We start from the raw sequence: 55,338 nt of genomic DNA on the forward strand, positions 1-55,338 counted from the left end.
GGCCTCTGGCGCCCGGAGACCGGTGCGCAACGGCGCGAGGTCGTGGTCGCGCTCGGCGAGGCGACCCTCACGATCAAGGACTTCAACGACCGGGTGCTGGCGCACTGGTCGCTGGCGGCGGTCACCCGCGCCGGCAGCCGGCTGGCCGAAACCATCACCTACCATCCCGACGGCGATCCGGCGGAAACGCTGGAACTCGCCGCCTCCGAGGCCGAGATGATCGCCGCGCTGGAGCGCATCCAGCGCGCCGTCGACCGCAGCCGGCCGCAGCCGGGCAAGCTGCGCGTGTGGCTGTCGGGCGGGCTCGCGGCGGCGGTGGTGGCCGCGGCGGTGTTCTGGCTGCCGGGCGCGGTGGTCGGGTATGCCACGGCCGTGGTGCCCGAGGTCAAGCGCGCCGAGATCGGCGGCGCGCTCCTCGACCGCATCACCCGGGTCTCGGGCCAACCCTGCGCGTCGCCCGAGGCATTGCCGCCGCTGCGCCGGCTCGCGGCGCGGATCCTGGGCGAGCGGCGGGCCACCGCGCTCGTTGTGCTGCCCGAGGGCGTCGACGACACAGCGCACCTTCCCGGGGGCCGGATCCTGCTGAACCGCGCGCTGATCGAGGATCCCGAGGATCCCGACGTGCCCGCGGGCTACATCCTCGCCGAGGCGATCCGCGCCGCCGAGGGCGATCCGCTGGCCGAGCTTCTCGATCATGCCGGGCTCTTCGCGAGCCTCAGCCTGCTGACCACCGGCGCGCTGCCCGACCGCGCGCTCGACGCCTATGCCGAGCATCTGCTGACCGAGCGCCGCGCCGCGCCGGTCGATCCGGCGACGCTCCTGGCCGCGTTCGAGACGGCCGAGCTGCGGGCCACGCCCTACGCCTACTGGCGCGACGTGACCGGCGAGACGACGCTGCCCCTGATCGAGGCCGACCCCCGGGCCGAGAGTGGCAGCCGACAGGTGCTGAGCGACGCCGACTGGCTCCGGCTGCAGGGGATCTGCGGCGCCTGACCCGCGCGGTGCGTCCGCGACATCGCACGCGACAGTGAACGGACGCGCCCGCCGAGGCCCGGTCGAACCACGACCCGGGACCCGGCCCGCGTCACCCGGCGCAGGCCGGCACGATCCCGCGCGCCTCGACACAGCCGGCGCCCCGTCCGGGCGCGCCCGGCGGTCTCAGCGCAGGTAGACCACCGGGTCGCGGATCTCGCCGCCGCCGGCGCGGCGCGGCACCGTGTTGGTCCAGACCCGCTGCGTGGCGTAGAAGCCCCCGAGCGACTGGTTCGCCCGGTGCGGGTTCAGACGCCCGTCGTCCCAGGCAGGGCGATAGCCCGGCGGCACCGTCGGCACGGTCGCGTCGCGGGCCCGCGCCACGTGCAGCGGCAGGATCCGCGTCTCGGGCGGCAGATCGCGCACGGCGGCCCCCCGGATCGGGCCGCGCGTCGCGCCCACGGCGCGCACACCGGTCGTCGCGCCCACGGCGCGCACTCCGGTCCCCGCGCCCACGCCGCGCCCGCCATCGGTCTCGACGCAGCGCACGCGGTAGCCCGCCGCGGCGGCCGCGCGGCCGTCGCAGCCCCCCTCTGAAACCGACACCACCAGGGGCCGCGCCTGCGGCACCGGCGGCGGCGCCGACCGATCGGCCGCGGGCACCGGGCGAACGAGCGGCGGCGCCGTGCGCACGCGCCGCTCCGGCGCCGGCGCGGCGCGCGCCGCGGTCTCCTCGGGGGTCGCGGCGACGGGCGCGGGCGGCGCCGATCGCGGCGCGCGGGCCGGGGCGGCCGCCGGTGCCGGGCGCGGGGTCGATGCAGGTGCGGCGCGCGGCGCGGGTCCGGCGCTCTCGGCCGGGGCGTCGGTCGCGGCCGTCCGCGTGCCGCCGAGGGTCGGGCGCAACCCGCAGATATGCTCGCGCGTGCGCGTCACCCGCGGCACCCATGTCACCGCGCCGTCGATCCCGGCCCGGATGTAGGCGCAGCCGCGGCTGTCCACGTATTGCCGGCCGTCGTAGCTGTCGGGCGGAAACTCCGCCGGCACGTCGCGCGCGTCCTGCTGTGCCGCCGCGCCGGTTGCGAGCGCGAGGCCGAGACCGACCGCCAGCCCCAGGGTCACACCGCGCAGACGCGCGGCCCGTTCGTTCGCCATGACCATCCCCCACAGATGCTGCCCGGCAGCCTGCCGCAAGTCCTAGCGTCTGTAAAGCGCCAAGAGGGCCTATTTAGTGCCGAACATGCGGTCGCCCGCGTCCCCGAGCCCGGGCACGATGAAGCCCTTCTCGTTCAGCCGGGCATCGAGCGCGGCGGTCACGATCGGCACGTCGGGATGCGCCGCCTTCATCTTCGCCACGCCCTCGGGCGCCGCCAGAAGGCACAGGAACCGGATGTTGGTGGCGCCCGCCCGCTTCAGCAGGTCGATCGCCGCGGCCGAGGAATTGCCGGTCGCGAGCATCGGGTCGACCGCGATCACCAGCCGGTCCTCGAGCCCGTCGGGCACCTTGAAGTAGTATTGCACCGGCTGCAGCGTCACCTCGTCGCGATAGAGCCCGATGAACCCCACCCGCGCCGCCGGCACCAGCTCCAGCACCCCGTCGAGAAGCCCGTTGCCCGCCCGCAGGATCGAGATCAGCGCCAGCTTCTTGCCGGCGAGCACCGGCGCGTCCATCGGCTCCATCGGCGTCTCGATGCGCTCGGTCGTCATCGGCAGCTCGCGCGTGACCTCGTAGGCCAGGAGCTGGCTGATCTCCCGAAGGAGCTGGCGGAAGGACTTCGTGGAGGTGTCCTTCTTGCGCATGATCGTCAGCTTGTGCTGGATCAGCGGGTGATCGACGACCGTGAGGTGCTCGGTCATGCTCTTTCGTCTCCTGTCAGGCGGCGGGCGACGCGCGCCCGCGTGTCGGCATCGCAGAACGCCGCGTCGAGCGCGGTGCGCGCCAGCGCGTCGAAATCCCCGGCGTCCCAGCCGAAGGCCCGCGCGAGCCCGATATACTCCGCGCGCATGTCGGTATGGAAGAAGGGCGGATCGTCGGTCGAGACCGTCACCTTCACGCCCGCGTCGCGCAGCGTGGCGATCGGATGCGCGTCGAGGCGCGGCGCCACGCCGAGCGCCACGTTCGAGCCCGGGCAGACCTCCAGCACCACGCCGTCTTCGGCCAGCCGCTCCAGGAGCGCGGGATCCTCCGCCGCGCGCACGCCGTGGCCGATCCGCGATACCCGCAGGTGATCGAGCGCCGCGCGCACCTCGTCGGGGCCGCGCCATTCGCCGGCATGGGTGGTCAGCCCCAGCCCCGCCTCGCGCGCGCAGTCGAAGGCCCAGGCGAAATCCTTCTGTTCGCCCGCCGCCTCGTCGCCGCCCATGCCGAAGCCGGTGATCCAGTCGCCCGCCGTCTCGGCCGCGCAGCGCGCCGCGCGGCGCGCGCGGTCGGGGCCGAAATGGCGCACGCAGGTGACGACCCCGCGCATCGTCACGCCGAGGTCGCGCTCGGCCGCATCCGCGGCCTCGCGCATCGCCGCCACGTGCTCGCGCCACGCGGCCACGTCGCCGCCGCCGCAGAAATCCGGCGACACGAAGGTCTCGCAATAGACCACGTCGGCCGCCGCCGCCGTCTCGAGCACCGCGCGCACCAGCCGCGCGTAGTCCTCCGGCCCGTCGATGACCGAGGTGGCCGCCTCGTAGACCGACAGGAACGGCCCGAACCCCTCGAAGGCATAGCCGCCGTCGGCGCGGAAGATCCGCCCGAGATCGACCCGCTTCTCCGCCGCCAGCCCGCGGACGAAGGCGGGCGGCGCCGCGCCCTCGAGATGCAGGTGCAACTCCACCTTGGGCAGCCGCGCGATCTCCTCCAGCGTCTCGTCGTCTCTCACAGAAAGCTCTTTCCCGGCCCGTGCGCATCGATCCCGAGGTGCGCCGCCACCGAGGCCGCCACGTCGGCGAAGGCCACCTGCCCCGCCGATCCCGTGCCCCGCCCGGCGATCAGCACCGGCACGCGCTCGCGCGTGTGGTCGGTGCCGCACCATGTCGGGTCATTGCCGTGATCGGCCGTCAGGCACAAGAGGTCGCCGTCCCGCAGCCGCGGCAGCAGCCGGCCGATCTCGCCGTCGAACCACTCCAGCGCCCGGGCATAGCCCGCCACGTCCCGCCGGTGGCCCCAGAGGCTGTCGAACTCGACGAAGTTGGCGAAGACCAGCGCGCCTTCCGGCGCCTCGGCCACCTGCCCGCCCAGGTGCTCCATCAACTCGGCGTCGCTGCCCTTCAGCACCCGGTCGATCCCTTCCATCGAGAAGATGTCGCCGATCTTGCCCACCGCGGTCACCGCCCGCCCGGCGTCCTGCGCCCAGTTGGTCAGCACCGGCTCCGGCGGCCGGATGGCGTAGTCGCGCCGGTGGCCGGTGCGGCGAAAGCCGCCCGGCTCGCCCACGAAGGGCCGCGCGATCACCCGGCCCACCCGCATCTCGTGCAGCATCGGCGCGATCCCCGCGCAGAGCGCCAGAAGCCGCTCGAGGCCGAACACGTCCGGATCCTCGTGCGCCGCGATCTGGAACACGCTGTCGGCCGAGGTGTAGCAGATCGGCCGCCCGGTCTCGACATGCGCCGCGCCGAACCGCTCGAGCATCACCGTCCCCGACCCGTGGCAGTCGCCCAGGATCCCGTCGCTGCCGGCCAGCTCCATGACCCGCCGGCGCACCGCCTCGGGAAAGGCCGGTTCGGCCACCGGGAAATGGTGCCAGTCCCACGGCACCGGCACCCCGGCGAGCTCCCAGTGCCCCGACGGCGTGTCCTTGCCGCGCGACCGCTCGGTCGCCGCGCCCCAGACCCCCTCGGGCGCCGCCCCGAGCCCGGGCGCCTCCAGTCCCGAGGCGAGGCGCAGCGCCGCGCCGAGGCCCAGCCGGTCGAGAACCGGCACCGACAGCGGCCCCGACCGCCCGGCATCCGCCTCCCCGGCGGCGCAGGCGCGCGCGATATGGCCCACCGTGTTCGCGCCGGTATCGGGCACGTCGCCGTTGAAATAGGCGTCCGCGTCCGGCGCGCCGCCGATCCCGACCGAATCCATCACCACGAGGAACGCCCGGCTCATCGCGCCCCCGCCCCGGGGGCCGTCGCGGGCGCGCTCCGGCCGCCGCGCCCCGCTCCCGCTCCGCCGCCGCGCCGCCCGCCCGGCGCGCTCGGCCGATCCTTCATCTTGCCCGGAAACCCCGGGGGAGTCGCCGCAGGCGACGGGGGCAGAGCCCCCTCCGGCGCGCCGCCGCTCATCCGACCCGGCCCCGGACCAGGGGCGCCGGCGCCGCCGCCGCGCCGCCCGCGTCGAGCGTGATCGCGGCGCGGACCGCGGCGAGCGCCGCCTCCGCCTGTCCCTCGCGGCCGGCATGGACACGCGCGAGCGACTGGCCCGCGCTCACCTGCGTGCCGATCCGCACCATGTCGGTCAGCCCGACGGCCGGGTCGACGCCGTCGCTCTCGACCCGCCGGCCGCCGCCGAGCGCGACCACCGCGCGGCCGAGCGCGGCGCCGTCGATCGCGGTGACGGTGCCGGTGGCGCGCGCCGGCACCTCGCGGATCACCGTCGCCTCCGGCAGGAACCGGCCCCAGTCCTCGACGAAGCCCTTGGGCCCGCCCATGGCGTAGATCATCCGGCCGAACCGCTCGGCCGCCCCGCCGGTGTCGATTGCGCGCGCGATGTCGGCCGCGCCGGCATCGGCGTCCGGCGCCAGCCCGGCCGAGGCGAGAAGCGCGCCGCCCAGCGCCTCGGACAGCGCGCGCAGGGGGCCCCCGGCCGCGCCCGTCAGCACCTGCATCGCCGCCGCGACCTCGACGGCGTTGCCCACCGCCGGCGCCAGCGGCTCGTCCATCGCCGACAGAAGCGCGGTGGTCCGGCACCCCGCGGCCGCCGCGGTCTCGACGAGCGCCGCGGCCAGGTCGCGCGCGGCCGCCTCGGTCGCCATGAACGCGCCCGACCCGACCTTGACGTCGAGCACCAGCCCGTCGAGCCCGGCGGCGAGCTTCTTCGACAGGATCGAGGCGGTGATCAGATCGACGCTGTCGACCGTGCCGGTCACGTCGCGCACCGCGTAGAGCCGCCGGTCGGCCGGGGCGAGGTCGGCGGTGGCGCCGGCGATGGCACAGCCCGCGGCCGACACCACGCTGCGCAGCCGCGCCTCGTCGAGCGTGGTGGCCACCCCCGGGATCGCCTCGAGCTTGTCGAGCGTGCCGCCGGTATGCCCGAGGCCCCGACCCGAGATCATCGGAACGTAGACGCCGCAGGCGGCGAGCGCGGGGGCGAGCACCAGGCTCGTGCAGTCGCCCACCCCGCCGGTCGAATGCTTGTCGAGCACCGGCGCATCGAGATCCCAGGTCAGCCGGCGGCCCGAGTCGCGCATCGCCAGCGTCAGCGCGCGCCGTCCCTCGGGGCCGAGCCCGGTCAGGCAGGCGCCCATCGCGAAGGCGCCGGCCTGCGCGTCCGACACCGCGCCGTCGGCGAGCCCGCGCGCGAAATCGTCCAGCGCCTCGGGCGCCGGCGGCGCGCCGTGGCGCAGGGCGGCGAGGATGTCGCGCGCCGGGCTCACGCGCCCTCCATGTGTCCGCGTCCGAACGCCCCGGGCAGAAGCTCCGACACGCTCATCACCCGCTCGGCGCCGGCGAGCGTGGCCAGCGTCACCGTCACGTCGGGGCCGGCGAATTCCGCGATCTTCTGGCGGCAGCCGCCGCAGGGCGGCACCGGCTCCGGCGCGTTGGCGACGACGTGCAGCGCGGCGATCTCGGTCTCGCCGGCGGCGACCATCGCCGCGATCGCGCCCGCCTCGGCGCAGGTGCCCTCGGGATAGGCGACGTTCTCGACGTTGCAGCCGACATGCACCACGCCGCCGGCCGTGCGCAGCGCCGCACCCACCTTGAAGCGCGAATAGGGCGCGTAGGCCCGCTCGCGCACCGCGCGCGCCGCCGTGCCCAGCTCGGGATCCGTCCCGGCCGCTCCGCCCCGCTCGTCGCCCATGCCGTGCCTCCGTCTCGCCGTCCCCGCGTCCCGGCCCCGACCGCGCCGGGGCGCGTCGCCGCCCGGCCGGCCGCGCCGGACCCTCATCGTGCACAGAGCGCGCAGCCGAGCGCAAGCGCCCCGGACACTCCCGAACGCGCGGGAACCGACCACGCCCGGCCCGCGTTCGGACCGGAACAATACGCGAACACGGAGAGAGCCATGACCGACGCATCGCGGTCCGACCCGCCCGCCGAACAGGTGACCGACACGCCCAAGCAGGACGCCCCGGGCAACGCCGACAAGCCGGTCTCCGACTGGACCACCGGCGACGAGCCGATGACCGGCGCGCAGGCGTCGTATCTCAAGACGCTGTGCCAGGAAGCCGAGGAGCGCTTCGACCCCGAGCTGACCAAGGCCGAGGCATCGAAGCGCATCGACGCGCTGCAGGCGCAGACCGGCCGGGGCTGAGCCGCCATCACGTCCTGCGGTCCGCGGTTCGCGCCCCGTGCCCGCGGCCGCGTGGCCTTGCCGCGCGGCCCCGGCCGTCCGCCGCCCGGGGCCCCGCACGCGGCGGAACACTCCGCGCGGCCCGGCGTTCGCCGGGCAAAGACAGGAGCCCGACGATGACCGACACCCCGACGACAGATGCCGACCTCGACCCGGCGCACGACCTGCCCGCCGACCCGCGCGATCCCATGAGCGACGTGCAGGCGGCCGAACTGCGCCGCCTCGCCGACGCCACCGGAACCGAGATGTCGCTCGAGCTGACCCAGCGCGAGGCCGCGCGCCGCATCGCCCACCTGCGCGAACTGGCCGGCTGACGCCCGCGCGACCGCGCCGCGCCAGGCGGAATCCCGCGCCGCGGTCGCAACGCCTTCCCCGGCGTCGCCAAATCGGCTAGCCCTCGGGAAAAACCAGCGAGGGCTACACCCGTGTCGGACCAGACGACCGAGACGCTGCGCCAGCAGGCGCTCGACTATCACCGTGATCCCAAGCCCGGAAAGCTCGAGATCCGCGCCACCAAGCCGATGGCCAACGGGCGCGACCTCGCCCGCGCCTATTCCCCCGGCGTCGCCGAGGCGTGCCTGGAGATCAAGGCGGACCCCGACACCGCGCGCGACTACACCGCCCGCGGCAACCTCGTCGCCGTCGTCACGAACGGCAGCGCCGTGCTCGGCCTCGGCAACATCGGCGCGCTGGCGTCCAAGCCGGTGATGGAAGGCAAGGCCGTCCTCTTCAAGAAGTTCTCCGGCATCGACTGCTTCGACATCGAGCTCAACGAGCCCGACCCCGAGAAGCTGGCCGACATCGTCTGCGCGCTCGAGCCGACCTTCGGCGCGATCAACCTCGAGGACATCAAGGCGCCCGACTGCTTCGTGGTCGAGAAGATCTGCCGCGAGCGCATGAACATCCCCGTCTTCCACGACGACCAGCACGGCACCGCCATCGTCGTCGGCGCGGCGGCGACCAACGCGCTGCGCGTCGCGGGCAAGTCGTTCGAGGACATCAAGATCGTCTCGACCGGCGGCGGCGCGGCCGGCATCGCCTGCCTCAACATGCTGCTCAAGCTCGGCGTCCGGCGCGAGAACGTGTGGCTGTGCGACCTCGCCGGCCTCGTCCACGAGGGCCGGACGGAGGACATGACCCCGCAAAAGGCCGAGTACGCCCAGCCGGGCGGACCGAGGTCCCTCTCGGACGTGATCGAGGGCGCGGACCTCTTTCTCGGCCTGTCGGGCCCCAACGTGCTCAAGCCCGACCACGTGGCCCGGATGGCCGAGCGCCCGATCATCTTCGCGCTGGCCAACCCCAATCCCGAGATCATGCCCGACGCCGCCCGCGCGGTGTCGCCCGACGCGATCATCGCCACCGGCCGGTCGGACTACCCCAACCAGGTCAACAACGTCCTGTGCTTTCCCTTCATCTTCCGCGGCGCGCTCGATGTCGGCGCGACCGAGATCAACGACGAGATGCAGATCGCCTGCGTCGAGGGGATCGCCGCGCTCGCCCGCGCCACCACGTCGGCCGAGGCCGCCGCGGCCTATCGCGGCGAACAGCTGACCTTCGGCCCCGACTACCTGATCCCCAAGCCCTTCGACCCCCGGCTCTCGGCCACCGTGTCGGTCGCGGTGGCGCGCGCGGCGATGGAGTCGGGAGTCGCGGTCCGCCCGATCGAGGATCTCGACACCTACCGCGACCGTCTCAACGCCAACGTCTACAAGTCCGCGCTGCTGATGCGCCCGGTCTTCGAGGCCGCCGCGACCGCCTCGCGCCGCATCGTCTTCGCCGAGGGCGAGGACGAGCGCGTCCTGCGCGCCGCGCAGGCGATCCTCGAGGAGACGACCGAGCAGCCGATCCTGATCGGCCGCCCAGAGGTCATCAACATGCGCTGCGAGCGCATGGGCCTCGAGATCCGCCCCGAGCGCGACTTCAACATCGTGAACCCCGAGAACGACCCGCGCTACCGCGACTACTGGCAGAGCTACCACGAGATCATGGCCCGCCGTGGCGTGCCGCCCGATCTCGCCCGCGCGATCATGCGCACCAACACCACCGCGATCGGCGCCGTCATGGTCCACCGCGAGGAGGCCGACAGCCTGATCTGCGGCACCTTCGGCGAATACAAGTGGCACCTCAACTACGTCACGCAGGTGCTCGGCACCGCCGCGCTGCACCCGCACGGCGCCCTGTCGATGATGATCCTCGAGGACGGCCCGCTCTTCATCGCCGACACCCATGTGCACATCGCGCCCACGCCCGAGCAGATCGCCGAGACGGCGATCGGCGCAGCCCGCCACGTGCGGCGCTTCGGCCTCGTGCCGAACATCGCGCTGTGTTCGCAGTCGCAGTTCGGCAACCAGTCGAGCGAAAGCGCCGCGCGCCTGCGCGCCGCGCTCGCCATCCTCGATTCCGCGCCGCGCGACTTCTGCTACGAGGGCGAGATGAACGTGGAGGCCGCGCTCGACGCCGACCTGCGCGAACGGCTCCTGCCCGGCAACCGCATGCACGGCACCGCCAACGTGCTGATCTTCGGCAATGCCGACGCGGCCTCCGGCGTGCGCAACATCCTCAAGATGAAGGCGCGCGGCCTCGAGGTCGGCCCGATCCTGATGGGCATGGGCAACCAGGCCCACATCGTCACCTCGTCGATCACCGCGCGCGGCCTTCTCAACATGGCCGCCATCGCCGGCACCCCGGTCGCGCATTACGGCTGACCCGCCTCTCCGCGCCGCCCCCTCCGTCGGGGCGGCGATCGCCGCCGCCGTCGCGCGGGGCCGTCAGTCGACCCCGGGCGCGGCGCGGAAGGCGTAGCGCCCGTTCTCCGCCGGAAAGTCTCGAAAGACCTGCTGCAGCGCCGCCCCGGACACCACGCCGCGCGCGCACAGCTCGTCGAGCGCGCGCGCGCAGATGTCGTGGGCCTCGAGCACCCCCGCGGCGATGACCGCCAGTTGCCCGACCTGGTGATCGTCCATCCGGTCGAGGTGCCGGATGTCGCGCAGGTAGACGATATCGCCGTCGCACAGCTGCTTGCCGAAGCGCCGCCGCGCCCACAGCGGGCTGACCGGGTTGCGATAGAGGACCGGCATGGAATGCGGCAACAGGCCCAGCCCGCGCAGCATGGCGTCGATCTCCCCGAAACCCGGCTGATCTTCGTAGATCGGAAAGAAGCTCACCTCCGTCTGGACGCACACGGCGGAGCCGAGCTTCCTGCGCCCGTTCTCGAAGGCGCGAAGCTCCCCGCCCTGGATGTCGATCTTCAGCAGATCGATGCGCGCGATGTCGTCGATGTCGTCCAGCGCCGCGGTGTCGATCTCCCGGGTCTCCACCACCTCCAGCGACCGCCCCATCTGCGGGAAGACCTCGATGGCGCGGGGGTCCGGCCGCAACAGCGAACTCATGTAGGAATCCTTGCACACATGAAGCGTGTGCCGGCCGCCGTCCCCGACCGCCGCGTTCACGTACCTGACGGCCGCGTCGCGCGAGGCCTGAAGCTCGGCAAAGGCCCGCGGGTCCGGCTCGAACCCGAAGACCGTCGCCTGACCCGCGCGCATCAGCGCCCGGTAGGGTGGCGTCTCGGTCGGGTTGGCACCGACATCGACCACCGATGTCGGCGCGAGGTCCGGAATGATCTCTTTCAGCGCACGGACGAGCCTGACGGATTTACGCACGATGTTCGCCTCTTCGGGGCCCGCTTCGGCACAGCGTCGAACACGCCGTCACGCCGCGCCCGGAAACGCGCCGTGCGGATCCCGCCGGTCTCCGTGTGGTGATGCCGACCGGCGCGCCCGCCGCCAGAACGACGGTGCGCATCGGGTCTGCGTCAGGTCGTGCCGATGCACACATCACAGCTCGAACAGATCCCCGTCGGTGTCCGCACTCATCGAACAGGTCCGCGCGCCCGGCCGCCCAGCGGCTCCGTGGCCCGCGCACCCTTCCGACTTTAGTGACCGGTGCGTCACGCAAAGTCCACGTCGGTGACAAGACGGGACACCGCGCGGGACCGGCCCGAGCCCTGGCGCCACACTCGGCGGTCAAACGCGGCCAGTCGCCGGCGCCCGGACCCGGCCGCCCGCGCAGGATCGCGCCGCCCCGCCCCGGTCAGCCGCCGGGGCCCGAGGGCGCGCGAGAGGCCGTCTCGCGCAGAGCCGCGGCCTCCTCCTCGACGGTGCCGGGAAACTTTTCGCGTCCCGCGCGGGAATACCAGTACGCGGCGTTGCCCTCGTCACCCTCGATCCGGTGCAGGTGCGCGTGCATCCACGCGCCTTCCGGGCTCGGGTCGTCCTGCGCGATATCGTGCGCCGCGGTCCAGTCGCCCTGCTCGAGCGCGTCGAGCGCCGCGATCAGTCGGTCGTGCATGATCTCTCCCCTCGTGCCTTCGGTGTCGGCGTTCGCCACGGAGTCTAGCATTGCGGGCGAAGCGGAACACCGCACGCGGCTTTGCAAAGCTCGGCCGAGTTTGCCCGACGCCTTCGCAGATCCGTTGCTTTGCAAAAGTTTGCCGGGCGGACCCCCGCGATTCTGCAAACTTATTGTCGCAGCGCCCCGACTGCTTCCGCTAACGGGCTTGCCCCTGCGACACTCCTTTCCCTAACACGGCTCACGAGCTCTTGAGGAGGAGGACAGTCGATGACCTATGCCGAGGTGTATTCCGCCTGGAAGGCCGATCCCGAAGCGTTCTGGATGGAGCAGGCCCGCGCCATCGACTGGGACCGCGCGCCGTCCCGGGCGCTGACCGAAACCGGCGACGGGCTCCATGCGTGGTTTGCCGACGGCCTCGTCAACACCTGCTGGAACGCGGTGGACCGCCACGTGGAGGCCGGCCGCGGCGAGCAGACCGCGATCATCCACGACAGCCCGGTCACCGGCACCAAGCGCTGGATCTCCTATGTCGAGCTGCGCAACCGGGTCGCCACGCTCGCCGGCGCGCTGCGCGCCAAGGGCGTCGAGAAGGGCGACCGCGTCATCATCTACATGCCGATGATCCCCGAGGCGCTCGAGGCGATGCTCGCCTGCGCCCGTCTCGGCGCGATCCACTCGGTCGTGTTCGGCGGCTTCGCGGCGAGCGAGCTCGCCGTGCGCATCGACGACGCCAAGCCCAAGGCGATCATCGCCGCGAGCTGCGGGATCGAACCGGGCCGCACCGTGCACTACAAGCCGCTGCTCGACGGCGCGATCGACCAGGCGACGCACAAGCCCGACTTCTGCGTCATCTTCCAGCGCGAACAGGAGGTGGCCGAGCTCACGCAGGGCCGCGACGTCAACTGGCACGGCTTCCAGTACGGGGTGGAGCCCGCCGACTGCGTGCCGGTCGAGGGCGATCACCCCGCCTACATCCTCTACACCTCCGGCACGACCGGGGCGCCCAAGGGCGTCGTGCGCCCAACCGGCGGCCATCTCGTCGCCCTCAACTGGACGATGAAGAACATCTACGGCGTCGATCCGGGCGAGGTCTTCTGGGCCGCGTCCGATGTCGGCTGGGTCGTCGGCCACAGCTACATCTGCTACGCGCCGCTGATCCACGGCAACACCACCATCGTGTTCGAGGGCAAGCCCGTCGGCACCCCCGACCCGGGCACGTTCTGGCGGGTGATCTCCGAGCACAAGGTGCGCAGCTTCTTCACCGCGCCCACCGCCTTCCGCGCCGTGAAGCGCGAGGATCCCGACGGCGCGTTCATCGCCAAGTACGACCTCTCGGCGCTCCGCGCGATCTACCTCGCCGGCGAACGCGCCGATCCCGACACGATCGAATGGACCCACGAGAAGACCGGCAAGCCCGTCTACGACCATTGGTGGCAGACCGAGACCGGCTGGACCATCGCCGGCATGCCCGCCGGGATCGAGACGCTGCCGGTAAAGATCGGCTCGCCCACGGTGGCGATGCCGGGCTACGACATCCGCATCCTCGCCGAGGACGGCACCGAGAAACCGGCCGGCGAACTGGGCGCCATCGCGATCAGGCTGCCGCTGCCGCCGGGCACGCTGCCCACGCTGTGGAACGCAGGGGACCGCTTTCGCAAATCCTACCTCACCACCTTCCCCGGCTACTACGAGACCGGCGATGCCGGGATGAAGGACGAGGACGGCTACCTCTGGATCATGGCCCGCACCGACGACGTCATCAACGTCGCCGGCCACCGGCTGTCGACCGGCGGCATGGAAGAGGTGCTCGCCGCGCATCCCGACGTCGCCGAATGCGCCGTGATCGGCGTCCGGGACGAGCTCAAGGGCCAGCTCCCGATGGGCTTCGTCTGCCTGACCAAGGGCGTGAACCGCCCCGCCGAGGAGATCGAGGGCGAATGCGTGAAGCTCGTGCGCGACCGCATCGGCCCGGTCGCCGCGTTCAAGCTCTGCAAGGTGGTCGACCGCCTGCCCAAGACCCGTTCGGGCAAGATCCTGCGCCGCACGATGGCGGCGATCGCCGACGGCGATGACTTCAAGACGCCGGCGACGATCGACGACCCGGCCATTCTCGACGAGATCCGCGAGGGCGTGTCGGCGATGGGCTACCCCCGCGGCTGACTTCGAACGGCGGGCCGCAAGCAACGTTCGCGCGAGCGCGCCGCGGCGGCACACGTCCGCCGTGCGCCGGCACGCGCCCCGCGGCTTTCCGCCACCTGCGGACTCGCGATGCGAGACGTGCGGCGCGCCCGGCCTAAAATACGATCACGGCCCGCGGCCCCGCGGCACCGACTCACGTGAATGGAGCGCACGATGACCGACGATCTGACTCCCGACTTCGACGACGACGACACCCGCCAGGCACAGCAGGCGGCCCTGTTCCGCGCCGCGGACGACGACGACCGCGACGATGACTTCGATGATGACGACGATGATGACGAGGATGACGACGACGATCGCGCAGAGATCGACGACGACCGGGACGACGATGACGATGATGACGACGATCGGGACGACATCGACGATGACGATGACGATGACGATGACGACGATCTAGATGATCGTGACGACGACGACGACGACGACGATGACGACGACGATGACGATGACGACGATCTAGATGATCGCGACGACGACGACGACGATGACGATGACGATGATGACGACGACGATGATGACGACGACGACGATGATGACGACGACGACGATGATGACGACGACGATGACGACGACGGCCCCTTCGCCGGTCGTGACTTCGACGGCGCGATCTACGGCACGCCCGGCACGGACGACATCGTCGGCACCGACGGCAACGACATCATCGGCGGCGGCGACGGCGACGACACGATCGACGGCGGCGACGGCAACGACGCCATCGGCGGCGGGTTCGGCGACGACCTGATCCGCGGCGGCGACGGCAACGACATCATCGGATCCGGCGTCGGCGACGACATCGCCTTCGGCGGCGACGGCAACGACATCGTCAACGGCGGTGCCGGGGACGACGATCTCTACGGCGAGGACGGCGACGACATCTCCGGCGCCAGCTTCGGCAACGACCGGTCCGACGGCGGCGAGGGCGACGATGCGCTCGGCGGCGGCTTCGGCATGGACACGATCGACGGCGGCGACGGCGACGACGTGATCGGCGGCGGGTTCGGCAACGACCTGCTCTCGGGCGGCGACGGCGACGATTTCGTCGCCGGCGGCGGACGCAACGACACGCTCTCCGGCGGCGATGGCGACGACACGCTGAACGGCGGCCGGGACGACGACGTGCTGACCGGCGGCGACGACAGCGACACCTTCGTGTTCCGCGTCAATGCCGGCGAGTCCGACACCGTCACCGACTTCGATCTCGAGGAGGACGCGCTGATCGTGAACGGCGCGGTCGGCGCGGTCTCGATCACCGACACCGCCGACGGCGCGCTGGTGAGCGTGGACGACCACGAGATCCTGTTCGAAGGGCTCACGGCCGCCGATCTCGGTGCCGCCGACATCACCTTCGTCTGAGGCAATGGCGCGGAGCGGCCCTGCGCCGCTCCGCGTCCCCTACCGCCGCACGCCGTCGAGCAATTGCGGCGACACGCGCTCGTGGCCGTGCAGCACGGTGAACACCCCCGTCGATTCGACAACCGCGGCCTGCACGCGGCGTATGTCGCCGACGTTCTCGTCGCGCAGTTTCGCCCACAGGTCCGCGCGCGTCATGTCGGCCTTCTCGAGGTTGCGGTCGAGGATCTCGCCGTTTTCCATCACCAGCAGCGGGCCGTTGTCGATCGTGTTCTCGGCGAACCGCCAATGCGTCCGGATCGGCGCCACCACCATCTGCCAGATGAAGATCGCCAGCAGCGCCGCGACCGGCACCCAGATCGGCCGGTCCGTCGACATCAGGCCGCTCGACACGACCGACCCCATCGCCACCGTCACCGCGAAGTCGAAACCCGACAGCTTGGAGAACGAGCGCAGGCCGAAGACCCGCGACATCGCGATCACCACCGCCATCAGGATGAAGACGCGCAGCAGCGCGTCGCCCAGAACGGCCAGCGTCATGTCCCTGCGCTCCGGCCCGGGGCGTCCGGCCCGTCGCTCCGCGCGCCGTCACCGCCGGCCGTGTGGTCGTTTCCGGCGCCGTGCGCCCCGTGATCTGTGTTCCTGGGATCCATCATGCCCTCCTTCACCCCGCGCGAGATCAGCCAGACGTTCACTGGCCATGCCACGAACAGGCCGCAGCTCAGCGACACGATCAAGGCCGACCAGAATCGCGGCTCACCCATCGTCGCCTCGGCCGACAGGATCAGCGACACGCCGATCGCCGTGACCTCCATCACCGTGATCGACGGCGTCTCGGCGAGCGCCGCGTCCTTCAGCGCCTGCCCCACCGGCGTGCCGCCCTGCACCAGCGGCCCGACCGTCAGCGCGAACCCGAAGACGTAGGCGAGCGTGAAGGTCGTGACCGCCACCGGCCACGTGCCGAGCGCCAGGATGCCCGCGGCCAGCGTCACGCCGATGATCTCGCCCATGCCGCAGCCCGAGTAGCAATGCGCGACGGACCGCATCCCGCGCCGCGCCAGCGTGTCGCGCGGGATCTCCTTTCGCCCGGACCAGCGGTAGACCATCAGGCCGATCGGCCCGGAATAGAGCACGGTCAGCGCCCAGACGACCTTCATCAGAGGCATCAGGTGGGCGTTGCGGGTGCGAAGGTCGCGGATGGTCCAGATCAGCGACGGGACCATCGCCAGCACCCAAAGGGCGAGGACCAGCGGGGAATCGAGAAGGGAAGTCAACGTGTCCATGCCCAGCCAACGCCGCGGCGCGGCGTCACGGTTCCGGCGCGCCCGGCCCGGCGATCAGACGAACTGTTCGCGGATCAACCGTTCCTCCAGCCCGTGCCCGGGATCGAACAGCACCCGGTGGGCGATCGCAGGCTCCGATCGGATGTCCACCTGCACCACGTCGCGCACCGACCGCGAGTCGGCCTCGGCCATGACCGGCCGCTTCTCGCCGCCCAGCACGTCGAACCGCACCTCGGCCGCCTTCGGCAGCAGCGCGCCCCGCCAGCGCCGCGGCCGGAACGCCGCCATCGCCGTCAGCGCGAGCACGTCCGCCCCGATCGGCAGGATCGGCCCGTGGGCCGAGTAGTTGTAGGCGGTCGACCCCGCCGGGGTGGCCACCAGCGCGCCGTCGCAGACCAGCTCCGACATCCGCAACCGCCCGTCGACGCTGATCCGCAGGCGCGCCGCCTGCGGCCCCTGCCGCAAGAGCGACACCTCGTTGATCGCCAGGGCCTCGTGCACCGCGCCGTCCACGCTCTCCGCGCGCATCGACAGCGGGTTCAGCACCGCCTCCTCGGCGGCGGCCAGCCGCTCGGGCAGGTCGTGCTCGGAATAGGCGTTCATCAGGAACCCGACGGTGCCGCGGTTCATCCCGTAGACCGGCGCCTGCAGCGCCTGCGTGCGGTGCAGCGTGTGCAGCATGAAGCCGTCGCCGCCCAGCGCGACGATCACGTCGGCGCCCGCCTCGGCATGATCGCCGTAGGCACGCGTGAGCGCGGCGTGCGCCGACTGCGCGAGCGGCGCATTCGACGCGGCAAAGGCGATGCGGAGGCTCATCAGGCCGCGTGTTTCCTGTCCCGGTCGGTCTGGCGCCGAAACAAGCACATGTTTTCCCGGCTGGCCAGCGATGCGCGCCCGCGTCGCGGCCGTCACGTCGCATTCCCCTTGCCAGCCGTCGCCCCCGGGGGTGTATACAGGCGAAGAAGGCCGTAGTTTCCGATCGGAAACACGCGCTCCCCGCCGGCGCGCCAGGACGCGCCACCGGGCCGTCCGCCGGCCCCGCGCGGGCAGCCGAACCGACGCCACCGGACCGGGCACCACCACGCCGCCCGGCCCAGACCAGGAGAGACAGATGAACATCACCCACCGCGACACCGGCTTCTTCACCGACACGCTGGCCGAGCGCGACCCCGAGCTCTTCGCCGCGATGGAGGGCGAACTCGGTCGCCAGCGCGACGAGATCGAGCTCATCGCCTCCGAGAACATCGCCTCCCGCGCCGTGATGGAGGCGCAGGGCGGCGTGATGACCAACAAGTACGCCGAAGGCTACCCGGGCAAGCGCTACTACGGCGGGTGCCAGTGGGTCGATGTCGCCGAGAACCTCGCCATCGCGCGCGCGACCGAGCTCTTCGGCTGCGGCTATGCCAACGTCCAGCCGAACTCCGGCAGCCAGGCCAACCAGGGCGTGTTCACCGCGCTCCTGCAGCCCGGCGATACGATTCTCGGCATGAGCCTCGACGCCGGCGGCCACCTGACCCACGGCGCCAAGCCGAACCAGTCGGGCAAGTGGTTCAACGCCGTGCAGTACGGCGTCCGGCAGGAGGACGAACGGCTCGACTACGACCAGGTCGCGGCGCTCGCGGCCGAGCACAAGCCGAAGATGATCATCGCCGGCGGCTCCGCCATCCCCCGCATCATCGACTTCCCCAAGATGCGCGAGATCGCCGACAACGTCGGCGCCTACCTGCTGGTCGACATGGCGCACTTCGCCGGCCTCGTGGCCTCGGGGCACTACCCCTCGCCGTTCCCGCACGCCCATGTCGCCACCACGACCACGCACAAGACCCTGCGCGGCCCCCGCGGCGGCATGATCCTCACCGATGACGAGGCCATCGCCAAGAAGATCAATTCCGCGATCTTCCCCGGCATCCAGGGCGGGCCCCTGATGCACGTCATCGCCGCCAAGGCCGTCGCCTTCGGCGAGGCGCTGCGCCCCGAGTTCAAGACCTACCAGGGCCAGGTGATCGCCAACGCGCAGGCGCTCGGCGAGCGGCTAATCGCCGGCGGGCTCGGCTGCGTCACCGGCGGCACCGACACCCACCTCGTGCTCGTGGACCTGCGGCCCAAGGGCGTGAAGGGCAACGCCACCGAGGTCGCGCTCGGCCGCGCGCACATCACCTGCAACAAGAACGGCGTGCCGTTCGACCCCGAGAAACCGACCGTCACCTCGGGCATCCGCCTCGGCACGCCCGCCGGCACCACCCGCGGCTTCGCCGAGGACGAGTTCCGCCAGATCGCCGACTGGATCGTCGAGGTCGTGGACGGGCTCGCGGTCTCCGACGACACCACCGCGGTCGAAACGAAGGTGCGCGGCGAGGTGGGCGAGATGCTCGCCCGCTTCCCGATCTACCCGGGCCTCTGACGGCCCGCGCGCCCGGCGGCGGACCTCTTGCCGCCCCGGGCGCGTTGCCGGGTCACAGGCGGGCGCGGTCCCCGCGCCTGCCCGTCGATCAGCAAGAGGATCCGATCCCATGGAAATCAGCCGTGCCGGCACCCGCCCGTCCGAAGCCGCGAACTCCGACTACTTCACCGGCCAGGTGCGCTTCGACCCGGTCACGCGCCCGCGCGACCCTGCGCGCCACGCCGCGCTCGTCGTCACGTTCGAGCCCGGCGCGCGCACCAACTGGCACACCCACCCGCTCGGCCAGACGCTGTTCGTGCTCTCGGGCGCGGGCCTCGCGCAGACCGAGGGCGGCCCCGTCCACCGCCTGCGCCCCGGCGACAGCGTGTGGTTTCCGCCGAACCAGAAGCACTGGCACGGCGCCGGCCCAGACACCGCGATGAGCCACATGGCGATCCAGGAGGCCGAGGACGGCCGCGCCGCCGACTGGCTCGAGCCGGTGTCCGACGCCGACTACAACTCTCCCCCGACCGACGACTAGGCGGTCCGATGGGCTCCGGCGCGGCTCAGACGAAGCCGCGCCAGCGCAGGACGGCGATCAGCAGCACGATAAGGATCAGCGCGTTCGCAGCCAGAGTGCCCGCGATGCCGAGGAGCTTCCCGCGCCGCCGGTCCGCCACGTCGATCGCCGTCAGGTGCGCCTCGGCCCGGGCGATCGCCGCGTCCACGCGCGGATCCTCGGCCAGCACGCGCAGGCGAGGATGCCCGGCAAGATGCGCGGCCTCGGCCACCCGCGCGAGGTCGGCGCGCACGCCACGCGGAAGCTCGCGCCCCGCCCACCGGGCCGCGCGGCCGAGCGGGCGCTTGCCGGTGCCCAGCCGCTCGGCCATCAGGGCTTCCAGCCGCGCCACCTTCGGCGCCAGGGTCTCGTCTCCGCGCATGGCGCGCATCCCTTGTCGTCTCCACGCATGATCGCGCGCCCCTTCGGTCGCACGCGGCGCACCATGCGATCCGCCCAAGGCCCGCGCAAGCCCTCTGGCGCCGCGCCGCGCCGCGGGCTACGCCTCTGGGCATGAAGCTCAACACGATCACCCACGGCACCGCCACCGACGCGCCGACGCTCGTCATCGTCCACGGCCTCTTCGGCTCGGCCCGGAACTGGGGCGTGATCGCCAAGCGGCTGGCGGATACGCGCCGGGTCGTCGCCGTCGATCAGCGCAACCACGGCCAGAGCCCGTGGTCCGACGACCACGGCTACCCCGATCTCGCGGCGGATCTCGGCGCGCTCGTCGACGACATCGGCGGCCCCGTGGACATCGTCGGCCATTCGATGGGCGGCAAGGCGGCGATGGCGCTGGCCCTGACCCGGCCCGACACGCTGCGCCGGATCGTGGTCGCGGATATCGCGCCGGTCGCCTACGACCATTCGCAGATGGCCTATATCGAGGCGATGCGCGCGGTGGATCTCGATCGCGTGGAAAAACGCTCGGACGCGGCGGCGCAACTATCCGGCACGGTGCCCGAACCGGCGCTGCAGAGCTTCTTCACCCAGTCGCTCGACGTCGGCAACAAGCGCTGGACGCTGAACCTCGACGCCCTCGCCGCCGAAATGGACAAGATCCTGGGCTGGCCGGGGATCGAGGGCCGCTTCGACGGCCCTGCCCTGTTCCTGACGGGCGGAGACAGTGACTACGTCGCGCCCGCCCACCGCGACACGATCCGCGAGGCGTTCCCGCGCGCACGCTTTGCCGCGCTCAAGGGCGCGGGCCACTGGCTCCACGCCGAGAAACCGCGCGAATTCGAGGCGGCGGTGCGGGCCTTCCTCGACGCCGGCTGATATCCGGCGGGCCGGTCAGCCGCTCCGCGATGACGCCCGCAAGACGCGTGGCCGCAGGCTCAGAGCCCGCGGCAGCTGCGCTCCGCGCGGCCCACGAAGGCCTTGTAGTTGCGCCACATCCGCTCGTGGTTCGGCCGATCCGACTGCCGGATCTCCTGCGCGCGATGCGGATCGCTGAAGAAGCTGACCGCCAGCCGCTGCTCCGCGTTCGACAGCGACTGGTCCGCCACCGACTGGATGCAACCGCACAGACGCGAATTGCGCTGCGCGCGATCGCTGCGCAGACACGCGGTCTTCATCGGTCCGCTGGCGAAGCTCGGGGTCGCGTAGCTCGCGCTGCGGGTCACGCTGTCGCGCGCACCACAGGCGGACAGCACGACCAGCGCCGCCGCCATCATCACGGGAATTGCCTTCATTGCCTGTCCCTCGTCCGGGCCGGGTCGGCACGCTCTGCGGCGCGTCATCCGTCCCCGGCATCACTGCCATTACGGCACCATGACCCGAACGAAGGCAATTTTCAATTCACGCGCGCGTTTGGCGGGCGTTTTTGATGCGCCGCGTCGCAAAAATGCGCGGCGCGCGACCCGTCCGGTCAGTCGCGGATCTCGACATCCTTGCAGCCGCGCACGGCCTCGAGGTCGCCGGGCTGCGTCTCCACCTCGGCCACCTGCGCCGCGCGGGGGCCGGCGCGCATGTCCGCGACCACCGCCTCGAGGTCCAGCGCCTCGCCGGCCAGCGCGGCCTCCACGCTGCCGTCCCCGGCGTTGCGGACCCAGCCGCGCACGTGCCGGGCGGCCGCCGCCTCGCGCACGAAATCGCGGTAGCCCACGCCCTGCACCTTGCCGTTCACCATCACCTGCATCGCCGTCTCTGCCATCGGATCGTCCTTTCGTGTCAAGCCGTGGCGCCGGCCATCGCGGCGCCGCACCGTCCCAACCCGCGCACCGCGCCACCGTTCCCCGATCGCGCCCGGTCCGGCGCCTGGGGCCCCGCGACCACGCGCCCCGCAGGACGCGCTTTAATCCCGCGTCCGAACCCTGTAGGCAGTCGCAAATCCCGCGCCCCCCGCGCCGCAACCCGGATTGCAGGACATGACCCCACTCTCGCGCATCCGCAACTTCTCGATCGTCGCGCATATCGACCACGGCAAATCGACGCTGGCCGACCGGCTGATCCAGCTGACCGGCACCGTGTCCGAGCGCGACATGCAGGACCAGCTGCTCGACTCGATGGACATCGAGCGCGAGCGCGGCATCACCATCAAGGCCAACACCGTCCGGATCGAGTACCCCGCCAAGGACGGCGAGACCTACGTGCTCAACCTCATCGACACGCCCGGCCACGTGGACTTCGCCTACGAGGTCGCGCGCTCCATGCAGGCGGTCGAGGGCTCGCTCCTGGTCGTCGACGCGACGCAGGGGGTCGAGGCGCAGACCCTCGCCAACGTCTACACCGCGATCGACGCCGACCACGAGATCGTGCCGGTCCTCAACAAGGTCGACCTGCCCGCCGCCGATCCCGACCGCGTGCGCGAACAGATCGAGGACGTGATCGGCATCGACGCCTCCGAGGCCTGCCTGATCTCCGCCAAGACCGGCATCGGCATCCCCGACGTGCTCGAGGCCATCGTGCAGAAGCTTCCGCCCCCCGAGGGCGGCGATCCCGACGCGCCGCTCAAGGCGATGCTGGTCGACTCCAAGTACGACCAGTATCTCGGCGTGATCTGTATCGTCCGGGTGATCGACGGCACGCTCAAGAAGGGCGACCGCATCCGCATGATCAAGACCGGCGGCACCTACGACGTCGACGACGTCGGCGTCTACCGTCCCGCGATGAAGGCGGTGCAGACCCTCGGCCCGGGCGAGATCGGCTACCTCAACGCCTCGATCAAGCAGGTGCGCGACACCCGCGTCGGCGACACCATCACCCACGAGAAGCGCCCGTGCGAGACGCCCCTGCCCGGCTTCAAGCCGTCGGTGCCGGTGGTCTTCTGCGGCCTCTTCCCCGTGGACGCCAACGACTTCGAGGACATGCGCGACGCCATCGAGAAGCTCGCGCTCAACGACGCCTCCTTCACCTACGAGATGGAGACCTCGGCCGCGCTCGGCTTCGGCTTCCGCTGCGGCTTCCTCGGCCTTCTGCATCTCGAGGTGATCCGCGACCGGCTGGAGCGCGAGTACAACATCGAGCTCATCACCACCGCGCCCTCGGTGATCTACCACCTCTACACCAAGGACGGGGAGCGCAAGGACCTGCACAACCCCGCCGACATGCCCGACCAGACCCACGTCGCGCATATCGAGGAGCCGCGCATCAAGGCGACCATCATGGTCCCCGACGAGTATCTCGGCGACGTGCTCAAGCTCTGCCAGGAGCGGCGCGGCATCCAGCTCGACCTGACCTATGTCGGCGGCCGCGCGATGGCGGTGTACGATCTCCCCCTCAACGAAGTGGTGTTCGACTTCTACGATCGCCTGAAATCGGTAACGAAAGGTTACGCGAGCTTCGATTACGAGATGATCGGCTACCGCGAGGACAACCTCGTGAAGATGCAGATCCTCGTCAACGACGAGCCCGTGGACGCGCTCGCCATGATGGTCCACCGCGACCGCGCCGAACAGCGCGGCCGCGCCATGTGCGAAAAGCTCAAGGAGCTGATCCCCCGCCACATGTTCAAGATCCCGATCCAGGCGGCGATCGGCGCCAAGGTCATCGCCCGCGAGACCCTGTCCGCGATGCGCAAGGACGTGACCGCCAAGTGCTACGGCGGCGACGCGACGCGGAAAAAGAAGCTTCTGGAAAAGCAGAAGGCCGGCAAGAAGAAGATGCGCCAGTTCGGGAAGGTGGAGATCCCGCAGGAGGCGTTCATCTCGGCGCTGAAGATGGACAGCTAACTCTCTACAGGCGAAACCAACGGCTGTCTGGCGGAAACTCAGCCCTATTAAGATAGGTTTTTTCTTGTACGCTGGTACGGTAGGCCTCAAGCTGATGGAGCGAAGAAAACTCCACTTAAGCGGCGCCTTTCCTAATGAAATTGTTCCTTTACCGTCTTTCCCTTACAGATCAGTACGCCGGGGGCTTATTTGAAGGTGTCTACGAACCCGAAATAAGCCGAGAGGAGTTCTTACGACGTAGGCTCAGCTCTTCTTTTGGCTTTGACTATAGAAAGGGAATACGCCTTCGCTACGAGTTCATCCAAGAGGATAGAGGCATTATCGCCGCAGCCCTTTGCCGATGGATTCCAGAAACGGCTGAGAACGACCCTGCTGATCCCTTCGCCCAATCTGAGGGCGGCAGGTGGAAACGCGCCGCAGTATTCTGCAACATTAGCGATGATCAGCAAGTTGTCGGTCTAGAAGATGTGAACGGTGTTGGAACACCCGATTCCATTCTTGGGGGATTGGTCGAGACGATAAACGCTTTTACTTTAGGTGAACCGTACCGGATTGACGCCGAAGCACTCCCGCGTTCAGGAAGCTTTCGGGAGGCTGTATCCGGATTCCCAGGACCGATCACTAGCATCAAATTTGATCTTGTAGTACCAAATCCGCCCGATGCGGAAAAGGAGACGCGCGAAGCTCTGAAGCGACTCAGAGAAGAAACTGGGATGGAGCGAAGGAAAGAAGAGCTTTCCAGCGAGCACGGTCTCAATGTTGATAGCGAGTATATCAACGGATTCGTCCAGTACTCTGAGGAGGGTGGCGGAAATATTGTTGCCAAGAGCGCGTCAGAAGAGGTTTACAATTCGAATAAGATGGTACGGTATGCTACAATATCGGACGAACTGCGGCCCACCGGCTCACCAATAAAGAACCTTTTCAACGCCCTGATAGAGATACTGATGAAGTGAGAAAAGTTCCGCTAATATCTCTCATCGTACTGGCAGGCGTGTTTACATGCCTTTCCATTATCGAACCCAAACTTCTGGGATCAAATCGGTTCTTAGTGGAGTTCACCAACTACAACTTTATTAATATTCTGACAGTAATTGTGACAGTAAGCTTGGTGTCTATAACTCAAATTCACCTTGAATACTCCCGGATAGAACGCCGCTTCTCAACCAAAGTCTTTGGCCATGCACGCCGAACTCTTAACACAAGCGCATTAATTTTGACGGTGGCACTTATGCTGGGATTCCTCATCTCATTTTTGCGCGCCCAATTCAGCTCAAACATTACTGCTGTATCATTCATTCATAGCTTTTGCCTCCTAGTGATTTTTGAGGTAGTCTTTGTAATGTATGATGTTATGAGGGCAGTTTATGCATTAGCGGAAGACGAACCGCATTGAATCCGGGAGTTATCCGCGCAGCGCTTATTATACCAAGAAATCTCCGCTACAGCCTCCGGCTACCGTCATAGTGCGACCTCAGCAAAGCAATTCTGAGTCCGCAGGCGAGCGGAACCCATCCCCCCTCGACCCTGTTCTCCCGCGACACCGCACAGCAGGAGAAGCCCATGGCGAAGTCGCGTGACGAGATCTGGGACGAGTGGCAGGACCTCGTGAACATGGCCCCGAAGGAGCTGGAGGACTGGCTCGAGACCGAGGAGTCGAAAGAGGTCGGCGACAGCGAGGACGGAGAATCCACCGGCCACGCCTCGGGGCGGAAGATCGTGCAGATCCAGCGCACCGACAAGGCCGACCTCTCGGACGACCAGTGGGACCACATGGCCAAGGTCGTGGCCTACATCAAGCGTCACACCGCGCAGGGCGGCCCGGACGACGACCCCGCGCATTCCGACTGGCGCTATTCGCTGATGAACTGGGGCCACGACCCCTGCAAGTGAGCCGCCGGCGCGCCGTGTCGCGGGCGCACCGGCCTCCGGTGTCTCAGGGCTCGTCGTCGGTGACGATCACCAGGTCGAGGTCGTCGGTGTTCGTGCCCTGGCAGCAATAGGCCTCGCAGGTCTGGCAGTCCTTGCAGTAGCGCGTACAGGTGAGCGCCGTGCCTTGCGGGCTGACGATGGTCGAGGTCGCGTTGCTCTGGTTCATCCGGTTCAGCAGCACCGCCAGCGCATTGACGGCCTGGGACAGCTCCTGCGTCTGGACGGGATTGGCGGTCTGGCCTTCGTTCTGGGCCATCCCACCTGTCGGCAGAACGGCACAGCACACGAGGGCGAGCAGAATGCGTCGCATCGGCAATCTCCTTGGGAATATCAATGGGCTAATATCCAAGGAGCTTACGCCCACGCGGACGATTCGACAACCTAAAGTAGAGTCACCCCGCGATATTCACCGCATGACGAAAGTTCCACCGCCGGCGCGCCCTGCGCGTCAGGCCAGCGCCTTCTCGCGCCCCGCGGCATAGACCGCCACGGCCACGATCGCGTAGACGCCGTTCACCACGAACACCATCGTCCACGGCGCCCCGGCGCCCCAGATCAGCTTGGCCGACACCGACGCCAGCAGGTTCAGCACGACGAAGCCCGTGGCGCCCGCCGCCACCGGCGCCATCCGCGCGAAGATCGGCACCAGCGCGAGCGCGAAGACGATCGACCAGAACTCCCGCCCCGGGCTCAGGATCAGCGGCCAGAGCGGCGCCCCGAACAGCACGGAGACCGCGATCGAGTTGGCGATGCAGCCGGCGATGCCGGCCAGCGCGGCAAGGAGGAGGAGGCGCGGGGTGAACATGTCTGAGGGGCCTTTCGTTGTCTGTCGTCCGATCCTAGCGCGGCCCGCGCCCGGACCAAGCCGGTCCGCTCAATCCTCGTAGCCGGCGTTGCGGCGCAGCGTCTCCCACGCCTTGAGCGCCTCGTGCTGGCGCCGCTGCATGTCGCGCAGCGTCCACGCCTCCACGTCCGCGTAAAGATCCGCGTGCCAGATCGGCACCAGCGCCGCGACCCGTCGGCCGTGATGCGTGACGTAGATCTGCCCGCCCTCGCGGACGAAGCCCACCTTCTCCGCCAGCCGGTCGCGCAGGATCGAGATGCTGACCTCCTCGAAGTCCGGCGTCATGGAGCCTCCTTTCGCTCGGCCCCTGCATCCTGCCCTCTCCGCCTTTCGGATCCGCGACCGCACCGCGCGGTCCGTCTCTGCGGTGCGCCTCCCGGGCCCGTGCCGCGCGACGCCGTCCGCCCGTCGGACGCTTCGGCCGGCGCGACCGAGTCCCGGGGGCACATTCCGGCCCCAGGACGACCGCCCGATCGGGGCGCGCGGGGCCGCTCCGCCGGCCATTTCGTACGATTTTCCCGGATTTTGCGCGGGATGGCGTACAAACCGCCCCCCGATTTCGGACGAACCTTACGACCTTTTGCGCGCCAGCGCGTCCAGGAGCCCGTCCGCCGCGCGCTCCACCAGCGCCAGCGCCCCGTCGAAATCCCTTGTATGATAAGGGTCTGGCACGTGATCCGCGTCCTCGTCCACGTAATCCGTGAACATCCCCAGCTCCGCCCGCGCCCCCGCCGGCGCCATCGCCGCGAGGTCCGACAGGTTCTGCCGATCCATCGCCAGGATCATGTCGAAGTCATTGAAATCGCTCACCGAAACCTGGCGCGCGCGCAGCCCCGACAGGTCGTATCCCCGCGCCTGTCCGGCCGCCTGCATCGGCCCGTAGGGCGGCTCGCCCAGGTGCCAGTCGCCGGTGCCCGCGCTGTCGAGCTCCAGCCGCAGCCCCCGCGCCGCCGCCTTCGCCGCCACCACCGCCTCCGCCGACGGAGACCGGCAGATGTTGCCGAGGCAGACAAATAGAATACGCTGTGTCATACCAACCACATAGCCTCCAACTCAGCCCCGGGGAAGCCCATGCGCGACGGCAAGATCGTGATCCTCACCGGCGCCGGAATCTCGGCCGAGAGCGGCCTCGCCACCTTTCGCGACGCCGGTGGCCTGTGGGAGCATGTCCGCCTCGAGGACGTCGCCACGCCGGAGGCCTTCGCCCGGAATCCCGACACCGTCCACGCCTTCTACAACATGCGCCGCGCGCAGGCCGCCGCCGCCGCTCCCAATGCCGCCCACGCGGCGCTCGCCCGCCTGCAGGCCGCGCACCCCGACACCGTCATCGTGACCCAGAACGTCGACGCCCTGCACGAGCGCGCGGGCGCCACGGTGATCCACATGCACGGGGCGCTCGCCGGCGCTCTCTGCGCGGCGTGCGACCACCGCTGGGCGGCACCGCCCGAGATGGACACGACCACGGCCTGCCCCGCCTGCCAGCACCCTGCCGCGCGGCCCGATGTGGTCTGGTTCGGCGAGATGCCCTATCACATGGAGACCATCGCCGGTCACCTCGAAACCGCCGACCTCTTCGTCGCGATCGGCACGTCCGGACAGGTCTACCCGGCCGCCGGCTTCGTGGCCGAAGCGCGCCGCGCCGGCGCGCGCACCCTCGAGCTCAACCTCGCCGCGTCCGACGTCTCCGCCGCATTCGACGCGCACGAGGTCGGTCCGGCGAGCACGATCGTCCCGGCCTGGGTTCATGACATGCTCGCCGGCTGACGCCATCAGCCGCCGTGTCCCGCGTCGTGGTCACCGCCGTGGGCCGAGTCGTGGCCCGTGCCGTGCCCCGCCTCGTGGGCGCCGCCGTGGGCCGCCTCGTCCGGCTGCCGCGCGTTGTCGACCGGGATCTCCAGCGCGACCTCTCCGGCCCGTTCGAAAGTCAGTGTCACCGGGATGCTGTCGCCCTGCTCCCAGCCTGCGGTCAGGCCCATGAACATGACGTGGTCGCCGCCACGCCGCAGCGTATGTCGGCTCCCCGCCGGAACGGTGAGGCCGCCCTCGACAGGACGCATCTGCATCAGGCCGCCCTCGCCCTCGATATGGGTGTGCAATTCGACCATGTCGGCCGCATCCGAGGCGGCACCGACGAGCGTGTCGTCCGCGTCGCCGGTGTTCTCGATCACGAAGAACGCGGCGCCGGTCCGCGCGGCGGGCGAGGCGCTCCGCGCATAGGCGTCCGTCACGGTGATGTCGGCCGCGGCGGCACCGGCGGCGAGGGCCAGCGCGGTGCCGGCCATGAGGATCAGTTTCATGTGGGGTCTCTTTCGTCGCAGAATGTCGTGAACCGGAGGGATCAGGACAGCGACGGCGGCCCACGGGCACGGCAGGGGGGCAATTCGGCCGATCGGAGCGACACGCCGCGTTCGGCCCGATGGACCGAGCGGATGACCGGGCCCGGCGCGACCTGCGCCCGTGCCTCGGCGGCAAGGTCGAGCAGCGCGCCGAGCGCCTCCGGACAGAGCTGGCTGCGCCGCACCGGGTCGCCGTTTTCGTCGAGCGTGACGGTCACCACCGCCAATCCGCGGCACAGTACGACCTCTCCGGCCGGCGCCGGCAAGCCGCGCGCGATCGCCGCCTCGACGCTCGTGAACGCCAGGACGCAGATCAGGACCAGGGGGGTGACGGCACGCCTCATGCGCCCTTCAATCGCAGGGCGCGGTTAAGACGGCAATGCGTCAGAGTGCGCCCGCAACGCAAAGGCCCCGCCACGGACATGCCGCGACGGGGCCCTGACATCACGTTCGGGTCGGCTCAGGCGTCGGCGGTGGCCGCGCTCTGCGCCTTGGCGATATCCTGCTTGATCCTGAGCGCCTTCGCCGACAGCTCGCTGTCCTTCGCCTTGGCGAGGAACTTGTCGAGACCGCCGCGGTGATCGACAGAGCGCAGCGCCGACGCCGAGATGCGCAGCTTCACGCCGCGGCCCAGCGTTTCGGACTGCAGCGTCACGTCGTTCAGGTTCGGCAGGAAGCGGCGCTTCGTCTTGTTGTTGGCGTGGCTGACGTTGTTGCCAACCATCGGCCCTTTTCCGGTCAGTTCGCAGACACGCGACATGGGTTCATCCTCGTCTTGTCGCGAGGGACGAGGCCCCCGCCAATATCAAAGGGCGCCGCTCTCCGCAGCGCCCGGAATCTCGTCAGCGGCTGTTACGCAGATTGCGCGCCCGCGTCAAGTCCGGGCCCGTCAGCCGCCGAGATACTCGCGCAGAAGCGTGTCGGCGGCGATCGCGGCGGTGATCTCGCCGGCTTCGACCTGGCGCGCCAGCGTCGCCATCGCGCCGCGGACCGGCTCGCGCCCGAGACGCGCGAGCAGCCCCTCGCGCACCTCTGCCTCGAACCAGTGGCGCGCCTGCTCCGCGCGGCGGCGCTCCCAGTGCCCGCTCTCGCGCCGCCAGCGCGCAAGCTCGGTCATCTCGTCCCAGACCCGCGCGAGCCCGGTCTCCTCCATGGCCGACACCGTCATCGCCTTGGGAAATCCCTCGGGATCCTGCGGCCGCTTCCGCAGCAGCCGCAGCGCGCCGGCATAGTCCGAACAGGTGCGCGTCGCCGCCGCCTGCAACTCGCCATCCGCCTTGTTGATCAGCAGGATGTCGGCCATCTCCATGATCCCGCGCTTGACGCCCTGCAACTCGTCCCCGCCCGCGGGCGCGAGCAGCAGAACGAAGAGATCGGTCATCTCGGCGACCACGGTCTCAGACTGGCCGACGCCCACCGTCTCGACCAGGACCGCGCCGAACCCGGCCGCCTCGAGAAGCGCGATCGCCTCGCGCGTGCGCCGTGCCACGCCGCCCAGGTGCGATTGCGCCGGCGAGGGCCGGATGAAGGCCGCCGGCTCGCGCGACAGCCGCTCCATACGCGTCTTGTCCCCGAGGATCGAACCGCCCGAGCGCGCCGAGGACGGGTCGACCGCAAGCACTCCGACCGCCTCGCCCCGGGCCGTCAGCATCATTCCGAAGGCCTCGATGAAGGTCGACTTGCCCACGCCCGGCGTGCCCGACAGCCCGATCCGCATCGCCTCGCGGCCATGATCGGCTGCGTTCAGCCGCGCCATCAACTGCGTGGCGGCGTCGCGGTGATCGGCGCGCCCGCTCTCGATCAGGGTGATCGCCCTGGCCAGCGCGCGCCGCTCGCCCGCCAGAACCCCCTCCGCCAGTGCCTCGATGTCCATGCCCAGCCCCGTTTTGCGGTCCCGTTTGTGCCCGCGCGCCACCGCCTTGTCCATGCCGGGCGACCGCCGACCCCGCGCACCGGGCTCCGCACGACGCGCGCTCTCCCGCGCCCCGTTCGATGCTTCATCTTGCCGGAAACCCCGGGGGTGTGGGGGCAGCGCCCCCACGCCGTCGTGGCCGCCGGGTGCGGCGCCGATCAGCGTCCGCCGCGCGGCTTCGCGCGCAGCGTCGGGTCGGCCTGGCGCGGGTCCTCGGGCCAGGGGTGCTTGGGATACCGCGCGCGCATGTCCTTGCGCACGTCGGCGTAGGAGCCCTCCCAGAAGCCCGGCAGGTCGGTCGTGGTCTGGACCGGGCGGCCCGCCGGCGACAGCAGCGTGACCCGCAGCGGCGTGTCGCCCACGCGCGGATGCGTCACCTGGCCGAACATCTCCTGCAGGCGCAGCGAGATCTCCGGCGCCTCGCCGGAATAGTCGATCGGGATCCCGCGCCCGAGCGGCGTGACGAAGGTCCCCGGCACCGCGTCGTCGAGCGCCTGCCGCGCGGGCCAGTCGAGCTGCGCCTCGAGCGCGGGCAGCAGGTCGAACCGCTTCCACTCCTCCGCCGTGGTCACGCCGTCCAGAAAGGGCAGGAGCCACGTCTCGAGCCGCGCCACCAGCGCGGGCTCGGACAGATCCGGCAGGTCGAGCCCCGCGGCCCGGCCCAGCGCCACGCGTGCGGTGAAGCGCCGCGCGCGGTCCGAGAGCGAGAGCCCCAACTCGCGCACGCCGTCGAGCATGGCGCGGGCCACCACGTCGGCCGGCGCATCGCGCCAGAGCCGGTCATCGAGCACGAGCGCGCCGAACCGCTCCTGCCGCCGCGCGACGACGCGACGATCGCGCCGCGACCACGCGCAAACGTCGTGCCACGCGATATCGCCCGGAAAGAGCGTGCGCAGTTCGGCCTCTTCGACCCGCGCGGCCTGACGGATCCGCGCCTCGCGCGGGTTGCCGTCGGTGTCCGTCGCCACGATCAGCCGCGCTCCGGCCAGCGGATCGTCGGCCGCCATCACCGCGCCCTTCCCGCCCGAGAGCACGAACCGCGGCGCCTCGCCGGGGCGGCGCAGGCCGATCCGGTCGGGATAGGCCAGCGCCGCCATTGCGGCCGGTCCGGCCGGGTCGGCGCGCCCGGGGGCCAGGCGCGCCAGCCGCCGCGACTCCTGCCGGATCCGCTCGAGCGCCGCGCGGCGCACCTGGTGCGGCCGCCGCGCGGCGAAGCGTTTGGCATCGGCCAGCGCCTCGAGCCGCAGCGCCAGGTCCGCCGGCGCGCCCCTGAGCGGGTCGCGCTCTGCCAAAAGCGCGGCGAGCGGTGCCGCGTCGGGGCCGCACCGCGCGAGCATGTGTGCGAGCCGCGGATGCAGCGGCAGCCCCGCGAGCGTCTTTCCGTGCGGGGTGATCCGGTCCTCGGCGTCGAGCGCGCCCAGCATCCTCAGAAGCGCCCGCGCTTCTCCCAGCGCACCGTCCGGCGGCGGCGTCGGAAAGGGCAGCGCGTCCGGCCCCGCGCCCCAGAGCGCCAGCTCCAGCGCCAGTCCGGCCAGGTCCGCGACCTCGATCTCAGCCGGCGGATAGGCGGTCAGCGCGCCCTCCTCGCCCCTGGTCCAGAGCCGGTAGGCCACGCCCGGCGCGACCCGGCCCGCGCGGCCGGCGCGCTGCGTGGCCTCGGCCCGCGACACGCGCTCGGTGACGAGCCGCGACATCCCCGATCCGGGATCGAACCGGGCACGGCGGGCACGGCCGCCATCGATCACCACGCGGATATCCTCGATCGTCAGCGAGGTCTCGGCGATCGCCGTCGACAGCACGACCTTTCGGCCCGCCCGCTCGGGCCGGATCGCCGCGCGCTGCGCCTCGGGATCGAGCGCACCGAAGAGCGGCCGGACCACGCAAGTCCCGGGCAGCCGCGCCGAAAGACGCTGCTCGACGCGCCGGATCTCGCCCTCGCCGGGAAGGAAGACAAGGATCCCGCCCTCGGTCTCCGCGGCCGCCGTGGCGACGCGGTCCGCCACCGCGTCCTCGAAGCGCGTGTCCTTCGGCACCGGTCGGTCGCGCCAGCGCGTCTCGACCGGGAAGGCGCGGCCCTCCGAGGTGACGACCGGCGCGTCCATGAGCGTCGCGATGGCGCCGGAGTCGAGCGTCGCCGACATCGCCAGAAGCCGCAGATCGGGTCGCAGCGCGCCGGCGATCTCGAGGCAGAGCGCGAGCCCCAGATCGGCGTTGAGCGAGCGTTCGTGGATCTCGTCGAAGATCACGGCGCCGACGCCCTCGAGCTCGGGATCGCGCTGCAGCCGGCGGGTCAGGATGCCTTCGGTCACCACCTCGATCCGCGTGTCGGCAGACACCTCGGTGGCGCCGCGCATGCGGAACCCGACCGTTCGGCCCACTGGCTCGCCCAGCGTCTCGGCCATGCGCTCGGCCGCCGCGCGCGCGGCGAGCCGGCGCGGCTCGAGCATGACGAGGCGGCCCTCGAACGCGCCGGCCGCGAGCATCGCCAGAGGCACGCGGGTGGTCTTGCCGGCTCCCGGCGGCGCCTGGAGGACCGCGCGCCCCTGCGCCGCGAGCGCCTCGAGCAGATCGGGCAGCGCGTCCTCGATCGGCAGACCGGTCATCGCGTCCTCATTCCAGTGTATCGCCCCGCCGCGCATCGGCGCGCCGGAACCGGGTCCGGCAGCAGCACACGCAAAGCGGACACGGGTCGTTCTCGCGCCCGTTCAGGCGCCGAGGCACCAGCGCATGACAGCTTTCTGCGCGTGCAGCCGATTCTCGGCTTCGTCCCAGACCACGGAATGCGGGCCGTCCATGACCTCGCTCGTGACCTCCTCCTCGCGGTGCGCCGGCAGGCAGTGCATGAAAAGCGCGTCGGGTGCCGCGCGCTTCATCAACTCGGCATTGACCTGGTAGGGTCGAAGCATGTTGTGCCGCCGCTCGCGGGCCGATTGCGCGTCGTGCATCGACACCCAGGTGTCGGTGATGACCAGATCGGCGCCCTCGACCGCCTTGTGCGGGTCGCGCTCGATCGTCACCTGAACGCCAGCCTGCCGCGCCAGCCCGACGAACTCCATCTCCGGGTCGAGCTGGACCGGGCCGGTGAAGGTCATGTCGAAGCCCATCTGCGCGGCCGCGTGCAGCCACGAGGCGCAGACGTTGTTGCCGTCCCCGGACCAGACGACCTTGCGCCCCTGGATGGCGCCGCGATGCTCTTCGTAGGTCATCAGGTCGGCCATGATCTGGCAGGGATGGCTGCGATCGGTGAGCCCGTTGATGACCGGCACCGTGGCGTATTCCGCCATCTCGGTCAGCACGCTCTCGTCGAAGGTGCGGATCATGATGAGATCGACGTAACGGCTCATTACCCGGGCGGTATCGGCGATGGTCTCGCCGTGCCCGAGCTGCATGTCGGCGCCCGAGAGAACCATCGTCTCCCCGCCCATCTGGCGCACGCCCACGTCGAACGACACCCGCGTGCGGGTCGAGGGCTTCTCGAAGATCAGCGCGACCATGTGGCCGGCAAGCGGCTGCTCGGCGTCCGGCGTCGCCTTCGGGGCGCCGTTGCGGGCGGACTTCATCGCCGCCGCCGAAGCCAGGATCGTCCGGAGGTCGGCGGGGTCGGTCTTGTGGATATCGAGGAAATGGTTCATCGGATCTTGCTTTGTGTCGGCCGCGGCACCGGGGGCCAGCCCCCGGACCCCCGGAGTAGTTGTGCCAAGAAGAAGATCAGGCCGGAGCCTTCGATTTCAGCGACGCGGCCGTGGCGGCGCGGTCGAGACGGGCGGCGGCCTCGGCGATGTCCTCGTCGGTGAGCGTCAAGGGCGGAAGCAGGCGGATCACGTTGTCGGCCGCGGGCACGGTGATGAGGCCGTGGTCGTAGCCGGCCGCGACCACGTCGGTGTTGGGCACGAGGCATTTGAGGCCGAGCATCAGCCCCTGCCCGCGCACCCCCTCGAAAACGTCGGCGTGGGTGGCGACGAGGCTTTCGAGCCACTGGACGAGAAGTGCGGACTTGCGGCGGACCTCCGCGAGGAAATCGGCATCGGCGAGGTGATCCATCACCGCGAGGCCCACCGCGCAGGCGAGCGGGTTGCCGCCGTAGGTCGACCCGTGCGTCCCGGCGGTCATGCCCGCCGCGGCGGCCTCGGTGGCGAGGACGGCGCCGAGCGGGAAGCCTCCGCCGATGCCCTTGGCGACCATCATGATGTCGGGGGTGACGCCGGCCCATTCATGCGCGAAGAGACGCCCGGTGCGGCCCATGCCGCACTGCACCTCGTCGAGGATCAGCAGGATCCCCTTCTCGTCGCAGAGCGTGCGCAGCCCCTTCAGGCAGGCCTCGGGCAGCGTGCGGATGCCGCCCTCGCCCTGGATCGGCTCGATCAGGATCGCGCCGACGTGGTCGTCGATCGCGGCGTGCAGGGCGTCGTGATCGCCCCAGCCGACATGGATGAAGCCGGGCATCAGCGGCCCGAAGCCGTCGGTCATCTTGGGCGAGCCGGCGGCGGCGATGGCCGCGGTCGAGCGGCCGTGGAAGCTGCCCGCGAAGGTGATGATCCCGGTCTTTTCTGGGTGGCCCTTCGCGTGCCAGTACTTGCGTGCCATCTTGACCGCCAGCTCGCAGGCCTCGGTGCCGGAATTGGTGAAGAACACGGTGTCGGCGAAGGTCGCGGCCACGAGCCGGTCGGCCAGCGCTTCCTGCTCGGGAATCGTGTAGAGGTTCGAGACGTGCCAGAGCTTGCCCGCCTGTTCGGTCAGGGCCGAGACGAGCGCCGGATGGGCGTGGCCGAGCGCGTTGACGGCGATGCCCGCCCCCATGTCGAGAAAGCGGCGGCCGTCCGCCTCGACGAGCCAGGCACCCTCGCCATGGGTGAACCTGAGGGGCGCGCGCGAATAGGTCGGCAGGACGGACGGGATCATCGGATCGCTCCTTCGCGATGAAGAGCCCAAGGGGTGCCAAGGGCCCGGGGTCAAGTCAAGCTGGACGGCAGGGAGAAGACGGAACGGGACACGGACGCACAGCGGCGGATGCAGGCGCGCGCGGCGCGGCGGAGGCTCAGCGGCCTCGTCGGGTCCGGACAGACGTCGTCATGACGGTGCTCGAAGCATGCCGGCGCGCGGATGGCAAGAAATTTCCGTCACGCGGAGGGTTTTCTTCGTCCTCACGGAATGTATAGTCCGGGACATGACAGGCCCGGTTCATATCGCGATGCGCGCCCGCCCCTCGGCGGCGCTTCCGCTCGGCCTGCTTCTCCTTACCCGCCTCTGAGCGCGGCCATCTCGGCGCGACCGCTCAGAGGATACGGGCCCGCGCCGAGAGAGCCACAGCCGGTCCGGACAGGATACCGCGACCGACAGATGCGACCTCATCCAACGAGTTCCGACCCATGACACAGACCGACAAAGACCGCGTGCTGATCTTCGACACCACGCTGCGCGACGGCGAGCAATCGCCGGGGGCGACGATGACCCACGCCGAGAAGCTCGAGATCGCCGAGCTGCTCGACGAGATGGGCGTGGACATCATCGAGGCGGGCTTCCCCGTCGCCTCCGAGGGCGATTTCCGCGCCGTGAAGGAGATCGCCGAGCGCGCGAAGCAGGCGGTGATCTGCGGCCTCGCGCGGGCCAACCCGACCGACATCGACCGCTGCTGGGAGGCCGTGCGGCATGCCGAGCGGCCGCGCATCCACACCTTCATCGGCACCTCGCCGCTGCACCGGGCCATCCCGAACCTCGACAAGGAGCAGATGGCTGAGCGGATCGAGCACACCGTGAGCCATGCCCGCAACCTTTGCGACAACGTGCAGTGGTCGCCGATGGACGCGACGCGAACCGAGTGGGACTACCTGTGCCGGGTGGTGGAGATCGCCATCAAGGCGGGCGCGACCACGATCAACATCCCCGATACCGTGGGCTACACCGCGCCGGTCGAGAGCGCCGACCTGATACGGCGCCTGATCGCGACGGTGCCCGGTGCCGACGAGGTGGTCTTCGCCACGCACTGCCACAACGACCTCGGCATGGCGACGGCGAACAGCCTCGCCGCGGTCGAGGGCGGCGCGCGGCAGATCGAGTGCACGATCAACGGCCTCGGCGAGCGCGCCGGCAATACCGCGCTCGAAGAGGTGGTGATGGCGCTGCGCACCCGCGGCGATATCCTGCCCTACGACACGCGCATCGACACCAGGAAGATCATGCACATCTCGCGCCGCGTCGCGACGGTGTCGGGCTTCCCGGTGCAGTACAACAAGGCCATCGTCGGCAAGAACGCGTTCGCGCACGAGAGCGGCATCCACCAGGACGGGATGCTGAAGAACGCCGAGACCTTCGAGATCATGCGGCCGGAGGATGTCGGCCTGTCGGCGACCAGCCTCGTGATGGGCAAGCATTCCGGCCGCGCGGCGCTGCGCTCCAAGCTGTCGGAACTGGGCGTCGAGGTCGGAGACAACCAGCTCAAGGATCTCTTCGTGCGGTTCAAGGAGCTCGCCGATCGCAAGAAGGAGGTCTACGACGAAGACATCCTCGCGCTGGTCACCGCCACCACGACGGACGGCATGGCCGACCGCCTGCAGATCATAAACCTCGCGGTCACCTGCGGCACCGGCGGCCCTGCGCGGGCGGAGCTGGAGATGGAGATCGACGGACAGGAGGTGTCGGCAACCTGCGAGGGCGACGGCCCGGTCGACGCGACCTTCAAGGCCGTGCGCGAGCTGCATCCCAACGGCGCGCGGCTCCAGCTCTACCAGGTGCACGCGGTCACCGAAGGCACCGACGCGCAGGCCACGGTGAGCGTCAGGCTCGAGGAGGACGGAATGTTCGCGACCGGCCAGTCGGCGGACACCGACACCGTGGTCGCCTCGGCGCGGGCCTACGTGAACGCGCTGAACCGGCTGCTCGTGCGGCGTGACAAGACCGGGCCCGGCTCGGACGCGCGCGAGATCTCCTACAAGGATGCCGGATGATCCGGCGGTAATGCGACGCCCGGGCCGGCCCCTCGCGAGGTGGTCTTGCCGGCCCGGGCGCACGCCCGGTCAGGCAAGCATCGCATCCTCGCCGAAGAAGGGCCGGTCCGCGTCCGTCGCCGTGCCGTCGATGAAGCGCTGCGCGACTTCGTAGGCGTCGGCGCCGACGATCCGGCCGAGCGCGCGGCCGTTCATGTCGCCGTCATCGAAATGGATGCCGCCGTAGAGCCGAGACCGGCCGGCCTCGTCGGCCGCGTCAGAGAACGTCTCCCAAATGAGCGTCACTTCTTCCTCGGGCACGCCACGCTCGAACTGGATCGTGTCGATGCCGAACAGGACATGCGCCCCGAAAGCGTCGCTCCCGGTCATCCGCGACAGGACCTCCGCGCCCGCGGCGCTGAAGGCCGAATGCCCGGAGGTGTATTCGGCGAAGGGCGGCGAGGTATTGTCGAAGGGCCGCTGGAACGTGTTGAAGTTCGCCGCGAGGATCGTCTGCGTACCGATGCCGTAGCCCTCGGCGTCGAAGCCGCCGAAGGCCTCGATCACGTTGCCGGTCTCGCCCGTCAATGCGTCCGTGCCCGGCTCTCCGATCAGGCCGAGTTCACCCAGCTCGCGGATCGCGCGGACGGGACGCGTGTAGTCGTACTCGACCTTGGAGTGCCACGTCGCGATCCCGGCATCCATGACCGCGTTCCCGAGCGCGAGAAACATCTGCGCATCCATGTCGAGCGTGTGGCCGTCGCGTGCCGACACGAACTCGCCAAACGTCATCCACGTGCCCGGCGGGAAGGCCGTGCCGCCGCCATCCTCCCAGAATTCCGCGATGATCTTCTGCGTGTCGGTGAGCCCGCCGCTGAACGCGACCACCTCCTCGGCCTGCGCGACGAAGCCCGGGTTGATGACGGGGCCGACCAGCGCCTTGGTCACCGGGATCGTGTCTCCGGCGGCGAAGGTATCTCCGTCGAGGGACAGGGGCGCCGACAGCGTGATCGTGCGCGCCGCGAGGTCGAGCGTCGACCCCGCGAAGGCCGGCGCGAAGAACGCCTCCGGCGGCGGCGGGAGGGTGCCGGAAAAGTCGGTCGCCCCGCTGGCGTCCTCGGCCAGCGCGAAGCCCTCCACCTCCCGCCAGTGCGGCGACAGGAAGGATTGCTCGACATCGTCGTCCTCGGGATCGATCGGGACGTTCTCCGGCGTCCACAGGGTGATGTCGACGATGGCGTTCGGACCGCCGTTCGCGGGCACGTAGCCGGTCGTGTCGGCGTAGGCGCCGGACTGGTTCGCCCCGTCGTCGGCGCGCAACGCCAGCAGATCCTCGGCGGCGTCGATGCCGATCTCCGCGATCTTCGACGGCGCGCCGAGGTCGTAGCCGAACCGCGTTTCCATGACCTCGGCGTAGAGCGGCGCAACATCCGGAAACAGGTCCATCAGGACGGTATAGGCGGCCCAGCTCATCGCCTCGGCCTTGTCGGCATCGCTGCCGCTGGTCTCGACGTTGTCGCCTTCGAGGTCGAACGACACGGGCACGGCCGTCGCGTCGAACGCCGACCAGGCATCGTACATCGCGGTGTGCACCATGGCGTAGGCACGAGAGGCCACGGTCGGCCCGGTGGGGCTGTCGGTCTCGATCACCGCCTGCTGAACCACACGGTCCCAGACCACGGAGGCGGTCGGCGTCGGATCGTTCACGGTCACAGTCTGCGTGCCGCCGCCGACCTGGATCACCGGCAGCGCATCGTCCGGATCGAAAGACGCGGCCAGTTCCGCCGCGGTAAAGCTCCGATCGGCGAAGACCACGGTCTCGAACCCGTCGATGTCCATCGTGGCGCCGGAAAACCGGCCGGTGAAGCGGAACCCGTCCTCGAGGATCTCTATGTCGACCTGGCCGGCGTTGATGTCGAGCACGAGCGTGTCGTCCCCGACCCCGCCCGACGCACGATCGACCAGATCGCCGAGCCGCAGTTCGTCGTCGCCGGCGCCCAGTCGGACGAGCGCGGCGCCGCCATCGATCTCGACCCGATCGTCGCCGCGGCCGGCCCGGACCTCCGTCGCGCCGCCGAGCAGCGCCAGCGTATCCGCGCCCGCGCCGCCCACGACACCGTCAACGCGCGCTGTCGCGTTCAGCGTATCGTCCCCCGACCCCAGCGACAGGAAGGTCACCGGCGCGGCCTCGATCGTCACGTGGTCATCGTCGCTGCCCGTCACGGCGAACCGGGCGCCGCCCGAGACCGAGAGCGTGTCGGCGCCGCGTCCCGCGCGCACCTCCTCGACATGCGCGGCGAAGGACAGGCTGTCGTCGCCCCCGCCGGCGCTGACGCCGCCGACGACGGTGCCCGCGCTGAGCACGTCGTCGCCCGCGCCGAGCGACAGGAAGGTGAGAGGCGCACCCCCGACCGTGGTCACGGTGTCGTCTCCGGCGAAGGTGACGATCATGCGGTGGGGTGTCGTTATGTCGAAGACATCATCGGCTTCGGAGCCGGTCAGAAGAAAGGTCATGGTAAAATCCCGCGCAACGAATAGGACGGATCGAATGCATTCCGCTCAATAACGTCAATGTTACCAAGTGAAATGGAACCTGCACAGAAAAAGCTGCGCACGGATCCGCATTTTCCACGCCGTCGCCGAGGAACCGGGCTTCAGATCACGGTTTTCGCCGCTGCAGCACCCAGAGCGCCAGCGACACCACCGCGATGGGCAGGATCAGCGCCTCCAGCAGCAGGAGCCCGATCACCGTGAGCGACGCGTTCAGGATGGTGTCGGCCTCGCCGAGGAAGAAGGCGACACTGTCGCGGTAGGTCCGCACGGTCCCGAGGATGTCGCCGACCCCCTCGATCGTCCGGTCGAAAAACGAGTCCGGGGAGGTCGTGCCGCCGTCGATCGCCGCCTCCGCCGCGCTGATCCCCCGTGCGCGATCCGCGATCTCCGAGAGGTCTGCGCGGGCGGCGGCCATGCGCGGCTCGGTCAGCCGGTCGGCAATGCCGGCGCCGGTCCAGAACAGCGCCGGCAGCACGAAGGCCAGCGCCACACCCGCCACAACGGCCCGGTCGAGGACCCGGCCGAGCCGCCCGCGCCGCGCCAGCAGCCACGGCACCAGGGCCGCCAGGAGCAGCCCGGCCCCGAGAACGCTCAACGGCTCGGCCGCCACCGACAGCGTCGCCGCCACCACCGACACCGCGAACACCGTCGCCGCCACGCGCTCCACCGTGTCGTCGACAGGCTCCAGCACCTTGATCGGCTGCGCGTTGGCCGACACCACCGCCGACCCGCCCAGCTCGACCTCCTGGGCCACCGACAGCGTGGCGTTGATGGCGCGCAGCGACACGTAGACGGCGCCGGCCGCGACCGCGACGCGGCTCGCGGCGCGCTCTGCGCCCGCGACGGCCGGATTGTGGAGCAGAAGCGCCGCGAGCGCCCCCGCGGCGAGGATCAGCGCGAGCGCCGCCCGCCTCACAGCATCGCCGGCACGACCTGGTCCGGTGGCCGGTGCCCGTCGGCGAAGGTCTTGACGTTGATGATGACCTTCTCGCCCATCTCCAGCCGGCCTTCCCGCGTCGCCGAACCCATATGCGGCAGCAGAACGACATTCGGCAGGTCGCGCAGTTCCGGGTTCACGTCGGTGCCGTGCTCGTAGACGTCGAGCCCCGCCCCGGCGAGGTCGCCCGCGCGCAACCGCCGCGCCAGCGCGTTCTCGTCGATCACCTCGCCGCGCGAGGTGTTCACGATCACCGCCGAGGGCTTCATCAGCTTCAGCCTGCGGGCGTTCAGCAGGTGAAAGGTCGCGGGCGTATGGGGGCAGTTGACCGACAGGACGTCGACCCGCGCCAGCATCTGGTCGAGGCTGTCCCAGTAGGTGGCCTCCAGCGCCGCCTCGGCCTCGGGCCGGAGCCGACGCCGGTTGTGGTAGTGCACCTGCATCCCGAAGGCGCGCGCGCGCCGCGCCACGGCCTGGCCGATGCGTCCCATGCCGAGGATGCCGAGCCGCTTGCCGCCGATACGCCCACCCAGGAACGCCGTCGGCGCCCAGCCGCTCCAATGCCCGCCCTGCATCGTCGCCAGCCCCTCGGGGATCCGACGCGTCACCGCGAGCAGGAGCGACATCACCATGTCGGCGGTGTCCTCTGTCACCACGCCGGGCGTGTTCGACACGAGGATGCCGCGCGTCCGCGCGGTATCCACGTCGATATGGTCGACCCCCGCCCCGAAATTCGCGATGAGCTTCAGGCGCGACCCCGCCTGCCCGATCAGCCCGGCGTCGATCGTGTCGGTGACCGTCGGCACCAGCACGTCGGCCTCCTGCATCGCGTCGAGCAGCTGGCCCCGCGACATCGGCGTGTCGTCGTCACGCAGGCGGACGTCGAACAGCTCCTTCATCCGGGTCTCCACCGCCTCCGGCAGGCGTCGCGTGACGACAACACTCAGCGGCTTTGATGCCATGCCCGCACCCTCGATCTTTCAAGCAACATTCTTTCGAGGCAGAGTGGCCGAAGACGGATCGGGGCACAAGAACCCCGGCCGGAGAAAACCGAGCAGGACAAGACATCACATGTTGAGACAAGCCAGGGGTGCGGCGCTGGCGCTGGTCATCGTCAGCCTCGCGGCGGGCGCCGCCGCGGCGGACCGCGTGCGCGGTCCGGTGACGAACCTGCCGCTGCCGCGCTACGTGTCGCTGAAGGCATCGGAGGGCAACGTCCGGCGCGGCCCGTCGCTGACCCATCGGATCGACTGGGTCTACGTGCGGCGCGACATGCCGCTCGAGGTCACTGCCGAATTCGGCCACTGGCGCCGCGTGCGCGACCGCGACGGCGCCGGGGGCTGGGTGCACTACTCGCTCCTGTCGGGCGTGCGCACCGTCCTCATCGAGGAGGACATGATCCCGCTCTACGCCCGCCCGGCGGAGGGCTCGCAGATGATGGCCAAGCTCGGGCTCGGCGTCGTTGCGCGGCTCGGCGCCTGCGTGCAGACCTGGTGCGAGGTGGAGGCCGGCGGCCAGCGGGGCTGGACGCGCAAGGCGGCGCTCTGGGGCGTGGCCGCGGACGAACTGCGCGACTGATCGGGCGCCTGGGCGCGACGACTTCGGCTTCATCTTGCCGGAAACCCCGGGGGAGTCGCCGCAGGCGACGGGGGCAGAGCCCCCGCCCCGCCCGACGCCTCGCGCATCGCGCGCAGATCCGGGCGTAAAAACCTGATTTAGAAAAAATTTTGCGCGTCAGGCCGCCTCGTGCAGGAGGATCGCGGCCTCTGACGCCGTCAGGTTGCGGCGCGCGGCGGCGCCGAAGCTCTGCGGTTTGGCCTCCACCTGCGGCATGAGCTGGCGCAGCCGCTCGAAGTCGCGCGGGTCGAGCGAGCCGAGCGCGGTCTGCGCGGGATGGAAACTCTCGGTCTCGACGCCGTTGGCGAAGACGATCTCGTGGCGGGGCAGCAGGAGGTGGATGTAGGTCACCTCCTTCACGTTCATGTCCGTCGTCACGGTATCGCCGTTGACGAGATCGCGCGCCGAGACCAGCACTTCGGGCGTGTTGAAGAGCGCGCGCGCCACGGCGCCGCGCACCAGCATCCGGTGCTCGGGAGACACGAGGAACTCGTCGTCCGGACGGTCGATCCCGAAGGCGCCTGCGCGGATCCGCACCGGGCGGAGCTTCGGCATCGCGAAGAGCCGGGCGCCGGACATGCGGCGGCGCCCGATCCAGCGGATCTCCTGCCCGGCGCTGTCCTTGGTCTGGACCCGGTCGCCCTCGGCGAGTTCCTCGACACGCGCCGCGCGTCCGTCGGCGAGCGCGATCCGGGTGCCCGGGGTAAAGCAGATGACCCCGCCTTCGCCCGTCATCGCATCGAGCCCCGGCGGCCCGGCATCGAGCGTGTGATGCACGATCCAGAGGTCGGCGCCACGCGGCGGCAGGTCGCCGAGAAACATCAGGAGCGGCGGGACCCCGCGCCCGAGGTCGATCAGCGTGGCCGTGTAGCTCGCGATGCCGTCGGTGACCACGAAGTTGCGGTCGCCCGCGCCGAAGTCGCCCGCGACCTCGCCGTCCGGCGCGCGTCCCCGCGTCGCGACGCAATCGTCCATCGCCGCCCCCGCAAGGCGCCGCACCATGCGCGCGGCGCGCTGTCTCAGATCCGCCTCTCCCGAGGTCCGGTCAAGCTGCAGAACGGAATTCGGGCCGTCGACGCGCACCGCCTCTCCCTGCCAGGCCCACGAGGACCCGACCGCGAGAGCCGACACCGGAGCCGCGCTCAACCCATCCAACACCGTCTGCGACCAGGAGATGACGAACGTGCCCTTGACGCCCGTTGCCAATGCTCTGTCCTGCCCGTCGTTTTTATGTTTCTGACCGTGGCATAGCAGAGCGAGGGCGATTTTTAAACGATCCCAAGGGGATTGCGGCCGTCATTCACGTTAGTGCAATTGCATGGTTGCAGTTGGGCAACATTTCGCTCATGCTATACGTGTTTCCGCCGAGCCGGCACACCGGCCGGCGCCGGCGCTTCGCGGGGCGCCGAACGGAGACCACTCAGAACTCGAAGCTGATCCGCGCCGCGCCGACGACCTGGCCGCCGTCCTGGCCCTCGAACTCCTCGTCCAGCCAAGTGACACCATAGAACGCGCTCTTGCCCGTGCCCTGCCAGTGCAGTCCGGCGCGCAGGCGCTGACGGTCGGCCTTGAGCTCCGGTCCGCGATCGTCGGGCAGGTAGATGCTGTCGGCCACCTGTGCGAAATCGGCGCCGAGCATCAGGCTGAAGCCGTTCTCGGGCACGCCGATGACCTCGTAGCGCTGGCCCGAGACGGTGTCGCGCACCATCAGGCTGTCGCGCCCGAATTGCCCGAAAGACAGGTCGACACCGGCGCGTGCCAGCGTCTCGTCGCCCCATCGCACCTCCGCGAAGGGGCGCAGGCGGGCATGATCGCCGAGCGGGCGGGTCGATCCGACCTCGGCCACCAGCGTCGGGTGCCAGCCGTTCTCGATCTGCTCGTCGAGGATCCGCGGGGCCGGCGGCCGAATGCTGATGAGGTCGTGCAGCGCGGTCTGGAACTGGCCCACGCCGGTCTGCGGGCCGGTCACCACGAGGTCCGCGCCAAGCGTGACTTCCGCCGCGCCGCGCTGAAAATGCGTATGCGCGCCGACCGACAGGATGCCGGCATAGCGGCGATCGTCGGGGTCGAAGGCCCGCAGTGACGCCGGCGCGATCGCGCGTCCGTGGGTGCGCAGCTCGATCATGTCGCCCGGCGTCGCGGGCAGCGTGCCATCGAACTGATAGCCCCAGACCCGGCTCGCGGTGATCGAGCCGGATTGCCACCGATCCTGCAATTCGCCGAGCGAGTCGTTCACGAAGAGGCGACCGTATCCGAGCCGGATCCGGTCCTGCGCGTCGGCGGCGCTGGCCCCGAGCCCGAGGATCAGGGCGGCAGTCGCGAAGACATGCCGGACGGCAGCCGGTCGAGCGCGGTGTCGTGTCATGGGGCCTGCGGTATTTTTCTTTTTCGATCTGCTTCTAGGTCCGGTTCTGTACCCGCGCCGTTGCGGGCGCTCCATCAAAAACCGACACGCCGCCGTTGCACGAAGCGTGGGTGTGGCCGGAACGCCGCCAGAGTCGCGGCACGTCGACTTACTTGACATGTGTCAAATAGCGCCCATCTTCGCCGCTCATGGACAAGCGCCGCCTCAGATCCCGCCTCCGGCTGCATCGCGCCCTGCGCGAAATGATGGCCGAAACGCAGCCCGACTCGATTTCGGTCGAGGCGCTGGCCCGTCGCGCGGGCGTCACGCGCCAGACGTTCTATGCGCATTACACGTGCATCGGCGCGATGCTGGAGGAACACCTGCAGGGGCTCCTGACGGAAATCGCGGCGCGCCACCGTCGCGCGTTCAGCGATGCCGACGACGCCGTTGCGCCGGAGCGGCTGCGTGAACTGATGACGTCGGTCTTTGCCGATCTCGATGCCGACGATCCGCGGCTGGCCGCACTGCTCGACGGGCCGGTGGCCAGCGAGGTCGAGGCGCGGTTCGCGGATCTCGTGACCCAGTTCCTGACCGACGCCGATGCCGCCGGAAGCGAGGCGTTGACCCCGCGGGAGAACGCGGCGCAGGCGCGCTTCTTCGCCGGCGGTTTCCTGAGCCTCCTGCGTCACTGGCTGGCGCTCGGGTCGGAGCGTCCGCCGCCGGAGGTCATGGGCGGCATGCTCGCCGACTTCTGTCTCTACGGCCGCAAGGGCCGATGCCCCTCACTCCAGCTCACGGAGCCCACGTCATGATCCGCCGCGCCCTTCTGGCCCTGCCTCTTCTGGTCTTCGTGCCCCTTGCCACCGCCGCGCAGGAGAACGGCGAGGCGGCGAACGCGCCCCCGCCGGCGCCCCGCCCGGCCAAGCTCATGACCCTCGATGCCGGGAGAACGACGGTGGAGCGACAGTTCTTCGGCAGGGTCCGGGCGCGCGAGACGGTCGACCTCGCCTTCCAGGTCGGTGGCCAGATCGTCGAGTTTCCGGCGTCGGAGGGCACCTCGATCGCCGCAGGCGGCCTCGTGGCGCAGCTCGACCTCGAGCCTTTCGAGCGACAGCTCGAGGAGGCGCGCGTGCAACTCGACAAGGCGGAGCGCGATCTCGAGCGACTGGAGCGACTGTCCGGGAACGCGGCCTCCGAGGTCCAGATACAGGACGCCCGCACGCAGCGCGACCTCGCGCGGATCGCGGTCGCCGACGCAGAGGACCGGCTCGAGGATGCCACGCTGAACGCGCCGTTCGATGCGCTGGTGGCCCGGCGCGAGGTCGCCAACTTCTCCACCGTGTCCGCCGGCCAACCGGTCGTGAGGCTGCACGACATGTCGGAGAAACAGGTGGCCATCGACGTGCCCGAAGTTCTGTTCCGGCGCGCTGCGGGCGCGGAGGACCAGATCAAGCTCTCGGCAACGTTCCCCGAAAGCGACACGCGCCACCCGTTGGTGTTCCGAGAGTTCGAGGCCGAGACCGCGGATGTGGGGCAGACCTATCGCCTCACGCTCGCGTTCACGGAGGATCCCGGCGAACGGGTGCTGCCCGGATCCTCGACGACGGTGAACGTGGTCACGCCGCTGGGGTCGGGCTCGGGCATCGTGATCCCCGAGACCGCGCTGGTCTTCGACGCCGATCGCGATCCCGCCGTCATGGTCTTCGAGCCATCGGAGGAGGATCCCGATCGCGGCACCGTGCGCCGGACCCCGGTGACGATCGACATGCGGCCGGACGGTCGGATCTCACTGGCCGAGGGGCCGGAGACCGGAACCGAGATCGTCGCCACGGGCGCGTCTCAGCTGGAGGACGGCCAGACCGTCCGCCGGTTCACCGGCATCGGGGAATAGGATCATGCAGATCGCACGCGGCGCCATCGACAAGGCGCTTATCACATGGCTGCTGATGATCGGCTGCCTGCTGGGTGGGCTCTGGGGCTTTGCCACGATCGGCCGGCTCGAGGATCCTGCCTTCACCATCAAGAACGCGATCGTGCTGACGCAGTATCCCGGCGCCTCGGCCGAAGAGGTGGCGCGCGAGGTGTCGGAGCCGCTCGAGAGCGCGATCCAGCAGATGGCGGAGATCGACACCATCACGTCGTCGAACAAGCCCGGCGTCAGCCGCATCGACGTCGAGATCGAGTCGACCTATGACGGCACCGAGTTGCCGCAGATCTGGGACAAGCTGCGCAACCGAGTGAACGACGCACAGGGCGATCTTCCAGACGGCGCCGGGCCCTCGATCGTGAACGACACCTTCGGCGACGTCTTCGGCATCTTCTACGCCGTGACCGCGCCGGGCTTCACCGATGCCGAGACGCACGCGCTGGCCGAATTCTTGAGGCGCGAGCTGCTGGCGGTGGAGGGCGTGGCCGATGTCGAGGTCTCCGGCCTGCCCGAAGAGGCGGTATTCGTGGAGCCCGAGCCGGCGATCACCGCGAACCTGGGGATTCCGCCCGCCGCCATCGTCAACGCCATCGCGAACGCCAACGTCGTCACGCCCGCGGGGTCGATCGACCAGAACGGACAGAGCATCCGCATCGCGCCTCCGGTCGGATCCGATACGGTCGAGCAGATCCAGAACCTCACCGTCGGGGTGCAGGGCGAGGTGGTGGACCTGACCGACATCGCGCGCGTCTATCGCGGCCGCGCCGACGATCCAGACCGGATCATCCGGTTCGACGGCGAAGAGGCGTTCACCATCGGCGTGTCGGGAAAGTCCGACCTCAACATCGTCGATATCGGCAAGGCGGCCGATGCGCGCATCGACCAGTTGATGTCGGACATCCCGTACGGCGTCGAATTCAAGCCGATCTATCAGCAACACGAGGTCGTCGAGGAGAGCTCGAACGAGTTTCTCGTGAACCTCGCAACGTCCGTGGCGATCGTCGCCGTGGTCCTCGCGCTGTTCATGGGCTGGCGCGCCGCCATCGTGGTCGGCACGACGCTGCTTCTGACGGTGGTCGGCACCGTGTTCTTCATGGCAGTGTTCGGGATCGAGTTGCAGCGCATCTCGCTCGGCGCGCTCATCATCGCGATGGGCATGCTCGTCGACAACGCCATCGTGGTGGCCGAGGGCATGCAGGGCGACATGGCCGAGGGCAAGTCGTCACGGGAGGCGGCGTCGGACGTCGCAGGCAAGACGCAGATCCCGCTGCTGGGCGCAACGGTGATCGGCATCATGGCGTTTGCCGGGATCGGCCTCAGCCCGGACGCGACAGGCGAATTCCTATTCTCGCTGTTTGCCGTGATCGGAATTTCGCTGCTGCTGTCGTGGGTTCTCGCGATCACCGCAACGCCGCTGCTCGGGCACTATTTCTTCAAGCGCGGCGGCACCGAGGCCGGCTCGGCCTACAACGGCCCGATCTTCCGCGCCTACGCGGCGGTGCTGCGTGTGGCGCTGCGCCTGCGCTGGCTGGTGGTGGCCGGGCTGATCGCACTGACGGTCGTGTGCTACTGGGGCTTCGGACAGGTCAAGCAGCAGTTCTTCCCGGATTCCAACACGCCGTTGTTCTACGTGCACTACACGCTGCCGCAGGGCGCCGACATCCGGCGCACCGCGTCGGATATGGAAGTGCTGGAGGACTGGCTCGCCGAGCAGGACGAGGTCGTGTCCGTCGCGACCTTCGTCGGTGGCGGCGCCACGCGGTTCATGCTGACCTACGCGCCCGAAGAAAGCCTGCCGACCTACGGCCATCTGATCATCCGGACCGAGACGCTGGAACAGATCCCGCCGCTGCGCGCCCGACTCGAGGATTTCGGAGCCACTGCCCTGCCGCAGGGCGAGTTCCGAAGCGAGCGTCTCGCCTTCGGGCCGGGCGGGGGCGCGCCCGTCGCGGTGCGCTTTTCCGGCTCGGACCCGGACGTGCTGCGCGCGCTCGCCGACGAGGCCCGCGCCCGCATGGAAGAGGCGTCGGACGACGTGCAGAACCTGCGGACCGACTGGCGCCAGCGCGAACTGGTGGTGCGGCCTCTTTATGCCGAGAACCGGGCGCAGACCGCCGGGATCGCGCGCGAGGACGTGGCCACTGCGCTGGCGAGCGCGACCGACGGCACGCGCGCCGGGGTGTACCGCGAAAACGACCGGCTGATCCCCATCGTCGTGCGCGATCCGGCGGCCGCCAGCGGCGGCGGGGCGCACCTGATCGATCAACCCGTCTGGTCCGAACCCGCCGGAACGTTCGTACCGCTCGAGCAGATCATCGACGGCTTCGGCTACGACGTCGAGGACACGCTCTTTCAGCGGCGCAACCGGGTGCCGACCATCGCGGTCGAGGCCGACGTCCCCGCCGGCGTCAACGCGAACGCGGTCTTCACCGAGGTGCGCGGCACGATCGAGGCAATGGCGCTGCCCGAGGGCTACTCGATGGCCTGGGGCGGGGAATACGAGAGCTCGGCGGAGGCGCAGCAGAGCCTCGGACGGCAGCTGCCGCTGTCGCTTCTGGTGATGGTGCTGATCTCGATCCTGCTCTTCGGCAAGCTGCGCCAGCCGCTCATCATATGGCTGCTCGTGCCGATGGCTGTGAACGGGGTGGCGATCGGGCTTTTGTCGACCGGCCTGCCGTTCTCCTTCACCGCGCTTCTGGGGCTTCTGTCGCTGTCGGGTATGCTGATCAAGAACGGCATCGTGCTGGTCGAGGAGATCGACCTGACCCGCGCAGATGGCGTGCCGTTCCGCGAGGCCGTCGTTCGCGCGTCCACCTCGCGTCTGCGGCCCGTGGTCCTCGCCGCGGGCACGACGATCCTCGGGATGACGCCGCTGCTGACCGATGCCTTTTTCGCATCGATGGCGGTGACGATCATGGGCGGGCTCGGCTTCGCCTCGGTGCTCACGCTGATCGCGGCGCCGGTGCTCTACGTGATCTTCTTCCCGCGTGCCTGGAGGGCCGACGCGCCGACCAAGACGGCCTGAGTGTGTGTCGCTGGCGGGGGGCGGCTGCCCCTCGCCAGTGCCTCATGTATTCAGCCCGGAGCGGGATCGGCGCCGCGCTTAGGCGCGTGCGCGAAACGTGCTATGGTTGATCCGGCGCCGCGATGGACGCCTTTTTCGAAGTGGCGCGATGAGGGACGGCGACCCCGAGGATGTCGAACGGCAGGATGACGAGCGCGTTGGCGCGCCCGGCAGCACGGTTCTGCTGCTCCTGCTGCTGTCCCTGCTCGGATCGTGCAGCGTGCTCGCCCTCGTGCTCACCTGAAGCAGGAGCGGCATCTTGTTCGGGATCCGATCCCGCTGGTGCCCGCGGCCGGACTCGAACCGGCACGGCCTCTCGGCCTAGGGATTTTAAGTCCCCTGTGTCTACCATTCCACCACGCGGGCCCGCGGAGCGCGACCCTAGCGAAGCGCGCAGGCGAGGAAAAGCGTCAGAGCGGGGTGCCCGGAGCGGCATCCAGAAGGTGCCGTTCCGACAGCCAGGGATTGAGGGCGAGCGCGGCGCGCAGCGTCTCTCGCGCGGCCTCGGTCCGGCCGAGACCGAAAAGGGTCAGAGCCTTGCCGGACAGCGCCGCGACGTGCCGCGGGTTGATTTCCAGCGCCGCCTCGAGATCGGGCAGCGCGGCCGCGTAATCCTGCTGCAGAAAGGCGATGAAGGCCCGCTGATTGTAGCCTTCGGCGTAGTCCGGGCAGTACGCGACGAGCCGGTCGAATGCCTCGTGGGCGGCGAGAAGGTCATAGACCCGCCGCGCCGCCATGCCGCGATCGAGCAGCGCCTGTGCCGCCTCGTCCGGCGCATCGGCCCAGTGGCGCCACATCTCGTTGGAGATGCGCTGGCCCTCGGCCTCGGTCTCGGCGGCCCGGGCCTCGGCGATCAGTGCATCGAGATCATCACTGTGGTCGGGCGGCGCCGGACAATCGGCCCAGGCCGGCGAGGCGATCAGAAGACAGGCGATCAGGGCACGCATCTTCCGAGGATCGCCCGCATGCGCCGCGCCGGTCAAGCGCTGCGCGCTGACGAATTGGGCACCGGATCCGGCCTGCGCGCGGCCGATCAGGGCCGCCGGGCCATCCCGTCTTCCTTGACCGCCTGCATCGCGACATAGGTGGAGGTGGAGGCGATGTGCGGCAGGGTCGAGATATGCTCGGCCAATACGCGCCGATAGCTGCGCATGTCGGCCGTGCGAACCTTGAGGAGATAGTCGAAATTGCCCGCGATGAGATGTGCCTGTTCGATCTCGGGGATCGCCGCCACCGCGTCGTTGAAGTCGGCGAGCGCCTCTTCACGGGTGTCGGTGAGCCGCACCTCGACGAAGGCCACGTGATCCAGCCCGAGCCGGATCGGATCGAGGATGGCGCGATATCCCCGTATCGCGCCCACTTCCTCGAGTCGGCGCAGCCGCGCCTGCGTGGGCGATTTCGACAGGCCGATACGGCGCGCCAATTCGGTGATCGAACAGCGCCCATCCTCGCCCAAAACCGCGAGAATCGCGCGATCGAAGCGGTCGAGTTCGAGGATATCGGTTTGCACGGTCGAACGCTCCAAAGAAGGCGGATCGGGCAGCTTCGGCCGCCCATTCGGGAAACATCACTCGACGAAGGCGCGTAAGCTAGCACAAATTTGCGGAGGACTTTCAATGCCCAGAGATATCGCATCCGACCTGCGCCGGACGATCGACGCGCAGACCTACGCCGACGAAGCGCCGCTGGTCGCGTCGCTGGCCGAGACCGCCGAGCTGACTCCGGCGGATCGTGCGGAAATCTCGAAACGGGCGGCGGCCCTGGTGCGCGATATCCGCGGCAGCGCGCGTCCGGGCCTGATGGAGGTCTTTCTCGCCGAGTACGGCCTGTCCACCGAGGAGGGCATCGCCCTGATGTGCCTGGCCGAGGCTCTGCTGCGCGTGCCCGACGCCGAGACGATCGACGCGCTCATCGAGGACAAGATCGCGCCGTCCGACTGGGGCAAGCACATGGGCCATTCCGCCTCGCCCCTGGTCAACGCCTCGACCTGGGCGCTGATGCTGACGGGCAATGTGCTGAAGGACCGCGACCCCGGCGTCGCCAGCCATCTGCGGGGCGCGATCAAGCGGCTGGGCGAGCCGGTCATCCGCCGCGCCGTCGGTCAGGCGATGCGGGTCATGGGCCAGCAGTTCGTGCTGGGCGAGACGATCGAGGCAGCGATGAAGCGCGCCGCCAAGCAGGAGTCGCGCGGCTACACCTATTCCTACGACATGCTGGGCGAGGCCGCGCGCACGGAGGACGATGCGCGGCGCTACCACCTGAGCTATTCGCGCGCGATCAACGCCATCGCGGAGGCCGCGAAGTCGAAGAAGACGCGCGACAATCCCGGCATCTCCGTCAAGCTTTCCGCGCTGCATCCGCGCTACGACGAGCTACACTCCGATCTGGTGTTCGAGGTCGTGGTACCGCGGCTGCGCACGCTGTGTCAGCTCGCCCGCTCGGCGGGCATCGGGCTCAACATCGATGCCGAGGAAGCCGACCGGCTGGCGATCTCGCTCGACGTGATCGAGGAAGTGCTCTCCGAGCCGTCGCTCAAGGGCTGGGACGGGTTCGGTGTCGTGGTGCAGGCCTACGGCAAGCGCGCGGCCCCGGTGCTCGACTGGCTGCACGACCTGGCGACACGGCTCGACAGGCGGATCATGGTGCGCCTCGTGAAGGGCGCCTACTGGGACACCGAGATCAAGCGCGCGCAGGTTCTCGGCGTCGACAGCTTCCCGGTCTTCACGTCGAAGCCGGCATCGGACGTGAGCTTTATCGCCAATGCGCGCAAGCTGTTGAAGATGACCGACCGCATCTATCCGCAGTTCGCCACGCACAACGCGCACACCACGATGGCCGTCGTGCACATGGCCGAGTCGATGGAGGTTCCCAACGAGGCGTGGGAATTCCAGCGCCTGCACGGCATGGGCGAGACGCTCTACGACCTGCTGATGAAGAAGAACGGCGTGCGCTGCCGGATCTACGCGCCTGTCGGCCAGCACAAGGACCTTCTGGCCTACCTCGTCCGGCGTCTTCTCGAAAACGGCGCGAACTCGTCCTTCGTGAACCAGATCGTCGACGAGGACGTGCCGCCGGAGACGGTGGCCGCCGATCCGTTCGATGAGGTTCACGACAGCGGCCTGACCACCGGGGCGGAGCTGTTCGAGCCCGAGCGCGTGAACTCGAAAGGCTGGGATCTGCGCCATCGCCCGACGCTCGAGGAGATCGACGCCGCGCGCGGCGCGTTCGAGCGGCATCGCTGGCAGGCCGGCCCGATCACGGCCGAGGACGCGCCCGCCGGCGCGGAGGAGGTCGTGCCCAACCCGGCACGGCCGCGCGACGAGGTGGGCACCATCACGTGGGCGACGCCCGAAACCGTGGCGGCGGCGGCTCGCGCCGCGCGACCCTGGGACGCAGATCCGGCCGAGCGGAGCGCGGTGCTGAACCGGATCGCCGATCTCTACGAGGAGAATTACGGCGAGCTGTTCGCGATCCTGCATCGCGAGGCGGGCAAGTCGCTGCTCGACGCGGTGGCCGAGATCCGGGAGGCCGTGGATTTCCTGCGCTACTACGGCGCACGAACCGAAGGCGATCCGGCCGTCGGCGTCTTTGCCTGCATCAGCCCGTGGAACTTCCCTCTGGCGATCTTCACCGGGCAGATCGCCGCGGCGCTGGCCGCCGGCAACGCGGTGCTGTCGAAACCGGCCGAGCAGACGCCGCTGATCGCACACCGCGCGGTGCAACTGATGCACGAGGCCGGGGTGCCGCGCACCGCACTTCAACTCGTTCCGGGTGCGGGCGAAGTCGGCGCGGCGCTGACCTCGACGCCCGAGGTCGGCGGCGTGGCCTTCACCGGCTCCACCGAGACCGCGCAGATCATCCATCGCTCGATGGCCGAGAATCTCGATCCGGGCGCGCCGCTGATCGCCGAGACCGGCGGGCTCAACGCGATGATCGTCGATTCCACCGCCCTGCCCGAGCAGGCGGTCGCGGCGATCGTCGAAAGCGCGTTCCAGTCGGCCGGGCAGCGGTGTTCGGCGCTGCGCTGCCTGTACGTGCAGGAAGATATCGCCGAGAGCTTCACCGAGATGCTGACTGGCGCGATGGATGCCATGCGGATCGGCCGGCCGTGGGACGTGTCGACCGACGTCGGCCCGGTGATCGACGCCGAGGCCAAGGCCGATATCGACGCCTACATCGCGGAGGCGGACGGTGAGGGCCGCGTGCTCAAGACATGCGACACACCCGATGCCGGGCACTTCGTCGCGCCGACGCTGATCCGCGTGACGGGCATTGGCGAGTTGGAGCGCGAAGTGTTCGGCCCCGTGCTGCACCTCGCCACGTTCAAGGCGGACGGGATCGACCGCGCCATCGACGCGATCAATGCCAAGGGCTACGGCCTGACGTTCGGTCTGCAGACTCGGATCGACGACCGGGTACAGCACGTGTCGGACCGGATTCGCGTGGGCAACGTCTACGTCAACCGCAACCAGATCGGCGCGATCGTGGGCTCCCAGCCGTTCGGCGGCGAGGGCCTCTCCGGCACCGGGCCGAAGGCCGGCGGCCCCGACTATGTGGAGCGCTTCCGTGCTCACCCCGCCGACCACGCGGCGGGCGAGTGGTCCAAGGACGACACCGCCAAGCGGATCGAGACCGCCGCGCGCAAGGCCGCGAAGGAGGTCGTGATCGACAAGACCGAGCTGCCCGGTCCCACGGGTGAGTCGAACATGCTCTCCACCCTGCCCCGGGACCCGATCCTCTGCCTCGGGCCGGGCGCGGAGGCAGCGGCCGCGCAGGCCAAGGCGATCCGCGACCTGGGCGGCGTCGCCATCGAGGCCGAAGGGCATGTCACGCCGGAGACGCTGACCACGCTGGACGGGATCGCCGGCGTGATCTGGTGGGGCGATGCGGATACGGCGCGCGCGATCCGTGCGGCGCTCGCGCGTCGCGAGGGGCCGATCGCGTTCCTCGTGACCGGCCAGCCCGATCGCGGCCACGCGCGGATCGAACGGCATGTCTGCGTCGACACCACCGCGGCCGGCGGCAACGCGAAGCTGCTCGCCGGGGTGTCCTGACCCCAGGCCGGGCGCCGCGGCGCGGTGCTCGGTCACGCCACGCTTGACGCGGGCCCGCCCCGCGCCAAGCTCTGCGCCATGTTCCCGATCCGCGATCACAACCCGTCAGGGTCCACGCCCTTCGTCACATGGGCGCTGATCGTGGCGAACGT

Annotated in this window: 53 protein-coding genes and 1 tRNA gene (2 of these 54 running past the window's edge); 21 read left to right on the forward strand and 33 right to left on the reverse strand. The window is 70.0% G+C overall.

The annotated features are described in order from the left end of the window. On the forward strand, positions 1-993 hold the 3' portion of the coding sequence (locus ROJ8625_RS11635) for a serine/threonine-protein kinase (RefSeq protein WP_085792062.1). 39 nt of this gene lie to the left of the window's left edge; only the last 993 of its 1,032 coding nucleotides appear in the window; its start codon lies beyond the left edge, outside the window; it ends in the stop codon at positions 991-993. A 165-nt stretch (positions 994-1,158) separates the two neighbouring features. Here the strand turns inward: ROJ8625_RS11635 and ROJ8625_RS11640 are convergent, their stop codons facing one another. The 6 genes from ROJ8625_RS11640 to ROJ8625_RS11665 form a co-directional block, all read right to left on the reverse strand. Then, entirely contained in the window at positions 1,159-2,124 is a 966-nt protein-coding gene (locus ROJ8625_RS11640; protein WP_085792063.1) for a hypothetical protein, read from the reverse strand. A 69-nt stretch (positions 2,125-2,193) separates the two neighbouring features. Continuing rightward, the gene (gene upp, locus ROJ8625_RS11645; RefSeq protein ID WP_085792064.1) at positions 2,194-2,826 is read right to left on the reverse strand and encodes a uracil phosphoribosyltransferase; all 633 of its coding nucleotides are present in this window, start codon (positions 2,824-2,826) and stop codon (positions 2,194-2,196) included. Further along, positions 2,823-3,839, reverse strand: a complete 1,017-nt coding sequence (locus ROJ8625_RS11650; RefSeq protein WP_085792065.1) for an adenosine deaminase — start codon at positions 3,837-3,839, stop codon at positions 2,823-2,825. Before ROJ8625_RS11650 ends, upp begins: the two co-directional genes overlap by 4 nt. Continuing rightward, a complete protein-coding gene (locus tag ROJ8625_RS11655) occupies positions 3,836-5,050 on the reverse strand; it encodes a phosphopentomutase (RefSeq protein ID WP_085792066.1) in 1,215 nt (404 codons plus the stop codon). Before ROJ8625_RS11655 ends, ROJ8625_RS11650 begins: the two co-directional genes overlap by 4 nt. Positions 5,051-5,222: 172 nt before the next feature. Then, the gene (locus ROJ8625_RS11660; protein WP_085792067.1) at positions 5,223-6,536 is read right to left on the reverse strand and encodes a thymidine phosphorylase; all 1,314 of its coding nucleotides are present in this window, start codon (positions 6,534-6,536) and stop codon (positions 5,223-5,225) included. Next, complete coding sequence (locus ROJ8625_RS11665; protein WP_085792068.1) at positions 6,533-6,961, reverse strand: cytidine deaminase; 429 nt, start codon at positions 6,959-6,961, stop codon at positions 6,533-6,535. The genes ROJ8625_RS11660 and ROJ8625_RS11665 overlap by 4 nt, the downstream gene beginning before the upstream one ends. Positions 6,962-7,162: 201 nt before the next feature. Here ROJ8625_RS11665 and ROJ8625_RS11670 point away from each other — a divergent pair, with 201 nt between their 5' ends. The 3 genes from ROJ8625_RS11670 to ROJ8625_RS11680 all read left to right on the forward strand — a co-directional run bounded on the left by ROJ8625_RS11670 (position 7,163) and on the right by ROJ8625_RS11680 (position 10,155). Further along, complete coding sequence (locus ROJ8625_RS11670; protein ID WP_085792069.1) at positions 7,163-7,411, forward strand: DUF3072 domain-containing protein; 249 nt, start codon at positions 7,163-7,165, stop codon at positions 7,409-7,411. A gap of 155 nt (positions 7,412-7,566) precedes the next feature. Beyond that, the gene (locus ROJ8625_RS11675) at positions 7,567-7,764 is read left to right on the forward strand and encodes a DUF3072 domain-containing protein (protein ID WP_085792070.1); all 198 of its coding nucleotides are present in this window, start codon (positions 7,567-7,569) and stop codon (positions 7,762-7,764) included. 111 nt (positions 7,765-7,875) lie between these two features. Continuing rightward, a complete protein-coding gene (locus tag ROJ8625_RS11680; protein WP_085792071.1) occupies positions 7,876-10,155 on the forward strand; it encodes an NADP-dependent malic enzyme in 2,280 nt (759 codons plus the stop codon). Positions 10,156-10,218: 63 nt separating this feature from the next. Here the strand turns inward: ROJ8625_RS11680 and ROJ8625_RS11685 are convergent, their stop codons facing one another. After that, positions 10,219-11,109, reverse strand: coding sequence for an FkbM family methyltransferase (locus ROJ8625_RS11685; RefSeq protein WP_159456759.1), 891 nt, complete (start codon positions 11,107-11,109; stop codon positions 10,219-10,221). Between the two features lie 430 nt (positions 11,110-11,539). Continuing rightward, a complete protein-coding gene (locus ROJ8625_RS11690) occupies positions 11,540-11,797 on the reverse strand; it encodes a hypothetical protein (protein ID WP_085792073.1) in 258 nt (85 codons plus the stop codon). A 270-nt stretch (positions 11,798-12,067) separates the two neighbouring features. Between ROJ8625_RS11690 and ROJ8625_RS11695 the strand changes: the two genes are divergently transcribed. Then, a complete protein-coding gene (locus tag ROJ8625_RS11695; protein WP_085792074.1) occupies positions 12,068-13,960 on the forward strand; it encodes a propionyl-CoA synthetase in 1,893 nt (630 codons plus the stop codon). 192 nt (positions 13,961-14,152) lie between these two features. Next, complete coding sequence (locus ROJ8625_RS21205) at positions 14,153-15,352, forward strand: calcium-binding protein (RefSeq protein WP_234984250.1); 1,200 nt, start codon at positions 14,153-14,155, stop codon at positions 15,350-15,352. A gap of 39 nt (positions 15,353-15,391) precedes the next feature. On the opposite strand, the gene ROJ8625_RS11705 is transcribed toward ROJ8625_RS21205, so the two are convergent. Genes ROJ8625_RS11705 through ROJ8625_RS11715 form a run of 3 tightly spaced genes read right to left on the reverse strand, consistent with a single transcriptional unit; the run spans position 15,392 to position 17,448 of the window. Further along, entirely contained in the window at positions 15,392-15,889 is a 498-nt protein-coding gene (locus ROJ8625_RS11705) for a DUF421 domain-containing protein (protein ID WP_085792075.1), read from the reverse strand. After that, the gene (locus ROJ8625_RS11710; protein WP_085792076.1) at positions 15,886-16,632 is read right to left on the reverse strand and encodes a DUF4396 domain-containing protein; all 747 of its coding nucleotides are present in this window, start codon (positions 16,630-16,632) and stop codon (positions 15,886-15,888) included. The genes ROJ8625_RS11705 and ROJ8625_RS11710 overlap by 4 nt, the downstream gene beginning before the upstream one ends. A 54-nt stretch (positions 16,633-16,686) precedes the next feature. Beyond that, a complete protein-coding gene (locus ROJ8625_RS11715) occupies positions 16,687-17,448 on the reverse strand; it encodes an NAD kinase (RefSeq protein ID WP_085792077.1) in 762 nt (253 codons plus the stop codon). A gap of 295 nt (positions 17,449-17,743) precedes the next feature. On the opposite strand from ROJ8625_RS11715, the gene glyA reads away from it, so the two are divergent. Both glyA and ROJ8625_RS11725 read left to right on the forward strand, forming a co-directional pair. After that, complete coding sequence (gene glyA / locus ROJ8625_RS11720; protein WP_085792078.1) at positions 17,744-19,033, forward strand: serine hydroxymethyltransferase; 1,290 nt, start codon at positions 17,744-17,746, stop codon at positions 19,031-19,033. A gap of 109 nt (positions 19,034-19,142) precedes the next feature. Continuing rightward, positions 19,143-19,553, forward strand: a complete 411-nt coding sequence (locus ROJ8625_RS11725; RefSeq protein WP_085792079.1) for a (R)-mandelonitrile lyase — start codon at positions 19,143-19,145, stop codon at positions 19,551-19,553. Between the two features lie 25 nt (positions 19,554-19,578). Here the strand turns inward: ROJ8625_RS11725 and ROJ8625_RS11730 are convergent, their stop codons facing one another. Further along, positions 19,579-19,953: a hypothetical protein gene (locus tag ROJ8625_RS11730; protein WP_143535106.1), complete on the reverse strand. Its 375-nt coding sequence runs from the start codon at positions 19,951-19,953 to the stop codon at positions 19,579-19,581. Positions 19,954-20,084: 131 nt separating this feature from the next. Between ROJ8625_RS11730 and ROJ8625_RS11735 the strand changes: the two genes are divergently transcribed. Continuing rightward, a complete protein-coding gene (locus ROJ8625_RS11735) occupies positions 20,085-20,849 on the forward strand; it encodes an alpha/beta fold hydrolase (RefSeq protein ID WP_085792081.1) in 765 nt (254 codons plus the stop codon). Positions 20,850-20,908: 59 nt separating this feature from the next. Here the strand turns inward: ROJ8625_RS11735 and ROJ8625_RS11740 are convergent, their stop codons facing one another. Both ROJ8625_RS11740 and ROJ8625_RS11745 read right to left on the reverse strand, forming a co-directional pair. Continuing rightward, positions 20,909-21,265: a hypothetical protein gene (locus ROJ8625_RS11740; RefSeq protein WP_085792082.1), complete on the reverse strand. Its 357-nt coding sequence runs from the start codon at positions 21,263-21,265 to the stop codon at positions 20,909-20,911. 176 nt (positions 21,266-21,441) lie between these two features. Further along, a complete protein-coding gene (locus ROJ8625_RS11745) occupies positions 21,442-21,726 on the reverse strand; it encodes an acylphosphatase (RefSeq protein WP_085792083.1) in 285 nt (94 codons plus the stop codon). Between the two features lie 214 nt (positions 21,727-21,940). On the opposite strand from ROJ8625_RS11745, the gene lepA reads away from it, so the two are divergent. The 3 genes from lepA (at position 21,941) to ROJ8625_RS11760 (ending at position 25,636) form a co-directional block, all read left to right on the forward strand. Then, entirely contained in the window at positions 21,941-23,743 is a 1,803-nt protein-coding gene (gene lepA, locus ROJ8625_RS11750) for a translation elongation factor 4 (RefSeq protein ID WP_085792084.1), read from the forward strand. A 134-nt stretch (positions 23,744-23,877) separates the two neighbouring features. Continuing rightward, positions 23,878-24,699, forward strand: coding sequence for a DUF4747 family protein (locus tag ROJ8625_RS20650; protein WP_143535107.1), 822 nt, complete (start codon positions 23,878-23,880; stop codon positions 24,697-24,699). Between the two features lie 607 nt (positions 24,700-25,306). Next, positions 25,307-25,636: a DUF3140 domain-containing protein gene (locus tag ROJ8625_RS11760; protein WP_085792086.1), complete on the forward strand. Its 330-nt coding sequence runs from the start codon at positions 25,307-25,309 to the stop codon at positions 25,634-25,636. Positions 25,637-25,679: 43 nt separating this feature from the next. Here ROJ8625_RS11760 and ROJ8625_RS11765 read toward each other — a convergent pair whose 3' ends face one another. The 4 genes from ROJ8625_RS11765 to ROJ8625_RS11780 form a co-directional block, all read right to left on the reverse strand. Beyond that, the gene (locus ROJ8625_RS11765; RefSeq protein ID WP_085792087.1) at positions 25,680-25,985 is read right to left on the reverse strand and encodes a hypothetical protein; all 306 of its coding nucleotides are present in this window, start codon (positions 25,983-25,985) and stop codon (positions 25,680-25,682) included. Positions 25,986-26,123: 138 nt separating this feature from the next. Beyond that, on the reverse strand, positions 26,124-26,480 hold the full coding sequence (locus ROJ8625_RS11770) for a hypothetical protein (protein WP_085792088.1): 357 nt from the start codon (positions 26,478-26,480) through the stop codon (positions 26,124-26,126). A 69-nt stretch (positions 26,481-26,549) separates the two neighbouring features. Next, a complete protein-coding gene (locus ROJ8625_RS21025; RefSeq protein ID WP_159456760.1) occupies positions 26,550-26,804 on the reverse strand; it encodes a type II toxin-antitoxin system prevent-host-death family antitoxin in 255 nt (84 codons plus the stop codon). Between the two features lie 285 nt (positions 26,805-27,089). Beyond that, the gene (locus ROJ8625_RS11780) at positions 27,090-27,551 is read right to left on the reverse strand and encodes a low molecular weight protein-tyrosine-phosphatase (protein WP_085792090.1); all 462 of its coding nucleotides are present in this window, start codon (positions 27,549-27,551) and stop codon (positions 27,090-27,092) included. Positions 27,552-27,590: 39 nt separating this feature from the next. Between ROJ8625_RS11780 and ROJ8625_RS11785 the strand changes: the two genes are divergently transcribed. Continuing rightward, positions 27,591-28,283, forward strand: coding sequence for a Sir2 family NAD-dependent protein deacetylase (locus ROJ8625_RS11785; protein WP_085792091.1), 693 nt, complete (start codon positions 27,591-27,593; stop codon positions 28,281-28,283). 5 nt (positions 28,284-28,288) lie between these two features. Here ROJ8625_RS11785 and ROJ8625_RS11790 read toward each other — a convergent pair whose 3' ends face one another. From ROJ8625_RS11790 to ROJ8625_RS11820, 7 genes are all read right to left on the reverse strand, one after another. Further along, entirely contained in the window at positions 28,289-28,816 is a 528-nt protein-coding gene (locus tag ROJ8625_RS11790; protein ID WP_085792092.1) for a copper chaperone PCu(A)C, read from the reverse strand. A 41-nt stretch (positions 28,817-28,857) separates the two neighbouring features. After that, the gene (locus tag ROJ8625_RS11795) at positions 28,858-29,199 is read right to left on the reverse strand and encodes a hypothetical protein (RefSeq protein WP_085792093.1); all 342 of its coding nucleotides are present in this window, start codon (positions 29,197-29,199) and stop codon (positions 28,858-28,860) included. A 116-nt stretch (positions 29,200-29,315) separates the two neighbouring features. Continuing rightward, positions 29,316-29,615, reverse strand: coding sequence for a 50S ribosomal protein L28 (rpmB, locus tag ROJ8625_RS11800; protein WP_085792094.1), 300 nt, complete (start codon positions 29,613-29,615; stop codon positions 29,316-29,318). Between the two features lie 129 nt (positions 29,616-29,744). After that, on the reverse strand, positions 29,745-30,728 hold the full coding sequence (gene meaB / locus ROJ8625_RS11805; protein ID WP_085792430.1) for a methylmalonyl Co-A mutase-associated GTPase MeaB: 984 nt from the start codon (positions 30,726-30,728) through the stop codon (positions 29,745-29,747). A gap of 197 nt (positions 30,729-30,925) precedes the next feature. Further along, entirely contained in the window at positions 30,926-33,370 is a 2,445-nt protein-coding gene (gene hrpB / locus ROJ8625_RS11810; RefSeq protein WP_085792095.1) for an ATP-dependent helicase HrpB, read from the reverse strand. Positions 33,371-33,472: 102 nt separating this feature from the next. Next, positions 33,473-34,399 carry an ornithine carbamoyltransferase gene (argF, locus tag ROJ8625_RS11815; RefSeq protein ID WP_085792096.1) on the reverse strand — a complete coding sequence of 309 codons (927 nt, stop codon included), beginning with the start codon at positions 34,397-34,399 and terminating at the stop codon, positions 33,473-33,475. A 76-nt stretch (positions 34,400-34,475) separates the two neighbouring features. Further along, positions 34,476-35,666 (reverse strand): aspartate aminotransferase family protein, encoded by a 1,191-nt coding sequence (locus ROJ8625_RS11820; RefSeq protein WP_085792097.1) that lies wholly within the window; start codon positions 35,664-35,666, stop codon positions 34,476-34,478. 467 nt (positions 35,667-36,133) lie between these two features. Between ROJ8625_RS11820 and ROJ8625_RS11825 the strand changes: the two genes are divergently transcribed. Continuing rightward, entirely contained in the window at positions 36,134-37,708 is a 1,575-nt protein-coding gene (locus ROJ8625_RS11825; protein WP_085792098.1) for a 2-isopropylmalate synthase, read from the forward strand. A 69-nt stretch (positions 37,709-37,777) separates the two neighbouring features. On the opposite strand, the gene ROJ8625_RS11830 is transcribed toward ROJ8625_RS11825, so the two are convergent. The 3 genes from ROJ8625_RS11830 to ROJ8625_RS11840 form a co-directional block, all read right to left on the reverse strand. Beyond that, positions 37,778-40,201: a DUF6851 domain-containing protein gene (locus tag ROJ8625_RS11830; protein WP_085792099.1), complete on the reverse strand. Its 2,424-nt coding sequence runs from the start codon at positions 40,199-40,201 to the stop codon at positions 37,778-37,780. Positions 40,202-40,346: 145 nt separating this feature from the next. Next, a complete protein-coding gene (locus ROJ8625_RS11835) occupies positions 40,347-41,156 on the reverse strand; it encodes a hypothetical protein (RefSeq protein WP_085792100.1) in 810 nt (269 codons plus the stop codon). Beyond that, a complete protein-coding gene (locus ROJ8625_RS11840) occupies positions 41,153-42,139 on the reverse strand; it encodes a 2-hydroxyacid dehydrogenase (protein ID WP_085792101.1) in 987 nt (328 codons plus the stop codon). The genes ROJ8625_RS11835 and ROJ8625_RS11840 overlap by 4 nt, the downstream gene beginning before the upstream one ends. 109 nt (positions 42,140-42,248) lie before the next feature. Between ROJ8625_RS11840 and ROJ8625_RS11845 the strand changes: the two genes are divergently transcribed. Beyond that, complete coding sequence (locus ROJ8625_RS11845; RefSeq protein WP_085792102.1) at positions 42,249-42,755, forward strand: SH3 domain-containing protein; 507 nt, start codon at positions 42,249-42,251, stop codon at positions 42,753-42,755. 156 nt (positions 42,756-42,911) lie between these two features. Here ROJ8625_RS11845 and ROJ8625_RS11850 read toward each other — a convergent pair whose 3' ends face one another. Both ROJ8625_RS11850 and ROJ8625_RS11855 read right to left on the reverse strand, forming a co-directional pair. Next, entirely contained in the window at positions 42,912-44,000 is a 1,089-nt protein-coding gene (locus tag ROJ8625_RS11850; protein ID WP_085792103.1) for a Hint domain-containing protein, read from the reverse strand. Positions 44,001-44,214: 214 nt separating this feature from the next. After that, on the reverse strand, positions 44,215-45,159 hold the full coding sequence (locus ROJ8625_RS11855; RefSeq protein ID WP_085792104.1) for a lipid A-modifier LpxR family protein: 945 nt from the start codon (positions 45,157-45,159) through the stop codon (positions 44,215-44,217). 242 nt (positions 45,160-45,401) lie between these two features. Here ROJ8625_RS11855 and ROJ8625_RS11860 point away from each other — a divergent pair, with 242 nt between their 5' ends. From ROJ8625_RS11860 to ROJ8625_RS21475, 4 genes are all read left to right on the forward strand, one after another. Next, on the forward strand, positions 45,402-45,953 hold the full coding sequence (locus ROJ8625_RS11860) for a TetR/AcrR family transcriptional regulator (protein WP_268794696.1): 552 nt from the start codon (positions 45,402-45,404) through the stop codon (positions 45,951-45,953). After that, positions 45,950-47,032, forward strand: a complete 1,083-nt coding sequence (locus tag ROJ8625_RS11865; protein WP_085792106.1) for an efflux RND transporter periplasmic adaptor subunit — start codon at positions 45,950-45,952, stop codon at positions 47,030-47,032. Before ROJ8625_RS11860 ends, ROJ8625_RS11865 begins: the two co-directional genes overlap by 4 nt. Positions 47,033-47,036: 4 nt before the next feature. Beyond that, entirely contained in the window at positions 47,037-50,093 is a 3,057-nt protein-coding gene (locus ROJ8625_RS11870) for an efflux RND transporter permease subunit (RefSeq protein ID WP_085792107.1), read from the forward strand. A 148-nt stretch (positions 50,094-50,241) separates the two neighbouring features. Then, a complete protein-coding gene (locus ROJ8625_RS21475; RefSeq protein ID WP_268794694.1) occupies positions 50,242-50,376 on the forward strand; it encodes a hypothetical protein in 135 nt (44 codons plus the stop codon). A 36-nt stretch (positions 50,377-50,412) separates the two neighbouring features. Here the strand turns inward: ROJ8625_RS21475 and ROJ8625_RS11875 are convergent. The 3 genes from ROJ8625_RS11875 to ROJ8625_RS11885 all read right to left on the reverse strand — a co-directional run bounded on the left by ROJ8625_RS11875 (position 50,413) and on the right by ROJ8625_RS11885 (position 51,642). Continuing rightward, a tRNA-Leu gene (locus ROJ8625_RS11875) sits at positions 50,413-50,498 on the reverse strand. A 44-nt stretch (positions 50,499-50,542) separates the two neighbouring features. After that, a complete protein-coding gene (locus tag ROJ8625_RS11880; RefSeq protein WP_085792431.1) occupies positions 50,543-51,079 on the reverse strand; it encodes a tetratricopeptide repeat protein in 537 nt (178 codons plus the stop codon). 86 nt (positions 51,080-51,165) lie between these two features. After that, positions 51,166-51,642 carry an Lrp/AsnC family transcriptional regulator gene (locus ROJ8625_RS11885; protein WP_085792432.1) on the reverse strand — a complete coding sequence of 159 codons (477 nt, stop codon included), beginning with the start codon at positions 51,640-51,642 and terminating at the stop codon, positions 51,166-51,168. Between the two features lie 106 nt (positions 51,643-51,748). Between ROJ8625_RS11885 and putA the strand changes: the two genes are divergently transcribed. Both putA and ROJ8625_RS11895 read left to right on the forward strand, forming a co-directional pair. Continuing rightward, a complete protein-coding gene (putA, locus tag ROJ8625_RS11890) occupies positions 51,749-55,186 on the forward strand; it encodes a bifunctional proline dehydrogenase/L-glutamate gamma-semialdehyde dehydrogenase PutA (RefSeq protein ID WP_085792108.1) in 3,438 nt (1,145 codons plus the stop codon). Between the two features lie 78 nt (positions 55,187-55,264). After that, positions 55,265-55,338, forward strand: the beginning of a protein-coding gene (locus tag ROJ8625_RS11895; protein WP_085792109.1) for a rhomboid family intramembrane serine protease. Its footprint extends 706 nt past the window's final position; 74 of the gene's 780 nt are visible here — the first part of the coding sequence; it begins with the start codon at positions 55,265-55,267; the stop codon falls past the right edge of the window.

Source organism: Roseivivax jejudonensis (genome assembly GCF_900172265.1).
Classification (GTDB): domain Bacteria; phylum Pseudomonadota; class Alphaproteobacteria; order Rhodobacterales; family Rhodobacteraceae; genus Roseivivax; species Roseivivax jejudonensis.

Excerpts from the sequence above, each read along its gene's own strand:
- ROJ8625_RS11740 (WP_085792082.1), bottom strand. The coding sequence starts at position 21,265 with ATGAAGGCAATTCCCGTGATGATGGCGGCGGCGCTGGTCGTGCTGTCC.
- ROJ8625_RS11730 (WP_143535106.1), bottom strand. The coding sequence starts at position 19,953 with ATGCGCGGAGACGAGACCCTGGCGCCGAAGGTGGCGCGGCTGGAAGCC.
- ROJ8625_RS11870 (WP_085792107.1), top strand. The coding sequence starts at position 47,037 with ATGCAGATCGCACGCGGCGCCATCGACAAGGCGCTTATCACATGGCTG.
- ROJ8625_RS20650 (WP_143535107.1), top strand. The coding sequence starts at position 23,878 with ATGAAATTGTTCCTTTACCGTCTTTCCCTTACAGATCAGTACGCCGGG.
- ROJ8625_RS11695 (WP_085792074.1), top strand. The coding sequence starts at position 12,068 with ATGACCTATGCCGAGGTGTATTCCGCCTGGAAGGCCGATCCCGAAGCG.
- ROJ8625_RS11640 (WP_085792063.1), bottom strand. The coding sequence starts at position 2,124 with ATGGCGAACGAACGGGCCGCGCGTCTGCGCGGTGTGACCCTGGGGCTG.
- ROJ8625_RS11855 (WP_085792104.1), bottom strand. The coding sequence starts at position 45,159 with ATGACACGACACCGCGCTCGACCGGCTGCCGTCCGGCATGTCTTCGCG.
- ROJ8625_RS11795 (WP_085792093.1), bottom strand. The coding sequence starts at position 29,199 with ATGAGGCGTGCCGTCACCCCCCTGGTCCTGATCTGCGTCCTGGCGTTC.
- ROJ8625_RS11690 (WP_085792073.1), bottom strand. The coding sequence starts at position 11,797 with ATGCACGACCGACTGATCGCGGCGCTCGACGCGCTCGAGCAGGGCGAC.
- ROJ8625_RS11665 (WP_085792068.1), bottom strand. The coding sequence starts at position 6,961 with ATGGGCGACGAGCGGGGCGGAGCGGCCGGGACGGATCCCGAGCTGGGC.
- ROJ8625_RS11710 (WP_085792076.1), bottom strand. The coding sequence starts at position 16,632 with ATGGACACGTTGACTTCCCTTCTCGATTCCCCGCTGGTCCTCGCCCTT.
- ROJ8625_RS11735 (WP_085792081.1), top strand. The coding sequence starts at position 20,085 with ATGAAGCTCAACACGATCACCCACGGCACCGCCACCGACGCGCCGACG.
- lepA (WP_085792084.1), top strand. The coding sequence starts at position 21,941 with ATGACCCCACTCTCGCGCATCCGCAACTTCTCGATCGTCGCGCATATC.
- ROJ8625_RS11790 (WP_085792092.1), bottom strand. The coding sequence starts at position 28,816 with ATGAAACTGATCCTCATGGCCGGCACCGCGCTGGCCCTCGCCGCCGGT.
- ROJ8625_RS11705 (WP_085792075.1), bottom strand. The coding sequence starts at position 15,889 with ATGACGCTGGCCGTTCTGGGCGACGCGCTGCTGCGCGTCTTCATCCTG.
- argF (WP_085792096.1), bottom strand. The coding sequence starts at position 34,399 with ATGAACCATTTCCTCGATATCCACAAGACCGACCCCGCCGACCTCCGG.
- ROJ8625_RS11765 (WP_085792087.1), bottom strand. The coding sequence starts at position 25,985 with ATGCGACGCATTCTGCTCGCCCTCGTGTGCTGTGCCGTTCTGCCGACA.
- ROJ8625_RS11840 (WP_085792101.1), bottom strand. The coding sequence starts at position 42,139 with ATGGCATCAAAGCCGCTGAGTGTTGTCGTCACGCGACGCCTGCCGGAG.
- rpmB (WP_085792094.1), bottom strand. The coding sequence starts at position 29,615 with ATGTCGCGTGTCTGCGAACTGACCGGAAAAGGGCCGATGGTTGGCAAC.
- ROJ8625_RS11715 (WP_085792077.1), bottom strand. The coding sequence starts at position 17,448 with ATGAGCCTCCGCATCGCCTTTGCCGCGTCGAATGCGCCGCTCGCGCAG.
- ROJ8625_RS11845 (WP_085792102.1), top strand. The coding sequence starts at position 42,249 with ATGTTGAGACAAGCCAGGGGTGCGGCGCTGGCGCTGGTCATCGTCAGC.
- ROJ8625_RS11825 (WP_085792098.1), top strand. The coding sequence starts at position 36,134 with ATGACACAGACCGACAAAGACCGCGTGCTGATCTTCGACACCACGCTG.
- ROJ8625_RS11655 (WP_085792066.1), bottom strand. The coding sequence starts at position 5,050 with ATGAGCCGGGCGTTCCTCGTGGTGATGGATTCGGTCGGGATCGGCGGC.
- hrpB (WP_085792095.1), bottom strand. The coding sequence starts at position 33,370 with ATGACCGGTCTGCCGATCGAGGACGCGCTGCCCGATCTGCTCGAGGCG.
- glyA (WP_085792078.1), top strand. The coding sequence starts at position 17,744 with ATGAACATCACCCACCGCGACACCGGCTTCTTCACCGACACGCTGGCC.
- ROJ8625_RS11860 (WP_268794696.1), top strand. The coding sequence starts at position 45,402 with ATGATGGCCGAAACGCAGCCCGACTCGATTTCGGTCGAGGCGCTGGCC.
- upp (WP_085792064.1), bottom strand. The coding sequence starts at position 2,826 with ATGACCGAGCACCTCACGGTCGTCGATCACCCGCTGATCCAGCACAAG.
- ROJ8625_RS11865 (WP_085792106.1), top strand. The coding sequence starts at position 45,950 with ATGATCCGCCGCGCCCTTCTGGCCCTGCCTCTTCTGGTCTTCGTGCCC.
- ROJ8625_RS11675 (WP_085792070.1), top strand. The coding sequence starts at position 7,567 with ATGACCGACACCCCGACGACAGATGCCGACCTCGACCCGGCGCACGAC.
- ROJ8625_RS21475 (WP_268794694.1), top strand. The coding sequence starts at position 50,242 with ATGAGGGACGGCGACCCCGAGGATGTCGAACGGCAGGATGACGAGCGC.
- ROJ8625_RS11670 (WP_085792069.1), top strand. The coding sequence starts at position 7,163 with ATGACCGACGCATCGCGGTCCGACCCGCCCGCCGAACAGGTGACCGAC.
- ROJ8625_RS11820 (WP_085792097.1), bottom strand. The coding sequence starts at position 35,666 with ATGATCCCGTCCGTCCTGCCGACCTATTCGCGCGCGCCCCTCAGGTTC.
- ROJ8625_RS11830 (WP_085792099.1), bottom strand. The coding sequence starts at position 40,201 with ATGACCTTTCTTCTGACCGGCTCCGAAGCCGATGATGTCTTCGACATA.
- ROJ8625_RS11780 (WP_085792090.1), bottom strand. The coding sequence starts at position 27,551 with ATGACACAGCGTATTCTATTTGTCTGCCTCGGCAACATCTGCCGGTCT.
- ROJ8625_RS11785 (WP_085792091.1), top strand. The coding sequence starts at position 27,591 with ATGCGCGACGGCAAGATCGTGATCCTCACCGGCGCCGGAATCTCGGCC.
- ROJ8625_RS11880 (WP_085792431.1), bottom strand. The coding sequence starts at position 51,079 with ATGCGTGCCCTGATCGCCTGTCTTCTGATCGCCTCGCCGGCCTGGGCC.
- ROJ8625_RS11725 (WP_085792079.1), top strand. The coding sequence starts at position 19,143 with ATGGAAATCAGCCGTGCCGGCACCCGCCCGTCCGAAGCCGCGAACTCC.
- putA (WP_085792108.1), top strand. The coding sequence starts at position 51,749 with ATGCCCAGAGATATCGCATCCGACCTGCGCCGGACGATCGACGCGCAG.
- ROJ8625_RS11770 (WP_085792088.1), bottom strand. The coding sequence starts at position 26,480 with ATGTTCACCCCGCGCCTCCTCCTCCTTGCCGCGCTGGCCGGCATCGCC.
- meaB (WP_085792430.1), bottom strand. The coding sequence starts at position 30,728 with ATGGACATCGAGGCACTGGCGGAGGGGGTTCTGGCGGGCGAGCGGCGC.
- ROJ8625_RS21025 (WP_159456760.1), bottom strand. The coding sequence starts at position 26,804 with ATGACGCCGGACTTCGAGGAGGTCAGCATCTCGATCCTGCGCGACCGG.
- ROJ8625_RS11760 (WP_085792086.1), top strand. The coding sequence starts at position 25,307 with ATGGCGAAGTCGCGTGACGAGATCTGGGACGAGTGGCAGGACCTCGTG.
- ROJ8625_RS11745 (WP_085792083.1), bottom strand. The coding sequence starts at position 21,726 with ATGGCAGAGACGGCGATGCAGGTGATGGTGAACGGCAAGGTGCAGGGC.
- ROJ8625_RS21205 (WP_234984250.1), top strand. The coding sequence starts at position 14,153 with ATGACCGACGATCTGACTCCCGACTTCGACGACGACGACACCCGCCAG.